The organism is Paracoccus alcaliphilus, from assembly GCF_028553725.1.
GTDB lineage: Bacteria > Pseudomonadota > Alphaproteobacteria > Rhodobacterales > Rhodobacteraceae > Paracoccus > Paracoccus alcaliphilus.
In genome coordinates, this window is the sequence record NZ_CP067124.1 from 1080927 (window position 1) to 1136578 (window position 55652).

Annotated in this window: 55 protein-coding genes, 1 pseudogene and 1 riboswitch (2 of these 57 cut by a window edge); of the genes and pseudogenes, 29 read left to right on the forward strand and 27 right to left on the reverse strand. The window is 65.9% G+C overall.

Annotated elements, in window-relative coordinates; all coding sequences use genetic code 11:
• The 8 genes from mutS to phoB form a co-directional block, all read left to right on the forward strand.
• Positions 1–114 carry the end of a DNA mismatch repair protein MutS gene (gene mutS / locus JHW40_RS05540; RefSeq protein ID WP_090612033.1) on the forward strand. It extends 2523 nt beyond the left edge of the window, so only the last 114 of its 2637 coding nucleotides appear in the window; its start codon lies beyond the left edge, outside the window; the stop codon is at positions 112–114.
• Positions 111–1220 carry a chorismate synthase gene (gene aroC / locus JHW40_RS05545; RefSeq protein ID WP_090612031.1) on the forward strand — a complete coding sequence of 370 codons (1110 nt, stop codon included), beginning with the start codon at positions 111–113 and terminating at the stop codon, positions 1218–1220. The genes mutS and aroC overlap by 4 nt, the downstream gene beginning before the upstream one ends.
• Before the next feature lie 131 nt (positions 1221–1351).
• Positions 1352–2377 carry a substrate-binding domain-containing protein gene (locus tag JHW40_RS05550; RefSeq protein WP_090612028.1) on the forward strand — a complete coding sequence of 342 codons (1026 nt, stop codon included), beginning with the start codon at positions 1352–1354 and terminating at the stop codon, positions 2375–2377.
• A gap of 81 nt (positions 2378–2458) precedes the next feature.
• A complete protein-coding gene (pstC, locus tag JHW40_RS05555) occupies positions 2459–3661 on the forward strand; it encodes a phosphate ABC transporter permease subunit PstC (RefSeq protein WP_090612025.1) in 1203 nt (400 codons plus the stop codon).
• A complete protein-coding gene (pstA, locus tag JHW40_RS05560; RefSeq protein WP_090612023.1) occupies positions 3658–5040 on the forward strand; it encodes a phosphate ABC transporter permease PstA in 1383 nt (460 codons plus the stop codon). The genes pstC and pstA overlap by 4 nt, the downstream gene beginning before the upstream one ends.
• A gap of 20 nt (positions 5041–5060) precedes the next feature.
• Positions 5061–5858 (forward strand): phosphate ABC transporter ATP-binding protein PstB, encoded by a 798-nt coding sequence (gene pstB, locus JHW40_RS05565; protein WP_090612022.1) that lies wholly within the window; start codon positions 5061–5063, stop codon positions 5856–5858.
• A gap of 22 nt (positions 5859–5880) precedes the next feature.
• Positions 5881–6606, forward strand: coding sequence for a phosphate signaling complex protein PhoU (gene phoU / locus JHW40_RS05570; RefSeq protein WP_090612019.1), 726 nt, complete (start codon positions 5881–5883; stop codon positions 6604–6606).
• 4 nt (positions 6607–6610) lie between these two features.
• A complete protein-coding gene (gene phoB / locus JHW40_RS05575) occupies positions 6611–7303 on the forward strand; it encodes a phosphate regulon transcriptional regulator PhoB (RefSeq protein ID WP_090612017.1) in 693 nt (230 codons plus the stop codon).
• On the opposite strand, the gene JHW40_RS05580 is transcribed toward phoB, so the two are convergent.
• From JHW40_RS05580 to JHW40_RS05615, 8 genes and pseudogenes are all read right to left on the reverse strand, one after another.
• Complete coding sequence (locus JHW40_RS05580) at positions 7288–8181, reverse strand: ribokinase (RefSeq protein WP_090612014.1); 894 nt, start codon at positions 8179–8181, stop codon at positions 7288–7290. The genes phoB and JHW40_RS05580 overlap by 16 nt on opposite strands.
• 129 nt (positions 8182–8310) lie before the next feature.
• Positions 8311–9039 (reverse strand): annotated as a pseudogene (locus tag JHW40_RS24015) (cytochrome c1); the annotation flags it as partial.
• Between the two features lie 604 nt (positions 9040–9643).
• A complete protein-coding gene (gene petB, locus JHW40_RS05590; RefSeq protein WP_090612010.1) occupies positions 9644–10963 on the reverse strand; it encodes a cytochrome b in 1320 nt (439 codons plus the stop codon).
• A 12-nt stretch (positions 10964–10975) separates the two neighbouring features.
• On the reverse strand, positions 10976–11536 hold the full coding sequence (gene petA / locus JHW40_RS05595; RefSeq protein ID WP_090612007.1) for a ubiquinol-cytochrome c reductase iron-sulfur subunit: 561 nt from the start codon (positions 11534–11536) through the stop codon (positions 10976–10978).
• A gap of 237 nt (positions 11537–11773) precedes the next feature.
• A complete protein-coding gene (gene radC / locus JHW40_RS05600) occupies positions 11774–12571 on the reverse strand; it encodes a RadC family protein (RefSeq protein ID WP_090612004.1) in 798 nt (265 codons plus the stop codon).
• A gap of 54 nt (positions 12572–12625) precedes the next feature.
• Positions 12626–13786, reverse strand: a complete 1161-nt coding sequence (dnaJ, locus tag JHW40_RS05605; protein ID WP_090612002.1) for a molecular chaperone DnaJ — start codon at positions 13784–13786, stop codon at positions 12626–12628.
• A 74-nt stretch (positions 13787–13860) separates the two neighbouring features.
• Positions 13861–15780, reverse strand: a complete 1920-nt coding sequence (gene dnaK, locus JHW40_RS05610; protein WP_090611999.1) for a molecular chaperone DnaK — start codon at positions 15778–15780, stop codon at positions 13861–13863.
• Positions 15781–16005: 225 nt separating this feature from the next.
• Positions 16006–16863, reverse strand: a complete 858-nt coding sequence (locus tag JHW40_RS05615; RefSeq protein ID WP_244519180.1) for an ABC transporter permease — start codon at positions 16861–16863, stop codon at positions 16006–16008.
• Between the two features lie 157 nt (positions 16864–17020).
• Between JHW40_RS05615 and cysQ the strand changes: the two genes are divergently transcribed.
• From cysQ to JHW40_RS05655, 8 genes are all read left to right on the forward strand, one after another.
• Positions 17021–17818, forward strand: a complete 798-nt coding sequence (gene cysQ, locus JHW40_RS05620) for a 3'(2'),5'-bisphosphate nucleotidase CysQ (RefSeq protein ID WP_170851806.1) — start codon at positions 17021–17023, stop codon at positions 17816–17818.
• Position 17819: 1 nt separating this feature from the next.
• Positions 17820–18620, forward strand: coding sequence for a 3-deoxy-manno-octulosonate cytidylyltransferase (locus JHW40_RS05625; protein ID WP_090611995.1), 801 nt, complete (start codon positions 17820–17822; stop codon positions 18618–18620).
• Between the two features lie 187 nt (positions 18621–18807).
• Entirely contained in the window at positions 18808–19704 is an 897-nt protein-coding gene (locus JHW40_RS05630) for a UTP--glucose-1-phosphate uridylyltransferase (protein WP_090611992.1), read from the forward strand.
• Positions 19705–19707: 3 nt separating this feature from the next.
• Positions 19708–20694, forward strand: coding sequence for a UDP-glucose 4-epimerase GalE (gene galE, locus JHW40_RS05635; RefSeq protein ID WP_090611990.1), 987 nt, complete (start codon positions 19708–19710; stop codon positions 20692–20694).
• A complete protein-coding gene (locus tag JHW40_RS05640) occupies positions 20691–21737 on the forward strand; it encodes a glycosyltransferase family 2 protein (protein WP_090611988.1) in 1047 nt (348 codons plus the stop codon). Before galE ends, JHW40_RS05640 begins: the two co-directional genes overlap by 4 nt.
• 85 nt (positions 21738–21822) lie before the next feature.
• Positions 21823–22851, forward strand: a complete 1029-nt coding sequence (locus JHW40_RS05645) for a glycosyltransferase family 2 protein (RefSeq protein ID WP_090611985.1) — start codon at positions 21823–21825, stop codon at positions 22849–22851.
• Positions 22848–24542, forward strand: coding sequence for a DUF5927 domain-containing protein (locus tag JHW40_RS05650; protein ID WP_090611982.1), 1695 nt, complete (start codon positions 22848–22850; stop codon positions 24540–24542). The genes JHW40_RS05645 and JHW40_RS05650 overlap by 4 nt, the downstream gene beginning before the upstream one ends.
• A complete protein-coding gene (locus JHW40_RS05655) occupies positions 24539–25933 on the forward strand; it encodes a sulfotransferase family 2 domain-containing protein (protein ID WP_090611979.1) in 1395 nt (464 codons plus the stop codon). Before JHW40_RS05650 ends, JHW40_RS05655 begins: the two co-directional genes overlap by 4 nt.
• 28 nt (positions 25934–25961) lie before the next feature.
• Here JHW40_RS05655 and JHW40_RS05660 read toward each other — a convergent pair whose 3' ends face one another.
• On the reverse strand, positions 25962–27350 hold the full coding sequence (locus JHW40_RS05660; protein WP_090611976.1) for a phosphohexomutase domain-containing protein: 1389 nt from the start codon (positions 27348–27350) through the stop codon (positions 25962–25964).
• A 63-nt stretch (positions 27351–27413) separates the two neighbouring features.
• Entirely contained in the window at positions 27414–29465 is a 2052-nt protein-coding gene (locus JHW40_RS05665) for an ATP-binding protein (RefSeq protein WP_170851805.1), read from the reverse strand.
• A 184-nt stretch (positions 29466–29649) separates the two neighbouring features.
• On the opposite strand from JHW40_RS05665, the gene JHW40_RS05670 reads away from it, so the two are divergent.
• Genes JHW40_RS05670 through JHW40_RS05680 form a run of 3 tightly spaced genes read left to right on the forward strand, consistent with a single transcriptional unit; the run spans position 29650 to position 31492 of the window.
• Entirely contained in the window at positions 29650–30051 is a 402-nt protein-coding gene (locus JHW40_RS05670) for a ketosteroid isomerase-related protein (RefSeq protein ID WP_090611971.1), read from the forward strand.
• A complete protein-coding gene (locus tag JHW40_RS05675) occupies positions 30048–30632 on the forward strand; it encodes a GNAT family N-acetyltransferase (RefSeq protein ID WP_090611969.1) in 585 nt (194 codons plus the stop codon). The genes JHW40_RS05670 and JHW40_RS05675 overlap by 4 nt, the downstream gene beginning before the upstream one ends.
• 2 nt (positions 30633–30634) lie before the next feature.
• The gene (locus tag JHW40_RS05680) at positions 30635–31492 is read left to right on the forward strand and encodes a carbon-nitrogen hydrolase family protein (protein ID WP_090611967.1); all 858 of its coding nucleotides are present in this window, start codon (positions 30635–30637) and stop codon (positions 31490–31492) included.
• A gap of 19 nt (positions 31493–31511) precedes the next feature.
• Here JHW40_RS05680 and hmuQ read toward each other — a convergent pair whose 3' ends face one another.
• The 3 genes from hmuQ to JHW40_RS05695 form a co-directional block, all read right to left on the reverse strand.
• Positions 31512–31826 carry a heme-degrading protein HmuQ gene (gene hmuQ, locus JHW40_RS05685; RefSeq protein ID WP_090611964.1) on the reverse strand — a complete coding sequence of 105 codons (315 nt, stop codon included), beginning with the start codon at positions 31824–31826 and terminating at the stop codon, positions 31512–31514.
• 79 nt (positions 31827–31905) lie between these two features.
• Positions 31906–32043, reverse strand: coding sequence for a hypothetical protein (locus tag JHW40_RS05690; protein WP_170851804.1), 138 nt, complete (start codon positions 32041–32043; stop codon positions 31906–31908).
• Positions 32036–32575 carry a polysaccharide biosynthesis protein gene (locus JHW40_RS05695; RefSeq protein ID WP_090611962.1) on the reverse strand — a complete coding sequence of 180 codons (540 nt, stop codon included), beginning with the start codon at positions 32573–32575 and terminating at the stop codon, positions 32036–32038. Before JHW40_RS05695 ends, JHW40_RS05690 begins: the two co-directional genes overlap by 8 nt.
• 146 nt (positions 32576–32721) lie before the next feature.
• On the opposite strand from JHW40_RS05695, the gene JHW40_RS05700 reads away from it, so the two are divergent.
• Positions 32722–32877 carry a hypothetical protein gene (locus tag JHW40_RS05700; RefSeq protein ID WP_170851803.1) on the forward strand — a complete coding sequence of 52 codons (156 nt, stop codon included), beginning with the start codon at positions 32722–32724 and terminating at the stop codon, positions 32875–32877.
• A 14-nt stretch (positions 32878–32891) separates the two neighbouring features.
• Here JHW40_RS05700 and JHW40_RS05705 read toward each other — a convergent pair whose 3' ends face one another.
• Positions 32892–33578: a sugar transferase gene (locus tag JHW40_RS05705; protein ID WP_211657294.1), complete on the reverse strand. Its 687-nt coding sequence runs from the start codon at positions 33576–33578 to the stop codon at positions 32892–32894.
• A 499-nt stretch (positions 33579–34077) separates the two neighbouring features.
• Between JHW40_RS05705 and JHW40_RS05710 the strand changes: the two genes are divergently transcribed.
• From JHW40_RS05710 to JHW40_RS05725, 4 genes are all read left to right on the forward strand, one after another.
• Positions 34078–34752: a PIG-L deacetylase family protein gene (locus JHW40_RS05710; RefSeq protein WP_090611956.1), complete on the forward strand. Its 675-nt coding sequence runs from the start codon at positions 34078–34080 to the stop codon at positions 34750–34752.
• 98 nt (positions 34753–34850) lie between these two features.
• Complete coding sequence (locus JHW40_RS05715) at positions 34851–36113, forward strand: O-antigen ligase family protein (protein ID WP_170851802.1); 1263 nt, start codon at positions 34851–34853, stop codon at positions 36111–36113.
• Complete coding sequence (locus JHW40_RS05720; RefSeq protein WP_090611951.1) at positions 36110–36967, forward strand: sulfotransferase family 2 domain-containing protein; 858 nt, start codon at positions 36110–36112, stop codon at positions 36965–36967. Before JHW40_RS05715 ends, JHW40_RS05720 begins: the two co-directional genes overlap by 4 nt.
• Entirely contained in the window at positions 36964–39033 is a 2070-nt protein-coding gene (locus JHW40_RS05725; RefSeq protein ID WP_090611949.1) for a GumC family protein, read from the forward strand. The genes JHW40_RS05720 and JHW40_RS05725 overlap by 4 nt, the downstream gene beginning before the upstream one ends.
• Here JHW40_RS05725 and cobF read toward each other — a convergent pair.
• Genes cobF through cbiE form a run of 5 tightly spaced genes read right to left on the reverse strand, consistent with a single transcriptional unit; the run spans position 39002 to position 43413 of the window.
• Positions 39002–39757, reverse strand: a complete 756-nt coding sequence (gene cobF, locus JHW40_RS05730) for a precorrin-6A synthase (deacetylating) (protein WP_090611947.1) — start codon at positions 39755–39757, stop codon at positions 39002–39004. The genes JHW40_RS05725 and cobF overlap by 32 nt on opposite strands.
• Positions 39754–41100, reverse strand: coding sequence for a cobyrinic acid a,c-diamide synthase CobB (locus tag JHW40_RS05735; protein ID WP_090611944.1), 1347 nt, complete (start codon positions 41098–41100; stop codon positions 39754–39756). Before JHW40_RS05735 ends, cobF begins: the two co-directional genes overlap by 4 nt.
• Positions 41097–41870, reverse strand: coding sequence for a precorrin-4 C(11)-methyltransferase (gene cobM, locus JHW40_RS05740; RefSeq protein ID WP_090611942.1), 774 nt, complete (start codon positions 41868–41870; stop codon positions 41097–41099). Before cobM ends, JHW40_RS05735 begins: the two co-directional genes overlap by 4 nt.
• Positions 41867–42247 (reverse strand): cobalamin biosynthesis protein, encoded by a 381-nt coding sequence (locus tag JHW40_RS05745; RefSeq protein ID WP_244519179.1) that lies wholly within the window; start codon positions 42245–42247, stop codon positions 41867–41869. The genes cobM and JHW40_RS05745 overlap by 4 nt, the downstream gene beginning before the upstream one ends.
• On the reverse strand, positions 42229–43413 hold the full coding sequence (cbiE, locus tag JHW40_RS05750) for a precorrin-6y C5,15-methyltransferase (decarboxylating) subunit CbiE (RefSeq protein WP_090611939.1): 1185 nt from the start codon (positions 43411–43413) through the stop codon (positions 42229–42231). The genes JHW40_RS05745 and cbiE overlap by 19 nt, the downstream gene beginning before the upstream one ends.
• Between cbiE and JHW40_RS05755 the strand changes: the two genes are divergently transcribed.
• Entirely contained in the window at positions 43412–44164 is a 753-nt protein-coding gene (locus JHW40_RS05755) for a cobalt-precorrin-6A reductase (protein WP_090611937.1), read from the forward strand. The two genes, cbiE and JHW40_RS05755, sit on opposite strands and share 2 nt — an antisense overlap.
• Here JHW40_RS05755 and cobJ read toward each other — a convergent pair.
• From cobJ to JHW40_RS05795, 8 genes are read right to left on the reverse strand one after another with little or no spacing between them, the layout of a single operon-like run.
• Positions 44134–44874, reverse strand: coding sequence for a precorrin-3B C(17)-methyltransferase (gene cobJ / locus JHW40_RS05760; RefSeq protein WP_090611934.1), 741 nt, complete (start codon positions 44872–44874; stop codon positions 44134–44136). The two genes, JHW40_RS05755 and cobJ, sit on opposite strands and share 31 nt — an antisense overlap.
• Positions 44871–45611, reverse strand: a complete 741-nt coding sequence (locus JHW40_RS05765) for a precorrin-2 C(20)-methyltransferase (RefSeq protein ID WP_090611931.1) — start codon at positions 45609–45611, stop codon at positions 44871–44873. The genes cobJ and JHW40_RS05765 overlap by 4 nt, the downstream gene beginning before the upstream one ends.
• Before the next feature lie 4 nt (positions 45612–45615).
• Positions 45616–46245 (reverse strand): precorrin-8X methylmutase, encoded by a 630-nt coding sequence (locus JHW40_RS05770; protein ID WP_090611929.1) that lies wholly within the window; start codon positions 46243–46245, stop codon positions 45616–45618.
• Positions 46245–46676: a hypothetical protein gene (locus JHW40_RS05775; RefSeq protein ID WP_272849076.1), complete on the reverse strand. Its 432-nt coding sequence runs from the start codon at positions 46674–46676 to the stop codon at positions 46245–46247. The genes JHW40_RS05770 and JHW40_RS05775 overlap by 1 nt, the downstream gene beginning before the upstream one ends.
• A 43-nt stretch (positions 46677–46719) precedes the next feature.
• Positions 46720–47385, reverse strand: a complete 666-nt coding sequence (locus JHW40_RS05780; RefSeq protein ID WP_272849077.1) for a hypothetical protein — start codon at positions 47383–47385, stop codon at positions 46720–46722.
• Positions 47382–50621, reverse strand: coding sequence for a cobaltochelatase subunit CobN (cobN, locus tag JHW40_RS05785; protein WP_090611925.1), 3240 nt, complete (start codon positions 50619–50621; stop codon positions 47382–47384). The genes JHW40_RS05780 and cobN overlap by 4 nt, the downstream gene beginning before the upstream one ends.
• On the reverse strand, positions 50621–51667 hold the full coding sequence (cobW, locus tag JHW40_RS05790) for a cobalamin biosynthesis protein CobW (protein WP_090611922.1): 1047 nt from the start codon (positions 51665–51667) through the stop codon (positions 50621–50623). The genes cobN and cobW overlap by 1 nt, the downstream gene beginning before the upstream one ends.
• A 3-nt stretch (positions 51668–51670) precedes the next feature.
• Complete coding sequence (locus JHW40_RS05795) at positions 51671–52051, reverse strand: DUF1636 family protein (RefSeq protein ID WP_090611919.1); 381 nt, start codon at positions 52049–52051, stop codon at positions 51671–51673.
• Between the two features lie 88 nt (positions 52052–52139).
• Positions 52140–52339: riboswitch (cobalamin riboswitch) on the reverse strand.
• A gap of 40 nt (positions 52340–52379) precedes the next feature.
• On the opposite strand from JHW40_RS05795, the gene cobO reads away from it, so the two are divergent.
• From cobO to JHW40_RS05815, 4 genes are all read left to right on the forward strand, one after another.
• On the forward strand, positions 52380–53021 hold the full coding sequence (gene cobO / locus JHW40_RS05800) for a cob(I)yrinic acid a,c-diamide adenosyltransferase (protein WP_090611917.1): 642 nt from the start codon (positions 52380–52382) through the stop codon (positions 53019–53021).
• A 132-nt stretch (positions 53022–53153) separates the two neighbouring features.
• Entirely contained in the window at positions 53154–53873 is a 720-nt protein-coding gene (otsB, locus tag JHW40_RS05805) for a trehalose-phosphatase (RefSeq protein ID WP_170851801.1), read from the forward strand.
• Positions 53870–55300 (forward strand): alpha,alpha-trehalose-phosphate synthase (UDP-forming), encoded by a 1431-nt coding sequence (locus JHW40_RS05810; RefSeq protein WP_090611912.1) that lies wholly within the window; start codon positions 53870–53872, stop codon positions 55298–55300. The genes otsB and JHW40_RS05810 overlap by 4 nt, the downstream gene beginning before the upstream one ends.
• 168 nt (positions 55301–55468) lie before the next feature.
• Positions 55469–55652, forward strand: partial view of a ribonuclease D gene (locus JHW40_RS05815; protein ID WP_090611910.1) — the beginning only. It continues 431 nt past the right edge of the window; only the first 184 of its 615 coding nucleotides appear in the window; its start codon is at positions 55469–55471; its stop codon lies beyond the right edge, outside the window.

A 55652-nucleotide genomic window follows, 5' to 3' on the forward strand; every position in this document is an offset into this window, starting at 1 on the left:
GTGGACAGCCCTCTGGACGCGCGGATGAAAGATGTGCATCCCGATGCCATGACCCCGCGCGAGGCGCTGGATCTGATCTATGAATTGAAAGCCCTGACCGGAGAGAAGGCATGAGCTATAACACTTTCGGCCGCGAATTCCGGTTCACCACATGGGGCGAAAGCCATGGCCCCGCGCTTGGCGTCACTGTCGATGGCACCCCGCCGGGCGTGGCGCTGGACGAGGGTTATATCCAGCAATTCCTCGACCTGCGCCGCCCCGGCACCTCCAAGCACACCACGCAAAGGCGCGAAGCCGATCAGGTGCGCATCCTGTCGGGCATCTTCGAGGGCCGCACCACCGGCACGCCGATCCAGCTGATGATCGAGAACACCGATCAGCGGTCCAGGGATTACGGCGATATCGCCACCAGTTTCCGCCCCGGCCATGCCGATATCGCCTATCACCTGAAATACGGGATCCGGGATTATCGCGGCGGCGGACGCTCCAGCGCGCGGGAAACGGCGGCGCGGGTCGCGGCGGGGGGCGTGGCGCAGGCCGTGCTGCGTCATCTGCTGCCCGATCTGGCGGTAACCGGATATATGGTGCAGATGGGCGCGCTGCATCTGGAGCGCGCGCGCTTTGACGCCAGCGCCATTCCCGACAACCCGTTCTTTCTGCCCGACGCGACGGCGGTGCAGGAATGGTCCGATTATCTGGACGCGATCCGCAAGGATCAGAACAGCGTCGGCGCGGCCATCGAGGTGCTGATTCAGGGCTGCCCGCCCGGTCTTGGCGCGCCGGTCTATGCGAAGCTGGACACCGATCTGGCCGCCGCGATGATGTCGATCAACGCCGTCAAAGGCGTCGAGATCGGCGAGGGCATGGGGGCCGCCGCCCTGACCGGCACCGACAACGCCGATGAGATCCGCATGGGTAATGACGGGCCGCGATTCCTGTCGAATCATGCCGGCGGCATCCTTGGCGGGATCAGCACGGGTCAGGACATCGCAGTGCGGTTTTCAGTCAAGCCGACCAGTTCGATCACCACGCCGCGCCGCACGATCAACCAGCAGGGGCAGGAGATCGAGCTGATCACCAAGGGCCGCCACGACCCCTGCGTGGGGATTCGCGCGGTGCCTGTGGCCGAGGCCATGGCGGCCTGCGTGATTCTGGATCATCTGCTGATGGACCGCGCCCAGACCGGCGGATTGCGCGGCGTGATCGGCCCGGATTCCTGAGGCTTTGGGTGGATTCACCGCCGACCGGCTGCATTGTCGCATAATCGTCATATAAGTTTTGCATAAGCTTCATGCGTGGTGACTAGGTCACGGACATGCCCGCTTGGGCCATGTTGATTCAGGAGTGATCCATGAAAACCGCGAAATTCACCGTATCGGCGCTGGCCATCGTGGCGGCCTCGGCTGTTGCCGCTCAGGCCCGCGATCAGGTTCAGGTTGCCGGTTCGTCCACCGTGCTGCCCTATTCCACCATCGTCGCCGAAGTCTTCGGCGAAAACACCGACTTCCCGACCCCGGTCATCGAATCCGGCGGAACGGGTGCCGGTCTGCAGAAATTCTGCGAAGGTGTCGGCGAAAACACCATCGACATCGCCAATGCCAGCCGCCCGATCCGCGAAGGCGAACTCGAGACCTGCCGCGCCAATGGCGTCGAAGAGGTCATGGAAGTCCGCATCGGCTATGACGGGATCGTCTTTGCCAGCTCCAGCAATGGTCCGGAATTCGCCTTCACCCCGGCCGACTGGTTCAACGCCCTGTCCGCCAAGGTCGTCGTGGACGGTGCCATCGTGGACAACACCGCCGCGAACTGGAGCGAAGTGAACGCCGATCTGCCGGATCAGGAAATCCTGGCCTTCGTGCCCGGCACCAAGCACGGCACCCGCGAAGTCTTCGAGGAAAAGGTCGTCCTTGCGGGCTGCGAGGAATCGGGCGCGCTGGAAGTGTTCACCGCCGAACTGGGTGAAGACGAAGCCGAAGCCGCCTGCATGAACCTGCGCACCGATGGCCGTTCGGTCGATATCGACGGCGACTATACCGAGACCCTGTCGCGTATCGACAGCTCTCCCAACGGGATCGGCGTCTTCGGTCTGGCTTTCTATGAGAACAACACCGACAAGTTGCAGGTCGGCACCATCTCGGGCGTCACGCCTTCGACCGAGAGCATCGCCTCGGGCGAATATCCGGTGTCGCGCCCGCTGTTCTTCTATGTGAAGAAAGACCATCTGGCTGAAATCGAGGGCCTGAAGGAATTCGTCGAATTCTTCGTGTCGGACGATCTGGCAGGCCCCGATGGCCCGCTGGCCCAATACGGTCTGGTGTCGGATCCCGAACTGGCCTCGGTTCAGGAAGCCGTCGCCAGCGAAACCACCATGCAATAATCCACATCAGGCGGGGCGGCAGGAATACTGGCCGCCCCGCCGCGTTTCTTCATCAGTCGCCACAACGCAAGGAAGGCACTTATGCCGCTGTCCTGGGCCTTGTTCGCCAGTATCGCGCTGGCCATAGCCGGATATATCATCGGACGCAGCCGCGCCTATGCCGCGGCGGGCGATGTGCGCGCTCTGCACAGCCGTCCGATCTATCACGGCGCCAGCGTCGCGCTGACCACCTTACTGCTGCCGCTGGCCGTTCTGGCCATCGCCACCCTGCTGCGCGTCGCCGGCGTGATTGGCGACAGTTCCGGGCCGATCGTGGGCGTGGTCGCCCTGGCCGCCGGGGTTGCCGGGCTGGGCTGGGCGATGTCGCGTATCGGGCAGGGCTTTCAGGCGCGCAACGTGGTCGAGCGGATCATCCTTGGTCTGCTGATCCTGTGTTCGACCATCGCCATCGTCACCACCGCCGCCATCGTGCTGTCGCTGCTGTTCGAGACCGGGCATTTCTTCCAGATCTATGACTGGAAGACCTTCTTCTTCGGTTCGGAATGGACGCCGCGTTTTCAGGGCAACTCGCAGCTGGGTGTCCTGCCACTGCTGTGGGGCACGCTGTACGTCTCATTCATCGCGCTGCTGGTCGCGGTGCCGATCGGTCTGTTCGCCGCCATCTACATGTCGGAATATGCCAGCCGCCGCGTGCGCAGCATCGCCAAGCCCGCGATCGAGGTGCTGGCCGGTATCCCGACCATCGTCTACGGGTTGTTCGCGCTGATCGTCGTCGGCCCGATGCTGCGCGACTGGTTCGCCCAGCCGCTGGGTCTGGGCAATTCGGCGTCGTCGGTGCTGACCGCCGGGCTGGTCATGGGCATCATGCTGATCCCCTTCGTCAGTTCTCTGTCGGACGACATCATCAACGCGGTGCCGCAAAGCCTGCGCGACGGTGCGCTTGGCCTTGGTTCCACCCCGTCCGAGACGATCCGTCAGGTGGTGATCCCCGCCGCCCTGCCCGGCATCGTCGGCGCGGTGCTGCTGGCCGCCAGCCGCGCCATCGGTGAAACCATGATCGTGGTGCTGGGCGCGGGTGCCGCCGCCCGGATGAGCCTGAACCCTTTCGAGGCGATGACCACCATCACCGTCAAGATCGTCAGCCAGCTGACCGGCGACAACGACTTCAACTCGCCCGAAACGCTGGTCGCCTTCGCGCTGGGTCTGACCCTGTTCACCATCACCCTGGCCCTGAATGTCGTCGCGCTCTACATCGTGCGCAAATATCGCGAGCAGTATGAATGACCGATATTTCCATGCCCCAGTCGGGTGACACGCCCGCACGCAAGAAGACCGCGCTGATCGCGGTCGATGAGCGCACCCGCCGCCGCAATGCCGCCGAAAAGCGTTTCCGCCTGTATGGCGCCAGTGCCATCGGGATTGCGATGCTGGCGCTGGTGGTGCTGCTGTCCACCATCATCCGCGACGGTTCCGGCGCTTTCCGCCAGACCTATCTGGCGATCCCGGTCACGCTCAGCGCCGATATCGTCGATCCCAATGGCAACCGCGATCCGGCCGAGATGGCGAAGGTGCTGACGCTTGGCTATGGCCGCATCCTCGATGCCGCCGTCGAGGATGCCGTCGAGCGCGAGAATATCCGGATCGAGGGCCTGACCGAGGCCGAGATCAAGGGCCTCGTGTCCCGCGATGCCTCGGCGCAGGTCCGCAACCGGGTGCTGGCCGATCCCGAACTGGTCGGGCAGACGGTCGATTTCGACGTGCTGGCCAACGGCCGGGTGGATGGCTATTTCAAGGGCCGCGTCACGCTGGCCAGCGCCGAGCGGGTCAGCAACACCTCGCCCCAGCAGCTGATGCTGGCGGATGAGCTGCGCGACCGCGGGCTGATGGTCACCCGGTTCAACTGGAACTTCCTGACCAATCCCGACGCCTCGGACCAGCGGCCCGAAGCCGCGGGTGTGGGGGTGGCGATCCTTGGTTCGCTGTACATGATGCTGGTGGTGCTGTTCCTTGCGGTGCCGATCGGCGTCGCGGCCAGTATTTATCTTGAGGAATTCGCGCCCAAGAACCGCTGGACCGACGTGATCGAGGTGAATATCTCGAACCTTGCCGCCGTGCCGTCCATCGTCTTCGGCATCCTTGGTCTGGCCGCCTTCATCAACTTTGCCGGGCTGCCGCAATCGGCCTCAATCGTCGGGGGTCTGGTGCTGACGCTGATGACGCTGCCGACGATCATCATCTCGACCCGCGCGGCGCTGAAGGCGGTGCCGCCCTCGATCCGCGATGCGGCGCTGGGGGTGGGGGCGTCCAGGATGCAGTCGGTGTTCCACCACGTCCTGCCGCTGGCCCTGCCGGGCATCCTGACCGGCACGATCATCGGTCTGGCGCAGGCGTTGGGCGAAACCGCGCCGCTGCTGCTGATCGGCATGGTGGCCTTCGTGCGCAACTATCCCGGCGCGCCCTGGCCGCTGGAGGGTGTGGGCAGTCTGGGCGGGCTGGGCGATCCGGCCTCGGCCCTGCCGGTGCAGGTCTATAACTGGACGCAGCGGTCGGACCCGGCTTTCGTCGAACGTGCCTCGGGGGCGATCATCGTCCTGTTGTTCTTCCTGCTGTGCATGAACGTGCTGGCCATCTATCTGCGCCGCAAGTTCGAGCGCCGTTGGTAATCCGGCCCAAGGAGGCCAATATGTACGATATGAATCGAGTGGAGAGCGCCGTGACCCAGAACGACATCAAGATCTCGGCACGCAACGTCCAGGTTTATTATGGCGACAAGCACGCGCTGAAGGATGTTGATGTCGATATCCTCGACAAGACCGTGACCGCCTTCATCGGGCCTTCGGGTTGCGGCAAATCGACCTTCCTGCGCTGCATCAACCGGATGAACGACACCATTCCCATCGCCCGCGTCGAAGGCGAGATCCGGCTGGATGGCGAGGATGTCTATGACCGCCGCGTCGATCCGGTGCAGCTGCGCGCCAAGGTCGGCATGGTGTTCCAGAAGCCGAACCCGTTCCCGAAGTCGATCTATGACAACGTGTCCTATGGCCCGCGCATCCACGGTCTGGCCCGCAGCCGGGCCGAACTGGACGAGATCGTCGAAAAGGCGCTGCGTGGCGCGGCGCTGTGGAACGAGGTCAAGGACCGCCTGCAAGAACCCGGCACCGGCCTGTCGGGCGGCCAGCAACAGCGCCTGTGCATCGCCCGCGCCGTCGCCACCAGCCCCGAAGTGCTGCTGATGGACGAACCCTGTTCGGCGCTTGACCCGATCGCCACCGCGCAGGTCGAGGAACTGATCGACGACCTGCGCGAGAAATTCTCGGTGGTGATCGTGACGCACTCGATGCAGCAGGCCGCGCGCGTCAGCCAGAAAACGGCCTTTTTCCACCTGGGCAATCTGGTGGAATACGGCGAGACCGACGACATTTTCACCAAACCGCAGGACACCCGGACCGAGGCCTATATCTCGGGCCGGATCGGCTGACGGGGCAGGGAGGCAGCCTGACATGAATCGCGACAAGCATATTTCCTCGGCCTTTGACCGTGATCTGGAAACGATCCAGGCGCAGGTCGTCAAGATGGGCGGCATGGTCGAGGCCGCGATCACCGATGCGGCCAGCGCGCTGGAATCGCGCGACGAAGAACTGGCCGAAGAGGTTCGGCGCCGCGACAAGGCCATCGACCAGCTGGAGGCCCAGATCAACGAGGACGCCGCCCGGCTGATCGCCCTGCGCGCACCCACCGCGACCGATCTGCGCATGGTGCTGGCGGTGATGAAGATCGCCGCCTCGCTGGAGCGCGTGGCCGATTATGCCAAGAACATGGCCAAGCGCACGCATGTCCTGTCGCAGATGCCCGCCATCGAGGGCGCGGGTATGGCGCTGCGCCGGATGAGTCAGGCCGTGGACAAGATGTTGCAGGACGCGCTGGACAGCTATATCCGCCGCGATGCGGAACTGGCCGAGGATGTGCGCCAGCGCGATCTGGAAGTGGACCAGATGTATAATGCGCTGTTCCGCGAATTCCTGACCCACATGATGGAAGATCCGCGCAGCATCACGCCCTGCATGCATCTGCATTTCATCGCCAAGAATGTCGAGAGGATGGGCGACCATGCGACCTCGATCGCCGAACAGGTGATCTATCTGGTCACCGGCGAGATGCCGGACGAGGCTCGCCCCAAAAGCAACAGCGTGCCGGATGTGATTCCGGGCACAGGAAGTGAGGGTTGAGATAATGTCGGCACGTCAGGCCCCCTGCGTTCTGGTTGTCGAGGACGAAGGTGCTCAGCGCGAAGTCCTGCAATACAATCTTGAGGCCGAAGGTTTCGACGTGGTTGTCGCCGATAACGGCGAGGACGCCCTGCTGCTGGTGCAGGAGGAACAGCCCGACCTTCTGGTGCTGGACTGGATGCTGCCCAAGGTTTCGGGGATCGAGGTCTGCCGTCAGGTCAAGGCCGACCCCGCGACCCGCGGCATCCCGATCATCATGCTGTCGGCCCGCAGCGAGGAAACCGACCGCGTGCGCGGGCTGGAAACCGGGGCCGATGACTATGTCGTCAAGCCCTATTCCGTGGTCGAACTGATGGCACGGCTGCGCACGCAGCTGCGCCGCACCCGTCCGGCCACGATGGGCGAAAGGCTCAGCTTTCACGACATCATCCTTGATGCCGCCGAACACCGGGTTTTCCGGGCGGGCCAGCCCCTGCATCTGGGTCCGACCGAGTTCCGCCTGCTGTCCACGCTGATGGAAAAGCCCGGCCGGGTCTGGACGCGCGAGCAGTTGCTGGACCGTGTCTGGGGCCGCGACATCTATGTCGATACCCGCACCATCGACGTGCATGTCGGGCGGTTGCGCAAGGCACTGATGCAGCATGGCGGCAACAACCCGGTCCGCACCGTGCGCGGCACCGGCTATTCGCTGGGGTGATGGGGCGGGGCTTTGGCCAGAAACGCCTGAACTTCGGCCAGCAGGGGCATGGCATCGCCCGCCCCGTGGCGCGTGACCTGAATGGCCGCCGCCGCTGACGCCAGCCGCAGCGCCTGCGCCGCGTCGTCGCCGCGATCCAGCGCCGCCGCGAAATAGCCGGCAAAGCAATCCCCCGCGCCGGTCGTATCGACGGGCTGCACCGCAAAGGCCGGCTGGCGCAGGGTCTGGCCCTTGCGCAGATCGCGCAGTTCCACCCCCTGCGCGCCGCGCGTGATCAGCAATTGCTCTACCGGCAGATCACCGGGAATCGCCGCGAAAAGCTGCTGCGCCTCGCCCTCGTTCAGCGCAAGGATCGAGACATGGGGCAACACCTCTTGCAGCGCGTCCAGCTGAAACGGCGCGGCGGAATAGATCACCCGCGCCCCGGCGGCACGGCCCAGTCGTGCGGCCATGGCCTGCAGGTTGGTCTCGTTCTGGATCAGCAGCGTATCGCCCGCCCGCATCGGGGTCAGCGCGCCCTCCAGCCAGCCGGGTTCCAGCGCGCGATTCGCGCCCGCTTCGATGACGATGGCATTTTCGGCGGCGTCATCCACCATGATGATCGCATGGCCGGTCGGCGTGTCGGGCAGGATATGGATGGCGTCGGTCTCGATCCCGCTTGAGCGCAACCCTTCCAGGAGCCAGCCGGCATCCGCCCCGACCGCGCCCAGATGATGCGTCCTGGCGCCCGCCTTGGCGGCGGCCAGCGACTGATTCGCGCCCTTGCCCCCGATCCCCCGCCCATGCTGCCGGGCGGCCAGCGTTTCGCCCGGTCGGGGCAGGTTGTCCAGCCGATAGACGTGATCGATATTGATCGAGCCAAGATTCCAGACCGCCATCGCGACACCCCCTGCCGCGCCATCAGAGCCTGTGATTCGCCCCTTGTCCAGATGCTGTCCCGGTCGGGGCACCGGCCAATGAAAAACGCGCCCCGAAGGGCGCGTTTGCGATTGTTCTGGCAGTCGGGGTCAGTCCGCCTTGCGGTGTTTGCCCTTGATCGGCGCCCACAGCCGCTTGTTCGTCAGATACAGCAGCGCGCTGAGGACGATCAGGAACAGAACCGACACCAGACCGACCTGCTTGCGATCCATCATCTTCGGCTCGGCGGTCCACATCAGGAAGGCCGACACGTCCATCGAGATCTGATCCGCCGTCGCTTCAGTACCATCCTCATAGCTGACCATGTCGTCCATGACTGGGGGCGGCATGCTGATCCAGCCGCCCGGGAAGGCGGTGTTTTCGTAAAGCGTGGTGCCGGCCTGTTCCACCGTCTCGCCGGTATAGCCGGTCAGGATCGCGTGGATATATTCCGGCCCGCCGATGCCGCGCAGCAGCTGGTTGATGCCGGTACCCTGCGGTCCGTGGAAACCCGCACGCGCCTTGGCCATCAGCGACAGGTCGGGACCCATGCCCATGCCGGTGACTTCGGGGAAGTGGTCGGTGGGCAGGCGCGGACGTTCTTCTTCGGTCTCGGGGTCGATGATCGGGTTCAGGTTGGCCGCATAGGCGCGGACCTGATTCTCGGGCAGGCCGGGACCACCATCATCCGACAGCGTGCGGATCGGCACGAATTTCATGCCGTGGCAGGCCGCGCAGACCTCGGTATAGACCTGCAAGCCGCGCTGCAGCTGGAACTGGTCGTACTTGCCGAACGGACCTTCAAAGCTGAAGGACACATCCTCGACATGACCGGCGCCGTGGCTGTCACCGGCGGCATGTTCCTCGGCGGCTTCCTCGGTTGCGGGTTCGTCGGCTTCAGCCTCACCTTCAGCCTCGGTCGCTTCCTCGGCGGCATCGGCGTCTTCCGCAGGGGCCTCGGCAGCAGCAGGTGCTTCTTCCGCGGCTTCTTCTGCCGCAGCGTCGTCCCCGGTGGCCTCGTCCGCGGCGGGTTCTTCAGCTTCACCTTCCGCCTCGGATGTTTCCTCGGTGGCAGGCTCTTCGGCAGGGGCTTCCTCTGCCTCGGCGGCGTCCTCCGCAGCCGGTTCTTCGGCGGCGGGTTCCTCGGATACGTCCGCCGCGTCCTCGGTCACGGCCTCGTCGGCAGCTTCCTCGGCGGCGGGTGCTTCGGCATCAGCTCCCTCGGCAGCGGTATCATCCGCTGCATCGGTGGCCGTCTCGCCAGCACCGGTTTCGGTGTCGGCGGCAGGGGCGGTCCCGGTTTCCTCGGCGGGTTGCGCTTCGGTCGCGGGCTCTTGCCCGGCGGGCGAGATGTCCTGCGCCATCGCAAAGCCGCCGGCAGAGATCGTCAGGGCCGCAATGGCCGTGAGCGTCTTGGTCCTCAGGGTCATGTTCTGGCTCTCCTTACTCGGCAGGTTGCGCTGGCTTGTAGTGTTCGTTGAAGTCTTCCTCGATGGTCGTCGGCATCGGTTCAGGCTTTTCGAGCACGCCAAGCAGCGGCAGGATGACCAGGAAATAGGCGAACCAATAGGCCGCACCGGCCAGCGCGATATAGGGATAGATCCCTTCGGCCGGCATGGCGCCTGCCCAGGTCAGCAAGACGAAATCGACCACCAGCAGCCAGAACCACCACTTGAACTTCGGGCGGTAACGGCCCGAGCGCACGCGGCTGGTATCCAGCCAGGGCACCAGCGCCATCACGATGATCGCGCCGAACATCGCCAGCACGCCGAAGAACTTGGCGTCGATGATGCGGAAGGACAGGAAGTTGACCAGCTGCACCAGCCAGACCTCGCTGTCGAAGGCGCGCAGGATCGCGTAGAAGGGCAGGAAATACCATTCCGGCACGATATGGGCGGGCGTCGCCAGCGGGTTCGCCTCGATATAGTTGTCGGGGTGGCCCAGATAGTTCGGCATGAAGCCGACGATGGCGAAGAAGGCGACCAGAATCACGGCAAGCGCGAACAGGTCCTTGATCACGAAATAGGGCCAGAAGGGCAGAGTATCCTTCTCGGCTTCTTCCTTGCTGGTGCGGCGCACCTCGACCCCGGTGGGGTTGTTGTTGCCGGTGGTGTGGAAGGCCCAGATATGGACGATCACCAGCGCCGCGATCACGAAGGGCAGCAGATAATGCAGCGAGAAGAAGCGGTTCAGCGTGGCGTTATCGACCGCGGGTCCGCCCAGCAGCCAGGTCTGGATCGGCTCGCCGATGCCGGGGATCGCGCCGAACAGGCCGGTGATCACCGTGGCGCCCCAGAAGGACATCTGACCCCAGGGCAGCACATAGCCCATGAAGGCGGTGGCCATCATCAGCAGATAGATCAGCATGCCGACGATCCAGGTCACTTCGCGCGGCGCCTTGTAGGAACCGTAGTAAAGGCCGCGGAAGATGTGGATATAGACCGCCAGGAAGAACAGCGAGGCGCCGTTGGCGTGCAGATAGCGCAGCATATAGCCGCCGTTCACGTTGCGCATGATATGTTCGACGCTGGCGAAGGCCAGATCGACATGCGGCGTGTAATGCATTACCAGAACGATGCCGGTCACGATCTGCAGCGCAAGGCAGAAGGCCAGCACGATGCCCCAGATCCACCACCAGTTCAGGTTCTTGGGGGTGGGGATCATGATCGTGTCGTAAATCAGGCTGACCACCGGCAAACGGCGGTGGAGCCATTTTTCCAAGCCCGTCCTGGGCTCGTAATGGTCGTGTGGAATACCGGCCATGTGAAGCCCTCCTCAGCCCAGTTGGAGCGTGGTTTCGTTGATGAATTCTGCAACAGGGATGTGCAGGTTCTGCGGCGCGGGACCGCGGCGGATGCGCCCGGCGGTGTCATAATGCGACCCGTGGCAGGGGCAGAACCAGCCGCCGAAATCGCCGGCACCATCGCCGATCGGCACGCAGCCCAGATGGGTGCAGACGCCGATCTGGACCAGCCATTCGCCGGCCTCGTCCAGGGTCCGGTTCTCATCCGTGGCCGAGGCCGCCGGATCATTGGCGTTCTGGGCGTTCTGGTCGATCAGTTCGTTGACCTGGACCGCGCGCCCCGCCTCGATCTCTTCGGGGGTGCGGCGGCGGATGAACACCGGCTTGCCCAGCCATTTGACGGTCAGCTGCGAACCGACCTCGACACCGCTGACATCGACCTGGATCGACGACAGGGCCTGAACGTCCGCCGAGGGATTCATCTGGTTCACAAGCGTCCAGGCGGCGGCTCCGGCAGCCACCGTGCCTGCGCCCGCAGTGGCATAGTAGAGGAAATCCCTACGGGTGCCTACGTGATCATCTGCGTGGGACACGGGTAATTCTCCAATTCAGGCCAAGGAATTGGCCGATACGTCAATCCGGCCACTTTTGATTGCAGCCTTCGCGTTCGCGGTTCTAGCGTTCAATTCCTTGCCAGTCCAGCATCTAAGCCTGCGCCAAAAGGCGCAAAAAGCCGCAGTTGCTGGAAATCTGCACCCATGATCCCGGCAGGAAATGGCCGGTCGGGCCGTCGGGGAATGCCGTCGGCGGGGGTGATTCCATCATCGGCCCTATAACAATCCTTCGGCGCGAAAGCTGAGTTCGCGCGATTTTCCGATGATCAGATGGTCGTGGATGGTGATGCCCATGCTGTCGGCCGCCTGCGCGATGCGGGCGGTCATGGTAATGTCCGAATCCGACGGGGTGGGGTCGCCCGAGGGGTGGTTATGCACCAGAATCAGCGCCGATGCGTTCAGTTCCAGCGCCCGGCGGATGATTTCGCGCGGATAGACCGGGACATGATCGACCGTGCCCTGCGCCTGTTCCTCATCCGCGATCAGCACGTTCTTGCGGTCCAGATACAGCACCCGGAACTGTTCGATTTCGCGATGGGCCATGGTGGTGTGGCAATAATCCAGCAGCACCTGCCAGCCAGACAGAACCGGCCGGTGCAGGATGCGGGCGCGGGCCAGACGTTGGGCCGCGGCCTCGACGATCTTCAACTCGGTGACGACGGCGGGGTCGACGCCCTCGACCTGCGTCAGCCGGACCGCAGAGGCCGACAGCACCCGGTTGAAATCGCCGAATCGTTCGATCAGGCGACGGGCCAGCGGCTTGACGTCCTGTCGCGGGATGGCACGGAACAGGACCAGTTCCAGCATCTCGTAATCCGGCATGGCCGCCGCGCCGCCCTGCATGAAACGTTCGCGCAACCTTGCGCGGTGATCGGCCAGATAGGATGGCGCGGCTTTGCCGGGACGTGTCGAAGGAACGGGGCGCGTGGAAGCAACCGCCACCGGCTGCACATCATCGGCGGCGGGCGTGAACAAGGGCAGGGGCATTTCGCCAAAGGAACGATTCGGGTCCATGACGTCAGCATGGTCCCGAATCGTGAAGAACAGGTTAACGAAAATCGCCGCAGATCAGCGGGTCATGTCGTCCCAGAAGCCTTTGACCTTGTTGAAGAAACTGTCTGATTGCGGGCTGTTGTCGGCCTTTTCGGCCTCGAATTCGCGCAGCAGTTCCCTTTGGCGCGGGGTCAGGTTCACCGGCGTTTCCACGGTCAGTTCGATCAGCATGTCGCCATGTTCGCCCGCAGCGCCCGGACCATGCCGCAGTGGCGGCATCCCCTTGCCGCGCAGGCGCATCTGGCGGCCCGACTGGCTGCCTGCCGGGACCTTCACGCGCGAACGGCCACCGTCGATGATCGGCACCTCGACCTCGCCGCCAAGGGCGGCGGTGGCCATGCTGACCGGCACCTGACAGGCAAGGGTCTTGCCTTCGCGCAGGAAGATCGGATGCTCGCGGACCTCGATGAAGATATAGAGATCGCCCGAGGGGCCGCCGCGCATCCCGGCCTCGCCCTCTCCGGCAAGGCGGATGCGGGTGCCGGTCTCGACGCCTGCGGGGATATTGACCGAAAGGGTGCGTTCCTTTTCGACGCGGCCAGCGCCGTGACAGGCCTTGCAGGGATTCTTGACGATCTGGCCCTGACCGCCGCAGGTGGGGCAGGTGCGCTCGACGGTGAAAAAGCCCTGTTGCGCGCGAACCTTGCCCATGCCCGCACAGGTCGGGCAGGCGACCGGCTGGGTCGCACCCTCGGCCCCGGTGCCCTCGCATTCGCCGCAGGCGACCGAGCCGGGAACCCTGATGGTCTTTTGCAGACCGCTATAGGCCTCTTCCAGCGAAACGCCCAGATTATAGCGCAGATCCTGCCCGCGTTGCGCGCGCGACCGGCCGCCGCCCGCGCGACGACCGCCCATCATGTCGCCGAACAGATCCTCGAACACATCGGCGAAGGCCGAGCCGAAATCGCCCGGATGGGCCCCGCGACCACCACCGAAACCGCCGCCGCCATTTTCAAAGGCGGCATGGCCAAAGCGGTCATAAGCGGCCTTCTTCTGGTCGTCCTTCAGGCAGTCATAGGCTTCGTTGACTTCCTTGAAGCCTGCCTCGGCGTTCTGGTTGTCCTGATTGCGGTCGGGGTGAAGCTCTTTCGCCTTGCGGCGGTAAGCCTTCTTGATTTCGTCTGGCGCGGCACCGCGGGCCACACCCAGCACCTCGTAATAGCAACGCTTGGCCATGTCGTTTCCTGTTCACCAGCCCCATGAAATCGGCCGGCCCGAGGGGGGCCGGCCAAGGGGCGAAGCGGCCCGGATCAGCCGCGTTTCTTGTTCTCGCCGAGATCCTCGAAATCGGCGTCCACGATGTCCTCGTCCACGTTGCGCGGCTGGTCTTCGTCGCCTTCCGCAGCGCCTTCGGACGATGCTTCCTGCGCCTTGTAGATCGCCTCGCCCAGCCGCATGGATGCGTCCATCACGTTCTGGATGCCGGATTTGATCTTGCCGGCGTCTTCGGATTTCAGCGATTCCTCCAGCGCGCCGATGGCCAGTTCGATCGCCTCGACGGTCGATCCGTCCACCTTGTCGCCATGCTCTTCCAGTGATTTGCGGGTCGAGTGGATCAGGCTTTCGGCCTGGTTGCGGGCCTCGACCAGTTCACGCCGCGACTTGTCGGCATCGGCATTGGCTTCGGCATCCTTCACCATCCGCTCGATATCCTCGTCGGTCAGACCGCCCGAGGCCTGAATGGTGATGTTCTGTTCCTTGCCGGTGCCCTTGTCCTTGGCGGAAACCGACACGATGCCGTTGGCGTCGATGTCGAAGGTCACCTCGATCTGCGGCATGCCGCGCGGCGCAGGCGGAATGTCCTCAAGGTTGAACTGACCCAGCATCTTGTTGTCGGCGGCCATCTCGCGCTCGCCCTGGAAGACCCGGATCGTCACGGCGTTCTGGTTGTCCTCGGCGGTCGAGAAGATCTGGCTTTTCTTGGTCGGGATGGTGGTGTTGCGGTCGATCAGGCGGGTGAACACGCCACCCAGCGTTTCGATCCCCAGCGACAGCGGCGTCACGTCCAGCAGAACCACATCCTTGACGTCGCCTTGCAGCACGCCGGCCTGAATGGCAGCACCCAGAGCCACGACCTCATCGGGGTTCACGCCCTTGTGCGGTTCCTTGCCGAAGAACTCGGTCACGGCCTCGATCACCTTGGGCATGCGGGTCATGCCGCCGACCAGAACGATCTCGTCGATTTCCGACTTCGAGCAGGCGGCATCCTTCAGCGCGTCCTGAACCGGCTTCATGGTGCGCTTGATCAGGTCGCCGACCAGACTTTCCAGCTTTGCGCGGGTCAGCTTCATCACCATGTGCAGCGGCGTGCCCGAGCTGGCATCCATGCTGATGAAAGGCTGGTTGATCTCGGTCTGGCTGGAGCTGGACAGCTCGATCTTGGCCTTTTCGGCGGCTTCCTTCAGGCGCTGAAGGGCCATCTTGTCGCGGGTCAGATCGACGCCGTGTTCCTTTTTGAACTCGTCCGCCAGATAGTTGACGATGCGCATGTCGAAGTCTTCGCCGCCAAGGAACGTGTCCCCGTTGGTCGATTTCACCTCGAACAGACCGTCGTCGATTTCCAGAATGGTGATGTCGAAGGTGCCGCCGCCAAGGTCATAGACGGCGATGGTCTTGGTTTCCTTCTTGTCCAGACCATAGGCCAGCGCGGCCGCGGTCGGCTCGTTGATGATGCGCAGGACTTCGAGGCCGGCGATCTTGCCCGCGTCCTTGGTCGCCTGACGCTGCGCGTCGTTGAAATAGGCGGGGACGGTGATGACGGCCTGCGTCACGGCTTCGCCCAGATAGGATTCGGCGGTTTCCTTCATCTTCTGAAGGATCATCGCGCTGACCTGAGCGGGGGAATATTTCTCGGCCTTGACCTCGACCCAGGCGTCGCCATTGCCGCCATCCACGATGGAATAGGGCACCAGCTTGCGGTCCTTTTCCACGGCCTCGTCGCCGATGCGGCGGCCGATCAGGCGCTTGACGGCGAAAACGGTGTTGGTGGGGTTGGTCACGGCCTGACGCTTGGCGGGCTGGCCGACCAGACGCTCGCTGTCGGTAAAGCCGACGATAGAGGGCGTGGTACGGGCACCTTCGCTGTTTTCGATGACCTTCGGCTGGCTGCCGTCCATGATCGCGACGCAGCTGTTGGTGGTGCCGAGGTCGATCCCGATGACTTTTGACATAGATATAACCTTTCTTGCGGCGATATGCAGGCCTTGGGTCCGTTATGGCCCCCGCGGCCTATCCCTTGCTGAGTTGGCCAGTGCGAGAGTTCACCCGGAACGGTCCGGGCGGCTTCGGGGGTGTATATAGGGATGGTTTCGGGCCCCGCAAGCGTCAGAGCCGGTCAAAATCACTCTCATTTTCATGCTGCGATGGCGGTTGGCGGTTGCGGCGGGCGCGAAGGGTCAGCTTGTCGCGCCCCAGCTGATCGATTCGTATTTGCGGGTGGTGAAGTTGATCAGCAGCCCGATCATCAGCGCGACCAGCGAAAACCACAGCGCATAATAGGGATCGGTCTTTTGCGGCGTATAGTTGATGAAGGCAAAGCCGCGCGTCTGGTCGATGACATGAAACAGCGGGTTCCACGAAAAGAACGGCAGCATGATGTTGGGCAGAATATTGGCCACGAACATCTTGCCCGAGGCGATCATGTTGATCCGCTGATACATGGTCGTCATCAGCTTCGATCCCTTGGGGAACCATGGCCGCAGCCCCAGAAAGATCAGCCCCACGCAGCAGCCCGAGAACCACGACAGCAGGAACATCACCACACATCCCAGCGGGTCTTCCAGCCGCAGCGGGTTGAACAGCAGGTGATACACCCCCAGCAGCGTCATGATCGTGATGGCCTGCCGATACAGCACCGCCAGCGACGCCGCGGCGATCATGATCGCGGCGTTCAGCGGCTGGTGCCGGGTCAGCCCGCCCAGATTGTGGCTGCCCGAAACCGCGCCCACCGTCTGGATATGGGTCAGGAAAAGCATGATGCCGGACATGAGGAACAGGATGAAATCGGCCCGGATCGGCGATGAACGCACGCCCATGATCAGATAGAGGCCCATGAAGGCCATCATCATCACCGAAGTCTGCGCGATGGTCATCAGCAACCCGACGATGGCGTTGCGATGCTCGGTCCGCAGGTTATAGACCGTCTGGTGATAAATCAGCGTCAGCGTCGTGCCCGCTGCCTGCACCATGTTGCGGTTGTTGCGTTGCGAAAACAATCCGGCCCGGCCCCGATCCTGCCCCTGATTGGGCACCATTCGTTCCGCCGACGCGGATCTGCGCCCAATGGGCTGCGGCGGCACCTGCATGATGGCGGGGTGCTTGCCCCGCCTGTTCAGTCGCATCATAAGGGTGATGAAGCCGCGAGACAATCAGTCGCCGCGGCACAATACGCCTCAGCCAAGGGGAAACCTGATGCAATTTGACCGACTCACCTCTGAAATGCGGAAACTGGCGTTGCAGGCTGGCGCCGAGATCATGCGGATCTATGAGGCGGAAGATTTCGACGTGCGCGCCAAATCCGACGACTCGCCGGTGACGCAGGCCGACGAGGCCGCCGATGCGCTGATTGCCGCCGGTCTGCGCGCGGCATTCCCCGATATCGCGCTGGTGACCGAAGAACAGGCCGAGACCCACGGCCAGAGCCTTAGCACCTTCCTGATCGTCGATCCGCTGGACGGCACCAAGGAATTCGTGCAGCGTCGCGGCGACTTCACCGTCAATATCGCCTATGTCGAGAACGGCCTGCCGGTGCGCGGCGTGGTCTATGCGCCTGCCAAGGGGCGGTTGTTCTATACCACCGCCGACGGCCGCTCGGTCGAGGAAAAGGGCCCCTTCGGCGACCAGCCGGGCGAGACCCATCCCATCGGCGTCAACCCGATGCCGGACAATCGCGGGCTGATGGTGGTGGCGTCGAAATCGCACCGCGATGCGGCGACGGACCACTATATCGGCCAATATGGCGTGCGCGACATGACCAGCGCCGGATCGTCGCTGAAATTCTGTCTGGTCGCGACGGGCGAGGCCGATCTTTATCCGCGCCTTGGCCGGACGATGGAATGGGATACGGCGGCGGGCGACGCGGTGCTGCGCGGCGCGGGCGGTCAGGTGGTGCGCTTTGACGACCATACGCCGCTGGCCTATGGCAAGCCGGGCTTTGAAAACCCCTTCTTCATCGCCTTCGCGCCGGGCGTGTTGCTGGTCAAGGACTGAAATGCCGGTCCTGCTGGTCATTCCCGCGCGCCATGCCTCGACCCGTTATCCGGGCAAGCCGCTGGTCGAGCTGCGGGGCGCCTCGGGCGAATCCCGCAGCCTGATTCGCCGCAGCTGGGATGCCGCGATGACGGTGACGGGCATCGACCGGGTGGTGGTGGCCACCGATGACAAACGTATCCGCGACCATGTGCAGGGCTTCGGGGCCGAGGTGGTGATGACCTCGACCGCCTGCCGCAACGGTACCGAACGCTGCGCCGAGGCGGTGGCCAATCTGGGCATCGCGCCCGAAATCGTGGTGAACCTGCAAGGAGACGCGCCGCTGACCCCCGCCTGGTTCGTCGAGGATCTGGTGGCGGGCCTGCGCGCCGATCCGGGTGCCGATGTGGCGACGCCGGTGCTGCGCTGTTCGGGGCGGATGCGGGCCGATCTGATTGCCGACCGCATGGCCGGGCGCGTCGGCGGCACCACCGCGGTCTTTGGCCACGACAGCCGGGCGCTCTATTTTTCCAAGGAAGTGATTCCCTTTGCGGCGGGCGATTATGGCGACGACGATCCCAGCCCGGTGTTCCACCATGTCGGTGTCTATGCTTATCGCCCCGCCGCGCTGGCAGAATATCCGGCCTGGGACGAGGGCGCGCTGGAGCGTCTGGAGGGGCTGGAGCAGCTGCGATTCCTCGAACGGGGCCGCTCGATTCGCTGTGTCGAAGTGCAGGCGCGCGGACGCCAATTCTGGGAACTCAACAACCCCGAAGATGTTCCACGTCTGGAATCAATGATGCGTGAGATGGGGCTGCGCTAAGCAGAAAGATGCCTTCCCCCTTCGTCCGTTAGGCAAAATTTGAGCAACCGGGCTGGTTGTCATGGCTTTGCGTCAAAGACGGGGGTAATCTGTGCCTTGATTGTCCAGAATATATGCGTTGTGAACGTGTCGGCATGGTTTTGCGAAATGTGCCGAAATTTGAATGGAAGGACGAAGGGTGCCAGATATGAGTCGCAAGGTGACCAAGGCAATTTTCCCCGTGGCTGGTTTGGGAACGCGTTTTCTTCCCGCGACAAAGAGTATCCCAAAGGAAATCATGACGCTGGTGGATCGCCCCCTGATCCAGTACGCGATTGATGAGGCCCGCGAGGCCGGGATCACGGAATTCATTTTCGTGACCTCGCGCGGCAAGGGCGCGCTCGAGGATTATTTCGACCACGCCCATGAGCTGGAATCGAGCCTGAAGAAATCCGGCAAAACCCAGTTGCTGGACATCCTGCGCCAGACCAACATGGAATCGGGCGCCATCGCCTATATCCGTCAGCACAAGGCGCTTGGTCTTGGTCATGCGGTCTGGTGCGCGCGTCGCCTGCTGGCTGATGACGAACCCTTTGCGGTGATCTTGACCGACGACGTGATCATGGGCGAACCGCCCTGCCTGCAACAGATGATCGAGGCCTATCGCGAGACTGGTGGCAGCATGGTCGCCACGATGGAGGTCGCGCCCGAAAAGGCATCCGCTTACGGCGTTCTGGACGTGGCCGAGGATATGGGTGCCATCGTTCGCGCGCGCGGCATGGTCGAAAAGCCTGCGGCTGGGTCCGCGCCGTCGAATCTGGCGGTGATCGGGCGCTATATCCTTGCGCCGACGGTCATGCAGAACCTGAACAAGCTGAAGCAGGGTTCGGGCGGGGAAATCCAGCTGACCGATGCCATCGCCGACGAGATCGAGGCCGGGCGCGGCGTCTATGGCCTGCGCTTCCGTGGCCAGCGTTTCGATTGCGGTTCGAAGGCGGGCTTCCTTCAGGCGACGGTGGCCTTCGGGCTGGCGCGCGACGAGCTGAAGGAAGAATTCGCCGAATATCTGCATGATGTCATGTCGATGCGGCGGGCGGCTGAATAAGCGATGGCAGACAAGGTATTGGTGACCGGCGGCGCCGGTTACATCGGCTCGCATGCCTGCAAGGCGCTGGCGGCGGCCGGTTACGTTCCGGTGACGCTGGACAACCTGTCCACCGGCTGGCGCGATGCGGTGAAGTTCGGCCCGCTGGTTCAGGCCGATCTGATGGACCGCGCCGCGCTGGACGCGGCCTTTGCCGAACATCGGCCCGTGGCGGTGCTGCATTTCGCGGCGCTGTCACAGGTGGGTGAGGCGATGGCCCAGCCCGGCAAATACTGGCGCAACAACGTCGCCGGATCGCTGAACCTGATCGAGGCGGCGGTGGCGGCGGGTTGTCTGGATTTCGTCTTCAGCTCCACCTGCGCGACCTATGGCGACCGCGACGGCGAGGTGCTGGACGAGAGCACGCCGCAAGCGCCTCTGAACGCCTATGGCGCCTCCAAGCGCGCGATCGAGGATATGCTGGTGGATTTCGCGGCCTCGGATGGGCTGCGGCATGTGATCTTCCGCTATTTCAACGTCGCGGGTGCCGATCCCGAGGCCGAGGTGGGCGAGTTCCACCGCCCCGAAACCCACCTGATCCCGCTGATTCTGGATGCGGTGGATGGGCGGCGCGATGCGCTGACCATTCACGGCACCGATTATCCGACGGCGGATGGCACCTGCATCCGCGACTATGTTCATGTGATGGATCTGGTCGATGCGCATGTGGCCGGGCTGGAATGGCTGCGCGCGGGCAAAGGCAGCCGGGTGTTCTGTCTGGGCACCGGCGACGGGTTTTCCGTCCGCGAGGTGGTGGATGCGACGAAACACGTCACCAATCGCGCCGTGCCGATGGTCGATGGTCCGCGCCGGGGCGGCGATGCGGTCAAGCTGGTCTGCGGCAGCAAGCGCGCCCGGGACGAGTTGGGCTGGCGGCCCGAGCGTTCGACCATGAAGCAGATGATCGGGGACGCCTGGCGCTGGCACCAGTCCGGGCATTACGATCAGTGAGCCCGCCCGACCGGCGCAGGTGGCCCCGGCGGCTGTGGTCCGCATGGCGCCTGCGTTGGAAACGGCGTGAACTGCTGTGGCGCACGATCCGCTCGGGTCGGGCGCTGACCCCTGTGGCGGACCGCACGGCGCAGATCCGCAAGGGCGATATTCTGATATTCGCGTGCCTGCGCAACGAAACCCAGCGCCTGCCGGAATTTCTGGCCCATTACCGGGCGCTTGGGGTCAGCCATTTCCTGATCGTGGACAATGACAGCGATGATGGCTCGGACCGGCTGCTGCTGGATCAGGGGGATGTGTCGCTGTGGCAGACCCGGGCATCCTATCGCGATGCGCGGTTCGGCATGGATTGGATCGGCGCGCTGCTGTTCCGTCACGGACACGGGCATTGGTGTCTGACCGTCGATGCCGATGAGCTGCTGGCCTATCCCGATCACGAGGCGCGGGGGCTGGCCGCGCTGACGGCCCATCTGGATGCGCAGGGCATCCGGGGCATGGGCGCGTTGATGCTGGACCTGTTCCCCAAGGGGCCGCTGGACGAACCGGCGCAGGGAACGGTGCTGGAGCAGCTGCCGTTCTTCGATCCCGGTCCCTATCGCTGTCAGGTCATGCAGCCGCGCCGCAACCGCTGGGTGCAGGGCGGCATCCGCGAGCGGGCCTTTTTCGCGGATCGGCCAAGGCGGTCGCCGACGCTGAACAAGCTGCCCCTGATCCGATGGGACCGGAGCTTCGTCTATGTGAACTCGACCCATTCCATGCTGCCGCCGCGGATGAACGACCTGTGGGACGGGCCGGGCGACCCGCGCCTGTCGGGCATCCTGCTGCATAGCAAGTTCCTGCCGGGAATTGCCGCGCGATCAGCGGAGGAATTGCAGCGTCGCCAGCATTTCGTCGATCCCGACGCCTATGTCGGCTATCATCGCGCGCTGACCGATGCGCCGGTTCTGTGGCATCCCGGCGCCCTGCGCTATGCGGGTTGGCGGCAGATGCAGGCGCTGGGATTGCTGGGCACAGGCGGCTGGATGGGTGGGACAGACAAATGAGTCAAAAGCCTTGCCAAAGGGGGCCGCAGGCGGCATGTCGGCTGGATGAACTTGCCCGGGAAACAGTCCTGCCGGAGGGTGTGACATGCGCGGCCTGACGCAGCTGGCCATCTGGGACCGCTTGCGCCGACGTGCCGAGCGTCAACGCCTGATCGTGCGCGCCGTGCGCCGCCGCCGCAGGCTGCGGGTGGTCGTGGACCGCACCAGCCAGATCGGCAAACAGGACATCCTGGCCTTCGTAACCCAGCGGAACGAGCGTCTTCGGCTGCCCTATTTCCTTGAATATTACCGCAATCTGGGCGTGCGCCATTTCCTGTTCGTGGATAATGACAGCGACGATGGCAGTCTGGATTACCTGTCCCAGCAACCCGATGTGTCGGTCTGGCATACCAAATCCGGCTATAAACGCGCGCGGTTCGGCATGGACTGGATCAACTGGTTGCTGTTCCGCTATGGCAACGGCCATTGGTGCCTGACCGTCGATCCGGATGAGTTTCTGGTCTATCCCCATCACGAGACGCGCCCCCTTCAGGCGCTGACCGACTGGCTGGAAAATACCGGCCGCAACGCCTTTCCCGCGATGTTGCTGGACATGTATCCGCAGGGGCCGGTCGATGCGCAGCCCTATCACGAGGGACAGAACCCGTTCGAGATCGCGCGCTGGTTCGATCCGGCGAATTACACCATCAGCAAGAACCCCACCTATGGCAATCTGTGGATTCAGGGCGGGCCGCGCGTCCGGGCCTTTTTCCGGGATGATCCGCTGGCGGGGCCGGCGCTGAACAAGATCCCGCTGGTCAAATGGTTCTGGCGCTATGCCTATGTCAGCTCGACCCATATGCTGCTGCCGCGCAAGCTGAACCTGACCTATGACGAGGACGGGGGCGAACTGGCCTCGGGCTGCCTGCTGCATGCCAAGTTCCTGTCCACCTTCTCGGAAAAGGCGTCCGAAGAGCTGGACCGCCGCCAGCATTACGCCAACAGTCAGGAATATCGCGCCTATCACGCCGGACTGCAGGACGAGGTCGATCTGTGGTGCCCGGAATCGCGCGAATACAGCGATTGGCAGCAGCTGGAAGAGCTGGGCCTGATCTCTCGGGGGAACTGGGCATGAGGGATGGGGCCGGGGTGCGGCTGGGCGTGGTCCTGCTGTGCCATTCCAATCTGGCGATGGCGGCGCGGATGGCGCGGATCTGGCTGGAAGGGGGCGCGCGGCTGGCGATCCATATCGACGCCAAGGTGCCCGCCGCCGAGGTCGAGAAGATGCAGAAGGCGCTGGCCGGGTTCGAGGGCGTTCTGTACACCCCGCGCCACCGATGCGACTGGGGCCGTTTCTCGCTGGTGCAGGCGACGCAGGACGCGGCGACGCATCTGCTGGCCGATTATCCCGATACCACCCATGTCTATCTGGCGTCCGGGGCCTGTCTGCCGCTGCGTGACGTATCCGAGCTGATCGGATTTCTGGCGCTGGACCCGCGCTGCGATCACATCGAGAGCGTCAGCGCCCATGATGTTGGCTGGACCGTCGGCGGGTTGAACGAGGAACGGTTCACACTGTATTTCCCCTTTGACTGGCGCCGTCAGCGGCAGTTGTTCGACCGTTTCGTCGCCTTGCAGCGGCGGCTCGGGGTGCATCGCAAGATGCCGCGCGGGCTGTCGCCGCACCTGGGCTCGCAATGGTGGTGTCTGACCGCCGCCACGCTGCGCGCCATTCTGGACGAGCCGCGCCGGGTCGAGTTCGACAGCTTTTTCCGCAGCGTCTGGATACCGGATGAAAGCTATTTCCAGACGCTGGCGCGGCGGTACTCGGTGCGAATCGAAAGCCGTTCGCTGACCATGGCGAAGTTCGACCACAAGGGCCGCCCCTATCAGTTCTATGACGATCACATCCCGCTGCTGGAGGAATCGCGCTGTTTCGTCGCCCGCAAGATGTGGGCCGGGGCGACGGCGCTGCAAAACCATTTTCCGCGCCCGGTCTCGACGGATGATCAGGTTCTGTCCCCTGATCCGGTGCGGATCGAAAGGCTGATCAACCGCACCGTGCGGCGTCGGGTCTATGGGCGACCGGGGCTGTATATGCAAAGCCGCTTTCCCCGCAAGGATGCCGAAAATGGCAAGACCTCGGCCCCCTATGCGGTGTTTCAGGGGCTGAACGATCTGTATCCGCACTTCAACAAATGGCTGGCCCGGCATGTCACCGCCGATGTTCACGGCCATCTTTTCGCCCCCGATGAGGTCGAATTCGCCCGTGGCGCGAAGGTCGGGCCGGGGGCGATCTCGTCCAGTGCGGCGGTGCGCGACCGTGATCCGCAGGGGTTTCTGACGGCGCTGATCCGGATCACGCAGAAGATGCAAGTGTTTCAGTTCAGCCCGCGCGACAACCAGTCGCTGAACTGGTTCATGGCGACCGATCCGAACGCGCATATCTTCGTGGTGACCGGCGCGTGGATGCTGCCGCTGCTGCATTCGGGCATGCCCTTCGACAATATCCGCCGCATGGCCGCGCGCCTGCAAGGGGTCGAGTTGCGGCAACTGGACGTGCTGAACTCTGTCTGGGTCAAGGCGCGCGTGCAGATCTGGGACATGACCGACTTTCTGGCCCGTCCGCAGGCCCTGCTGGACAACGCCTTCTGGCAGATCGACCCCAATGCCGAACTTGTGCGTGACCTTCCCGACATGCGTGATATGGCGGGCCTTGAACAACTGTTGCTGCGGCTGCGCAATGCCGGGTTGCGCCCGCTGCTGACCGGGGATCTGAACGGGCTTGCCCCCGTGCCCCAAAGTGAAAGGAACAGCCCCAAATGAGCGACGCTTTCCGCAGCTTCGTGATTTTCGCCGAGATGCGCACCGGCTCGAACCTGCTTGAGGCGACACTGAACGCGCAAAAGCGCATCACCTGCTTTGGCGAGGCCTTCAACCCCTATATGATGGGCTGGCCCGACAAGGACGAATTGCAGGGCATCACCCGCGATCAGCGCGAGGCCGACCCGATGCCGCTGTTGCGCAAGCTGACCGACAAGCCGGGGCATCTGCCGGGTTTCCGTTATTTCCACGATCACGATCCGCGGGTGTTCGACGCGATCATCGAGGACCGCCATTGCGCCAAGATCGTGCTGACGCGCAACCCGCTGGACAGCTATGTCTCGACCCTGCTGGCGCGCGAAACGAACCAGTGGAAGCTGAACGAGACCGAAACCCCGATCCCCGCCGCGATCAGTTTCGACGGCGAAGAGTTTCGCCAGATGCTGACGGACATCGAGGAATTCCAGCTGCGGGTGCAGCACGGATTGCAGGCGACCGGGCAGACCGCTTTCTGGCTGGGCTATGACGATCTGCGCGATACGGCGGTGATGACCGGGCTGGTCCACTGGCTGGGCCGCAAGGATATCGCGCAGGTCGAGGTTGCCAACGATCAGGTGCCGCAGAACCCGCGCGAACTGGCCGACAAGGTCAGCAACTTCAAACAGATGCAGAAAAGCCTGCAAGACCTGGACCCGTTCCAGTTGCGCAAGATCCCGAATTTCGAACCCCGCCGGGGGCCTGCGGTGCCCAGCTTCATGGCCTCGGATGCGGGGGCGGGGCTGGTTTTCATGCCGGTCAAGGGCGGCCCCGGCGGTACGGTCCGCAACTGGATGCAGGGGCTGGGCAAGGTCAGCGGCGAGTTCACCCAATCCAGCCTGCGCCAGTGGAAGCGCGACCATCCGGGCCATCGCAGTTTCACCGTGCTGCGCCATCCGCTGCATCGGGCATGGGACGCCTTTTTGCATCTGCTGGCCTCGGCCCGGCCCGAAATGCGGCAGGTGATGCGTGATGTCCACCGCGTGGCCCTGCCGCGTGACGAGGAACTGGCCGATCTGTCCGACAAGGAGCGGCTGCGGCTGTTTCACGATTTTCTGGGCTTTCTGCGCCGCAACCTGAACGCGCAGACGACGCTGCCGACCCATCCCGGCTGGGCCAGCCAGTCCGAGATTCTGGCCGGTTTCGCCCGTTTCACGGTCCCCGACCTGATCGCGAGGGAAGATCGGCTGACCGAGGATATGGCCGGGATCTGCGCCGCGACCGGTATCGATGCCGAGCAACTGGCCGGCCTGACCCCGGAACCCTGCCCGGATTTCCTGCGCGACCGCAAGCTGGCGGCGGCGGCGCGGGCGGCCTATCTGCGCGATTATATCGCCTTCGGTTTCGACGATCTGTAAAGGGGCGCCGTGATGGCGCTCCCCTTGTTCAGCCCTTCAGCAGCGCCGCGATCTCGGCCTGCTTTTCGGCCACCAGACCGGCATCGCCATCTGCCTCGACATTCAGCCGCACCACCGGCTCGGTATTCGACTTGCGCAGGTTGAAGCGCCATGTGCCGAAATCCAGCGACACGCCGTCCAGATCGTCGCGCGACTTGGCCTTACCCTCCAACGCCCCGATGACGCGGGCGATCGAGGCATCGGGATCGGTCAGCTCATAGTTCGTCTCGCCCGATGAGGGGAACAGCCGCATCCGCTCCGACAGCAGCTCGTCCAGCGACTTGCCCTTGCGCGACAGCAGTTCGACCATCAGCAGCCAGGGGATCATGCCGCTGTCGCAGTAATAGAAGTCGCGGAAATAGTGGTGCGCCGACATCTCGCCGCCATAGATCGCGCCGACATCGCGCATCTTGCGTTTGATGAAGGCATGGCCGGTCTTGCTGACCACGGCTTCGCCGCCCGCCTCGCCGATCAGGGCGCGGGTGTTCATGATGACGCGCGGATCGTGGACGACCTTTTCGCCGGGCGATTTCTCAAGGAAGGCCACGCCCAGCAGCCCGACGATATATTCGCCCGGAATGAAGCGCCCGCTTTTGTCGAAGAAGAAGCAGCGGTCGAAATCGCCATCCCATGCGACGCCCAGATCGGCGCCCTCGGCCCGGACAGCATCGGATGTGCGCGGCTGGTTTTCCGGCAGCAGCGGGTTCGGGATGCCGTTGGGAAAGCTGGAATCGACATCGTGATGCATCCGCACGAAGTCCAGCGGCGCGCCCCGGCGCTGCAATTCGGCTGCGATGGCATCGAAGGTCGGGCCAGCGGTGCCGTTTCCGGCATTGACCAGAATTTTCATCGGCTTCAGCGCGGAGATATCGACGAAATCGGCCATCGCGCGGGCATATTCCGCGCGCGCATCGCTGAAATCGGTGACGCTGCCCTTGGCTGTGGGGGTGAATTCGCCCGATTGGGCCAGTTCGACGATCGGCGGCAGTTCGGTGGCCGGATCCAGCGGCGCCGATCCGCGCCCGACGATCTTCATGCCATTGTAATTGATCGGGTTATGCGAGGCCGTGACTTCGATCCCGCCATCGGTGTCGTGAAAGCCGGTGTGGAAATAGACCTCTTCGGTGCCCGCCAGACCCAGGTCCAGCACATCGGCGCCGCCATCGGTCAGCCCCTCGATCAGCGCCTGCGCCAGTTCCGGCGACGAGGCGCGGCTGTCGCGCCCGACCACGACCCGTTTGGCATCGCGCGCCTGCGCAAAGGCCCGCCCGATGCGATAGGCCACGTCGGCGTCCAGGTTCTTGCCCAGCTCGCCCCGAACGTCATAGGCCTTGAAGCAAGTGATGGCGCGATGGCCAAGCCGGTCTTCCGCGTTCATGAGCGCAACTCCTTCACGTTTTGCACGCCGAGCGCTAGCATCTGTGCCGGAAAACTCAAGTCCTTACCCGCCCTTGTCGGCGGATCCCGGCAAGGGCGGCAGCGTGCCCGGCGGACGATAGCGCGACAACAGCCGGAAAAGCTGTTCGCGGCGGATCGGCTTGGCGGCGATGTCGTCCATTCCGGCGGCCAGCAGGCTGCCGCGTTCCTCTGGCGCGGCATTGGCGGTGATGGCGACGATTCTTGTGCGCGCCGCCAGTGACGAGCCTTCCGAGCCGCGGATCTGCCGTGCCGCCGACGGGCCGTCCAGCACCGGCATCAGCACATCCATCAGGATCAGGTCCGGGTGCCAGTCCCGCCAGATCCCGACCGCCTGCGCCCCGTTGGTGGCCATGCGCAGGCCGATATTGCAGCCCGCCAGCATCCGGTCGATCACCAGCCGGTTGGTGGCATTGTCGTCCACCGCCAGCACCCGCATCCGGCGCTGCGGTCCGGCATCCGGGGGATAGAGCACCTGCCGGGCGGCGGTGGTCAGGGCGGCGCGTTCGACCGGCGTGGTCACGATCCGGTCGAAGCCGTGGCCGGGTGGCAGGGTGACAACGACCGCCGCCATGATCCAGACCGGAATGCCGGGTGCGATACGCGCCAGTTCGCGGCGCAGCGCCAGCGCCCGCCCGATATCCCTGTTGTCGTCATAGATGATCAGCGCGGGCATCCGTCCCGCATCCAGCATGGCTTTCGCCCCGTCCAGATCGGCGCAACCCTCCATCCGCAGATCGGCGGTGGCGAGGATATGGCGCGCGCGCCGCCAGACCAGCCGGCGCGAGCAGATGAACATGATCCACGGCGTATCCGACGCCTTGCCGGGCTGCACCGCCGGACGCGCCATGGAATCCGGCACGGCGGGCAAGGGCAGCCGTGCCCCGAATGTCGAGCCCTGCCCGGGACTGCTGCACAGCCACAGCTTGCCGCCCATCTCGGCCACCAGCCTGCTGGTGATGGCAAGGCCCAGCCCGGTGCCCGCCGCGGGGGTTTCGCGGCCGGTGGGATCGGGCAGGCGGGTGAATTCGTCGAAAATGCCGTCGATATCCTCATCGGCGATTCCCGGCCCGCTGTCCTCGACCATGATGATGACGCCGCCGGGGCATTGCTGAATCCGCAGCCGCACATGGCCCGCGACGGTGTATTTGACCGCATTTCCCAGCAGGTTGAACAGGACCTGCCGCACCCGCCCCGGATCGCCGACATGGCTGGCCGGGGTCAGCGTGTCATAGCTGAGCCGCAGGTCCAGCTTCTTTTCCACCGCGTTCGGGCAAAGCAGCGTCAGCACCTCGATCGCCATTGCCTCCAGATTGAACGGAGCTTCGATCCGGGCGGGTCGGGCGTGTTCGCGCCGGGCAAGGTCCAGCATGTCGTTGATGATCGACAAAAGCGCCTCGGCAGAGCTGCGGATGGTGCGGATCAGGCGCAGCTGTTCCGGCGACTGCCCGGTTTCGGCCAGCACCTCGGCCATGCCGATGACGCCGTTCAGGGGGGTGCGCAGTTCATGGCTCATATGCGTCAGGAAACGCGAACGGGTGCGGATGCCCTGTTCGGCCTGAAGCCGCGCCTGTTCCAGTTCCTGTTCGCGCCGGGTCTCGGCGGTGATGTCGCTGGCAAGGCAGATCAGGTGGCGGCTATCGTCATATTTCAGGAACCAGCGATATGTTTGCCCGTTGCGGGCGGTGACGTTGCGCGGCAGGCCGTCACCATCGGCCAGTTGCTTCAGCAGGGTGGCGCGGGTGCCTTCGGTGATCTGGATCAGATCACCGCCGGACAGGGCATCGACCACCTGATCGACATGGGTGCCGGGTGTCAGCTTCAGCGCCGGGGCAAAGAAGTTCCGGAACGCGCGATTGGCGTAAAGCAGCCGCATCCGGTGGTCAAAGACCGCGAAGCCGTCCGACAGCGTTTCCAGCCCGGCCGACAGGGACCGGGATTTATGCGTGCTGTGAGCCACTGCCGCCGCCAGCGCCCCGGCGGCGGCGGCGTTTTCCGCCCCAAGCCCGGCCAGATCCAGCGCGGGCACCTGTCCTGCCTGCAACTGGCTGGCGCAGGCCAGCATGATCCGGCGCATCAGCGCCGCCTGATCGCCCCCTTTCCGTTCCGTCCCGCCCAAATCGCCACCGATTCCCGTCCTTGTCCCGCAGCATAGCCCGGGCCGGGTAAAGACCCGGTTAAGCGCCGCCATCACCCTTTGGGTGGAGGTGACGCGAGGCCGCAGGCGCGCTATGGGAGGGATGGATTCAAGGAGACCGACGATGGACAGCAAAGCCCTGATCGCCGCCTATTACGAGGCCTTCAACGCCGGGCAGACCGACCGGATGCTGGAGATGCTGCATGACGATGTCGAACATCACGTCAATGAGGGCGATATCCGCAAAGGCAAGGATCTGTTTGCCCAGTTCAACCGCCACATGACCGAGACCTATAAGGAAAACCTGACCGACATGGTGATCTTCGCCAATGAGGCGGGTGACCGGGCAGCGGCGGAATTCATCGTGAACGGGACCTATCTCAAGACCGACGAGGGGCTGCCCGAGGCGAATGGCCAGACCTATCGCCTGCCTGCCGGGGCGTTCTTTGCCATCCGCGACGGCAAGATCGCGCGGGTGACGACCTATTACAACCTGACCGACTGGATGGCTCAGGTCGGGGCATGAGCGTCACCACCCGCATCCTGACGGGCGATGCCCTGACCGCCGCACTGGATGATGTGGCGCGGCTGCGGATCGCGGTGTTTCGCGACTGGCCCTATCTCTATGACGGCGATCTGGAATACGAGCGCAACTATCTGACCGCCTATCAGTCGCCCGGCGCGGTTGTCGTGGTGGCCGAGGGCGAGGGGCGGATCGTCGGGGCCTCGACCGGGGCGCCGATGACCGATCACGCCGATGATTTCGCCGCCGCCTTTGCTGACCGCCCCGAGCCCCTGTCGCAGATCTTCTATTGCGCCGAATCGGTGCTGTTGCCGGACTGGCGCGGGCACGGGCTGGGTCACGCCTTTTTCGACGCGCGCGAAAACCATGCGCGCGCCCTGGGCCTGCGCTATGCCGCGTTTTGCAGCGTGATCCGCCCGGCGGATCATCCCGACCGGCCCGCGGATTATCGCCCGCTGGACGGGTTCTGGCGCAAGCGTGGATATGAGCCCCTGCCGGGCGTGATCGCGACGTTTTCATGGAAGGACAGGGGCCAGCCCGCCCAGACCGCCAAGCAATTGCAATTCTGGATGCGGGAGCTGTGAAGATGGTCAGGATCGCGGCGGCGGCCTATCCGATCGACTGGTTCGACGATTTCAGCCAGTATCAGGCCAAGATCACCCGCTGGGTTCAGGATGCCGAAGGGGCCGATCTGCTGGTCTTTCCCGAATATGGCGTGATGGAGCTTGCGTCTCTGGGCGGGCGCGAGGTTGCGGGTGATCTGGAGGTGTCGCTGCACGAGGTCGCGCGGCATTGGGACCAAGTGGCGGCGCTGCATCAGGCTTTGGCCCGGCAGCACGATTGCCATATCCTTGCCGCGTCTGGCCCGGTGTTCGAGGGCGCGCGTCCCGTTAATCGCGCGGTGCTGTACGGCCCGGATGGCCTGATCGGGCACCAGGACAAGCAGATCATGACCCGGTTCGAGCGCGAGGAATGGGATGTCGTCGGCGCGCCTGGTCTGCGGGTATTCGACACCGTGCTGGGGCGGATCGGCATCCTGATCTGCTATGACAGTGAATTTCCGCTGCTGGGCCGGGTGCTGGCCGAGGCCGGGGTGGAACTGGTGCTGGTGCCGTCCTGTACCGATACCGTCGCGGGGTTTTCGCGGGTGAGGATCGGCGCGATGGCCCGCGCGCTGGAAAGCCAATGCGTCGTGGTGCAGGCGCCGACGGTGGGGGCCTGCGACTGGATGCCTGCGCTGGATGAAAACCGGGGCCGGGCGGCGATTTATGGCCCGCCCGACGGGTTCTGGCCCGAAACCGGCATCATTGCCGAGGGCGGGATGGACCAGCCCGGCTGGGTCATGGCCGAGATCGACGTGGCCCGGATCGCCAACAGCCGCCGCGATGGTGCGGTGCTGCCCTTTGCCCATTGGCCCGAATCGGGAAGGCCGGGGCTGATCTGACCCCGGCCCTGAATCCGGCTCAGGCAGGGATGTGCTGGATCGCGTTGAAGCCCTCGAAGCGCGGCGCGCCGACATGCAGCCTGCGCTTGTCCCCGGCGTTCTGATGGGCGGCGCGGAACTGTTCGCTGCGGGTCCAGTTGCGGAAATCATCCTCGCTGCGCCAGACCGTGTGCGAGGCGTAAAGGCGGTTGCCATCCTCTTCCGGGCCTTTCAGCATGTGGAATTCGACAAAGCCCGGCAGTTCCTTCAGCTGGCTGTCGCGGTTCAGCCACAGCGCCTCGAATTCCTCGGCATTTTCCAGCGGCACGGTAAAGCGGTTCATCGCCAGATACATCTTGCGTCCTCTTGCGGTTGGCAGGTGGCCCTGCGGTTGGCGGCTGGCTGACCCGTCAGGCCCGGCTGGCATGGTCTGGCTATACCTTTGTCACCGCCCCGTCAAAACCGGCGTCGTCAAAACCCATGACGGGCGCCAGCATCGGGCGCAGGTCACCGGGCGACAGCACGAAATCGCTGGCCGGACGCGCCAGCAGGCGTTGCCGCGCCTCATGCAATCTCGGCCCCGGCAGCCGGGTCAGGAAATCTGCCAGCAGGTCGGGATCGGCGCGTTCGATGACAAAGCCCAGACCCTCTGCGACAATCCGTTGCCCGGTCTGCGTGTCCGCCACCGCGACCGGCGGACACCCGCGCCAGTGCCGTGGCCACCATCGCCACGATGACCGACAGGACCATCGCCGCACCCATATCCACCATCAGCAGCAGCGGCACCGAAACTGGAATCACCAGACCCGCGACCAACAGGCGGTTGAAGCGGATGAAGCCGGCCGCCTGATCGGCGCGTCCCTTGTGCAGCGCCGGCACCACGAAGCGCATCGAGGCCGATTCGACATTCAGCGTCAGCGTGACCGAAGCGATCTGCGCCACCGAGATCGCATGGAACACCGCGCCCGACAGTTCCGGCTGCACAAGGCGCACCAGCAGCACCGTCCAGATCAGCGCCAGAACATTGGCGCCCACCCGCGCCACCATCAGCAGAACGGCATTGACCAACCCGGCGCCATTCTCGCCTTTGATGAATTTCTTCAACGGTGTATCATCTTTTGGTTGCGCGCCTGTGGCGGTCGTGTCAGCCATGGGCTTGCCCGCATGCGATGCCGCTGGCGCCCGGCTTTCGGGACGATCGGTTCAGCGCGGATTTGGTGGAAACAGACATGATTACCTGAGGCAGGACAGTGGGACATCTGATCAACGGCATGATCGTCGGCGTCGTCGCCCTGCTTGCTTCATTCCTTTATGGGGCGGGCGGATTGACCGCATTGATCGTCTTCGTGCTGGCGGCCAATCTGGGCGCGCTGGCATCTGTACTGATCGCCCGCATCCGCCGCTGACGCCCGCCGCGTCGTTATTTCCCCGTCGCCCCCAGCACGACCAGCGCCGTGCGGGCGAGGATCGTCAGGTCGGTTTTCAGGTTGAAGCTGCGGGCGTAATCCTCGTCCATGGCGACGCGGGTGGCATAGCTGATATCGTTGCGCCCGCTGACCTGCCACAGCCCGGTCAGGCCGGGACGGACCGACAGATAGGCGTCACGCGCCGGGCCATACAGCTCCAGTTCTGATTCGGGGACGGGGCGGGGGCCGACAAGGCTCATGTCGCCGCGCAGCACGTTCAGCAGCTGCGGCAACTCGTCGAGGCTGGTCTTGCGCAGGAACCGCCCGACAGGGGTGATCCGGGGATCATTGACCAGCTTGCGCGTCAGTTCCCATTCGCGCCGGGCTTCGGCATCGCTGTCCAGCAGCGCCTGCAGGCGTTCGGCGGCGTCCGGCACCATGCTGCGGAACTTGAGGCATTTGAAGCTGTGGCCGTCGCGTCCGACACGCTGATGCCCGAACAGCACCGGCCCCCGCTGGAACCGCAGGGCGACGGCCATGAACAGAATCAGCGGCGCGAAGGTGACCAGCAGCAGCACCGCGCCCGCGATATCCACCCAACGTTTGCCGAACAGGGCATAAATACCGCGCAGATCGGTCTGGCTGTCAGGTCGCTGGCGGGAAGCTGAAGGCGCAATAGCCTTCTTCGTGACGTACTGCATAATGATAACAATCACCTCGGGACAATGAGGGAACTCTGGAACGAAACGGAACACAGCATACAAGCTGGGCGGAACCTCTGGCAGACGGCGCGGCAAGTCAATTGAGGGCATCATTCCCTTCGATGCTGCTGTGCAGAATGTTGCTGTTTTCGATACAGAGCGGCGGGAATCGTGGTTCGACTATCGCTAAGGATGAAACGAGCGGAAGTGACGCAGGGTCAAATGCTCGGGAATCGCCGGAAAGATGGAAAATTAACTAAAAATTTATGCAACTATAGATTGTGCGAATTTTTCCTGAGATGAGCGAGAATGCGCCGATGATATTCATGTGCTCGCCCCCTGATTGTGCTGTCGGGCGTGGATCGCGGCAACTTTCATCCGGCGCGGTATCTGGCCCGGCTGGGGTGTAATTGTATTTCGCGCACCGTTTGCTTAGGCGATAGGCGTTCCGGGAGTGTTTTTCCGGTTCTGTTTTCGGTTTCGCAAGACGGTCTGTTTCATGGTGCAATTTTTGTCCCCCACGGTCGAATCGACTGTGCTGAGCGTGTTCGCGCATCCCGATGACGCCGAGCTTTCCTGTTTTGGTCTGCTGGCCAAGCTGCGGGAATCCGGGTGGAAAATCGTGATGGCCATCGCCACGCGGGGCGAGAATGGCGCCGACAGTCAGGCATGGAACCGCGAATCCGAGGCCCGCGCCAGCGCCGCCCTGATCGGTGCCGAGGTGGTTTTCGGCGATTTCAGGGATGGTTCGGTGCCAAGGTCCAGCGACCTGATCGGCTGGGTTGATTCCCTGCTGGAGACATGGCGACCGGCGCTGATCGTGACTCATTTCGCGGGAGAGGCCCGTCTGGCCCATCAGGATCATGTCGCGGTCGAGGCCGCCGTGCATATCGCCACCCGCCGCGCCGCATGGCTGCCCGATCTGCTGCTGGCCGAGGGCGTGGATGCCGAGCCCTCATTCCGGCCCAACTGGTTTGCCGACGTGACCGCCCAATTCGACTGCAAGCTGCGCGCGCTGGCGACGCATGAATCGCAGGCCGGAAAGCCCTATATGCGGGCCGATTTCACCCGGCTGCGGGCGCGCCGCTGGGAATTGCAGTTCCCCTCGAATGACATGTCCGAAACCGCGCCGCGATATTGGGAGGCCTTCGTTTCCGCCCGCCATGTGATCTGATCATTTCCGATTGTCTGTCTTAACGAGTCCGGTTTGTTTCACCGCCCGTCAGCAACCCCCGCCCGGAATGCCCCTGCCAGCAGGCGGGTGGAAGGATGATGGCCGCATCGGTCGCATATGCCGCGCCGGGGCCGGGCGTCGGGCAGCGGGCTTTCTGGCGGGGCTGGGATCTGGCCATCGTGTTTCTGGCGCTGATGCTGGCGGGGGATACGCTGAACCGCTGGGGGATCTCGGCCCCGGCATGGATGCTGGTTTATGGACTGGCCTTTCTGCGCATCCTGTCGGTCTGGCCCGCCTTCTGGCAGGTGCTGGTCAGGAACCGGGTCTGCATTGCCTATCCGCTGGTGGCGCTGGTCTCGGTCCTGTGGTCTTTCGACCGGCCCGCGACGGTGGCGGGCGGCATCCAGCTGCTGATGAGCGCCTTCATCGCCATGTTCGCCGGATGGCGCTATGCGCCGCGGCAGCTGATGCTGATCGCGCTGGGGGCACTGGGGCTGGGGGTGATGGCCTCGGCGGTGAACTGGGCGACGCTGGTCTTTGGAGGTCCGCTCTACAGTGCGGTGGGCGGGCTTCTGGGCATCTATACCAACAAGAACATGCTGGGCCATTACGGGCTGATGGTGGTGCTGCTGGCGGTCAGCGTGACGCTGATGCCGCCGCCCGAGGCCCCGCGCCCGCTGCGCTTGCTGACCCCGCTGGTCGCGGGTATCGCCGCATTCATGGTGGTGCTGTCGCTGTCGATGACGTCGGTCGTGCTGATGCCATGCTATGTCATGCTGCTGTTCTTGCTGAACCGGCGGCGGATGCCGGTGCTGCTGCGTTTCGCGATGGTGGCGGGCGTGGTCCTGCTGGCCGGTTCCGTGCCGCTGTTGCTGGGCCTGCTGGGGCTGGACCCGTTCACCTTGCTGCTGGATGCGACCGGCAAGGACGCGACGCTGACCGGCCGGACCGAGCTGTGGGCCATCGCGGCGGAAAACATCGCGCAGGCACCGCTGTTCGGGCATGGCTATCAGGCGTTCTGGTCCAGCAGCCAGTTCGCCGCCCAGCATTTCGCCGTATTGCGGGCGGGGGCGACGGCGCCGTCGTTTCACAATTTCATCGCCGATGTGATGATCGGCAACGGGCTGATCGGACTGATCGCCATGCTGGCGATGATCCTGCGCAGGCTGTCGCTGGCCTTCGGCTTCTGGCGGCGCGACGGATCGGCGGTGGCGGTGGCCGCGCTGGTCACCCTGTTGCTGCCGGTCACGCTGGCGATGGTCGAGCCCTATTTCTATCGCCAGCACGAGGTGATGACGATGTGGGTCATCATGATGGGCGTCAGCATCCTGCACCATTTCCTCCCAAGGACCACGAGATGAGAGAGCTTCCCCCCTTTGCCCGTTTCCGGCAGCGGTCGCGCCTTTATGGCGGGCGGCTGCTGCGCAGCGCGACGATGCGGACCCCGCGCCATGCCTGCGTCTTCATGCATGTGCCCAAATGCGGCGGCACCTCGGTTTCCGAGGCGCTTTATGCGACCGTGCCGGTGCATCTGAAGATCGGCATCCTCGATTCGCCCTCGATCCGGCGGGCGCTGGCGATCCGGAACTGCGACCGCGACGATCTGACCTATCACGACGAAGGCCCGCATGTGGCCGCGATCAGCCGGTTCCGCGAAACGCTGGTGCTGATGCATATGGCGCATCAGGCGACGCTGATTCACGGGCATTTCCTGTTTTCGGACATTGCGTGGCGGCATTTCGGTGACCGTTATCGTTTCGTGTCGATCCTGCGCGATCCGGTGGCGCGGACCATCTCGAACTATCGCATGGATCGGCGCACGGGCGTCTTTACCGGCGATTTCGACGCCTTTCTGGACAGCGCCGAGGGGCGGCTGAAGGCGCTGCACATGCTGCGCTATTTCAGCGGCATGGCCACGGTCGCGCCCGATGAGGAGTCGCAGGCGCTGGAACTGGCGCGGCGCAATATGGGGCGTTTTGCGCTGCTGGGCTTTCTGGAGGATCTGAAGGGCTTTGCCGACGGCTATGCCGCGCTGTTCGGCGTCAGGCCGTGGATCCCGCATTACAACGCCGCCGAGGAACGCCCCTTCGACATCACCCCCGATCAGCGCGACCGGCTGCACGCGCTTTGCGCCCCCGATATCGCCCTGTTCGAACAGGCGCGGCAAACCGCCCCGCAACTTCTGGCGCAGGCCCTGCAAGAGAGGACCGCATGACCCACGATTCCGGCCAATGGCGCAACGAGACCGTGCCTGATGTCGATCTTGGCAGCACATTGCGCGCCACGGTCGGCGGGCTCAGGCGGCAATGGCGGCTGATCGCGGGGCTGGTGCTGGCGCTGCTGGTGCTGGTGCTGATCTATCTGCAAATGGCGGTGCCGCAATATACCGCGCGGGCGGCGCTGATCGTGGATCCGCGCATCTCGAACTCGGTCAATGGTCCCGAGGCCCCGACGCTGCTGCTGTCGGATGCGCTGGTGGTGGACAGCGAGATCGAGGTGCTGTCCTCGCGCGTGGTGACCAGCCGCGTGGCCGAAAACCTGGGCCTGTTCGACGCCCCGGACGAAGAGGTCACGCCCGGCCCGTTGTCGCGCCTGCGGGCGATCTTTGCCAGCGACGAGACGCCGATCCTGCAGGGCGAGGATGCCGAGGCCGCCCGCCGCGAAACCATCCGCCAGAAGATGATGCGCGGGTTCGAGATCAGGCGCGCGGGCGGCACCTATGCCATCCAGATCGCCTTTACCGACGAGGATCCGGTTCTTGCCAGTCGCGCGGTGAATGCGCTGATTGACGAATATTTCGTCGCGGCCTCGGATGCGTCGCTGTCGGATACGCGCCGCATCAGCGGATGGCTGGAACAGCGCGTCGCGGTGCTGGCCGATGAGGTCAAGGACGCCGATCACGCGGTGGCCAGTTACCGGCGTGAAAACAACCTGTTCGTGATGCGCGACGACCGTCTGCCCTCCGAGGCCGAGCTGTCCGCCGCCAATGACCGGATGATTGCGCTGCGGTCCCGGCTGATCGACCTGCAAACGACCGAGGAACGGATCACGCTGATTCTCAGTTCGGATTCCGTGGCGCCGCTGCTGGATGGTACTTTGGGAGGAGAGGTCGCCAGCCCCGCCCTGCGTGACATGCAGACCCGCTTTTCGCGGCTGCTGGCAGAGGGCGCGGAACTGACCGGCCGCTGGGGCGAGGACAGCGATATCGTGGCGCGCAACCGGCTGGATCAAAGCCAGTTGCGCGATCTGATGCTGGACGAGGTCGGTCAGATCGCCGAACGGGTGCGCAGCCAGATCGGCGCGGTCCGCCAGCAGATCATCGCCACCGAAAGCCAGATCGGCGAGTTGCGCGACAAGGCCAGCGCCGATGCCGAGAAATCCATCCGCCTGCAAGAGCTGGAACGCGAGGTCGAGGCCAAGCGCAGCCAATACGAGACGATGCTGGGCCAGATGGTGCTGGCGACCCAGAACGAAACCTTCCAGCGCGCCCCCGCCCGTATCATCGCCCGCGCCGTGCCGCCCGACGAAAAGTCAAAGCCGGCGGGCAAGCGGCTGCTGGTGCTCAGCGTGTTTTCGGGGCTGGTGCTGGGCGCGGGCATCGCCTTTCTGCGCGAGGTGACCGACAACCGCCTGCGCCTCGTGTCCGATCTGCGGCAGGGGCTGGGTCTGCGCTGGCTGGGGGTGCTGCCGCGGCAAGGCACCGATCCCGCGCCGCATCTGCGCGATCTGACCGCAGAATTGCAGCGCCGCCGCCCGCCACGATCATCAGGCGGGCGCGCTGGCAGGACCGCTGGCGCAGATGCTGGCGGCGCAGGATCGGGTGGCGGTGCTGAGCCTTGGCGGCAATGTCCCGGGCCTGCCCGCGCCGCAGCCCGTCAGCCTGTCCGGTCAGGGGCTGGGCGATGTCGTCGCGGGCCAGCCCATGGTGATCTCTGCCACCGCCGCCGAAGGGCTGCCGGTTCTGTCGCGCCGCAACGCGGCTGCGCTGGCGGATTTCATGCAGGCTTTGCGCCGGGATTTCGATCATGTGATCCTGCTGCTGCCACCGCTGGAAAACCATGTAGAGACCGAACTGGCCGCGCCGCTGGTCGATTGCGCCGTGCTGGTGGTTCCCTGGGGGCAGGTGACCCTGCCCGATCTGGCCCAGCCATTGCAGGAGGCCGACGCGATCCGACCCCGGCTGCTGGGGGCGGTGTTTGCCGTTCCCTCGATGCGCGAATTCCGCCGCCACAACCCCTGATGCGGCGGATCAGCCCCGTCGCATCAGATAGATATCCATGATCCAGCCATGCCGGGCGCGGGCGGTCTGGCGCATCCCGATGATGCGCGGCCCGGCATCCGCCAGCGGCCCGGCGCAGGTGATTTCCTCGGCCATGCCCAGAAAGGCGCCCCACCAGATGCGGATGCCCTCGGGCGGCAGGGTCTGGAATGCGCAGCCGCCGTCCAGCATGACGACGACGGTGTCGGCACCCTCGGGCCAGCCATGATCGGCCAGCCTGCGTCCGGTGGTGATCTGCACCGGCTCGGCCACGAGGTTCAGCGGAATGGCATGGGCCGCGCACAGCGCCTGTATCGCGGTGATGCCCGGAATGACGCGGGTGGTCACCGCCAGCCGCGTCGCCAGCCGTTCCGCGATGCGCAGGCTGCTGTCATAAAGCGACGGATCACCCCAGACCAGCAGCGCGACGCGGCCCGAAGCTTCCGGCAGATGCGCCGTGATCGCCGTCTGCCACGCCTCGGCGATCCGGTCGTGCCACAGATTGACGCCGCGCCGGTAATCGGGGTCGTCCGCGTCGCGCACCGGCAGGTCGAATTCGACGATCCGGGTCGCACAGCCTTGCAGATGCGACCGGCAGATATGCCGCCGCAGCCCGGCCAGATCGGCCTTGTCCGCGCCCTTCAGCGGGATCAGGACCAGATCGGCCGCGCGCATCGCCTGAATGGCTTGCAGCGTCACATGGCCGGGATTGCCGGTGCCGATCCCGATCAGCGTCAGCTCGATCATGGCTGGCCCCCATCATCCGATCCCCGCGCGATCAGATGAAAGAAGGTGCCGCTGACCCGCCCGCCGCCCTTGCCGTCGCGGATCGAGCCGGTCTCGGGCACCTCGGCGCCATTGGCATCCTCGACCCGGGCCAGCGGCTGGTCGGGCTGCGACAGGATCGTGGCATAGTGGAATTCGTGCCCGCGCAGCAGGCTGCCCGCAGGCAGGCCGGGCAGGTCCGCCCCCAGCCGCGCCAGACGATAGCCCAGATGCATCCGCCGCTTGTGATAGCTGGTCTCAAGTCCCAGTAGCCCGGCCATCTGGTGGCGCGTTCCGTCCGCATCGACCAGACCGGCCCCCAGCGCCATATAGCCGCCGCATTCGCCATGCACCGGACGGGTGCGGACAAAGCGCCGCAGCCCGTCGCGGAACCGCGATGCGGCGGCCAGCCGCCCGGCGTGAAGCTCGGGATAGCCGCCGGGCAGCCAGCAGCAATCGGCGCTGTCATCGGGGGCCTGATCGGCCAACGGCGAAAAGGGCAGGATCGTGGCCCCCTGCCGCCGCCATTCCGCGATCAGATGTGGATAGGCAAAGCTGAAGGCCGCGTCCCGGGCCAGCGCGATCCGCATGCCGGGGGGCGGCACCGGCTGATGCGGCAGGGCGTCGGGCAGGGGACGGCTGGCGGCGGCGGCGATGATGGCGTCCAGATCGCAATGGGTGGCGATGAAATCGCCCGCATGGGTCAGAAGCTGTTGCAGATGCGGGGTTTCCTCGGCCTGCACCAGACCCAGATGCCGCTCGGGCAGTTCGATATTGCCCTGCCGGGGCAGCACGCCCAGCACCCGGATTCCGGCCTGCGCCATGCCTTCGCGGATCAGCGCCTCGTGCCGGGGCGAGGCCACGCGGTTCAGCACCACCCCGGCAAAGGGCAGGTCGGGCCGCAGCGTGGCAAAGCCCCGCGCGGTCGCTGCCGCCGATTGCGCCTGACCCGAGACATCCAGCACCAGCACCACCGGCCAGCCCGCCATCACCGCGATTTCGGCGCTGGAGCCGATGCCGCAGGCCCCGGGACGCGCCACGCCGTCGAACAGGCCCATCGAGCCCTCGGCCAGCACCAGATCCGCCGGTTCCTGACCGCCGGTATGGGCCGCGATCTGGCCTGCACCCATCGCCCAGGTGTCCAGATTGAATGAGGCCCGCCCCGAGGCCGCCAGATGAAAGGCCGGGTCGATATAGTCGGGGCCGGACTTGAACGGCTGCACCACCAGCCCGCGCGCGCGCAGGGCCGTCAGCAGACCCAGCATCAGCATGGTCTTGCCGGTCCCCGAGGACGGGGCCGAGATCATCAGGCCGGGTGCTGTCATTCGGGAAACCTCGGGTTGTCGCCGGTCGGGCGATAGCGGCGGTCGTAGTCGGCGGCGTAAAGGCGGCTGTCCTCGAACCCCTCGGCCGCCAGCGCCGGGCCGACAAGGATCAGCGCGGTGCGGTCGATGCCCTGCGCCTGCGCTTCGATATCGGCAAGGGTTGCGCGGATCACCCGCTGATCGGGCCAGCTGGCGCGCCAGACCACCGCCACCGGGCAGTCAGGGCCGTAATGCGGGGTCAGATCGGCCACGACCCGATCCAGCGCATGGATCGACAGATGGATGGCCAGCGTCGCGCCGGTGGCGGCGAAATTCGCCAGCGCCTCGCCCTGTGGCATGGCCGAGGCGCGTCCGGGCGTGCGCGTCAGCACCACAGATTGCGCGATGCCGGGCAGGGTCAGCTCGGTCTGCAACGCGGCGGCGGCGGCGGCAAAGGATGGCACGCCGGGCGTCACCTCAAAGGGGATGTTCAGCGCGCGCAGCCGCCGCAACTGTTCGCCCATCGCCGACCAGACCGACAGATCGCCCGAATGCAGCCGCGCCACGTCATGGCCCGCCTCATGCGCCGCCGCCATTTCCGCGATGATCGCATCGAGGCTGAGCGGCGCGGTATTCACGATCCGCGCGCCGGGCGGGCAATGGGCCAGCAGCGCCTCGGGCACCAGACTGCCGGCGTAAAGGCAGACCGGGCAGGCGGCGATCAGGTCGCGCCCGCGCAGGGTAATCAGGTCGGCCGCGCCGGGGCCTGCGCCGATGAAATGGACGGTCATGCGGGGCCTTTCTGTGCGGTTTCCGCGATGGCGGCGGTGGCCTGCCCGCACGGCGAGACGTGGCGGGCCGCCACGATCCGCGCGCCGGGACCGGCTGCGGCAAGGGCTGCGGCCTCGGCCACCGAGCCGGTGCCATGAAGCGCAAGGATGCGCGGCGATCGGGTGGGCGTGGTGATGCCTTCGACAGCAACCAGATGCAGCGGCAGGGCGCGCAATCCGGCCAGCGGGGCAAGATGCGGCCCGCGCGCGGCAATGGTGGCCAGCGCATCGACCGGACCGGCTTGCGCCTCGGCGGCGTCCAGCGCGGCTTGCAGCGCGGCCAGAGGCGCGCCCGCGCGGCAACCGATGCCCGCGACCATCATCGCAGCACCCGCCATTGCACCACCGGACGCGCCGCCTGCCAGCCGCGCATCCCGCCCAGGGGCGCGGCCTCGGCAATGTCGATGCGTATCAGGGCGCCGCCGTGGCGGGCATGGAGGCTGGTCAGCAAGGCTTCGGTTTCCAGCGTGACGGCATTGGCGACGATCCGCGTGCCGGGTGCCAGCCGGTCCCACAACCCGGAAAACAGCGCCGCATTGCCGCCGCCGCCGACAAAGACCGCATCCGGCGCGGGCAACCCCTCCAACGCATCGGGCGCCGTGCCGGGGCGCAGGGTCACGCGGTCGTCCAGCCCGAAATTGGCGATATTGGTGGCGATATTCCGGCCGCGATCCTCGCGTGGCTCAATGCAGATCGCACGGCCCCCCGCCAGCGCCCATTCGACCGAGACCGAACCCGAGCCGCCACCGATATCCCACAGCAACTCTTCTCGACGCGGGGCCAGCGCCGACAGGGTGATGGCGCGTATCGGGGATTTGGTGATCTGGCCGTCATGGGCAAAATCGGTCTCGGGGCGACCCGGCGCGGCAGACAATCCGGCCCCGACCGGCAGATCGGCCCCGTCCAGCGCCACGGCAACCGGGGCCGCGATGTCGCCCATATCGCAATCCCGCGCCTGCCGGATGCGTTCCTGCGGCCCGCCAAGACGCTCCATCACGGTCATGCGCACCGCGCCAAAGCCCTGCGTCGCAAGCCAATCCGCCAGCGCAGGCACCGCCGCGCTGTCGCGCAGGGTGGCGATGATCCGGCAACCGCGCGTCAGATGCGGGCGCAGCCGGGCGAAGGGGGCAGCGTGCAGGCCAAGGCAGGCGATATCCTCGATCCGCCAGCCCAGCCGCGCCGCCGCCAGCGCGAGTGTGCCGGGGGCGGGCAGGGCGTGCCATTCACCGGGGTTCAGATGCGCGCACAGGCTGCCGCCCGCGCCGAACCAGAACGGATCGCCCGAGGCCAGCACCGCCACCGGCTGCCCCCGCAGCGCCAGCACCGGCGCGATATCGAAGGGGACCGGCCATTCGCGGCCACGCCCGCCCGCCCCGGCCAGCACCAGATGGCGCGGCCCGCCAAAGATCACCGCCGCCCGGTCAAGCGCATGACGGCTTGCATCCGGCAGCCCGGCAAGGCCATCTTCGCCGATACCGATGATCGTTAGCCAGGGATCACCCATGCCCCGCATCCTTCTTCTGGGCGGCACGTCCGAGGCCAGTGCTTTGGCGCGCCTGCTGGCCGCGCAGGGCGTCGAGGCGGTCTATTCCTATGCCGGGCGCACCGCAGCGCCCATCGCCCAGCCGCTGCCGGTCAGGATCGGCGGTTTCGGCGGGGTCGGGGGGCTGGCCGATTACCTGCGAACTCACGCGATCACCCATCTGATCGACGCCACCCATCCCTTTGCCGCAACGATCAGCCGCAATGCGATCGCCGCCGCCCATGCCACCGGCACGCCTTTGTTGTCGCTGGAACGTCCGGCATGGCGCGCCGGGTCGGGTGACGACTGGTTCCACGCTGCGGATTTTGAATCCGCCGCCGCCGCCCTTCCCGTCGATCCGGCGCATGTCTTTCTGGCCATCGGGCGGCAGAACCTGAGCGCGTTCGCCGGGTTGCCGCATCGCTGGCTGCTGCGGCTGGTCGATCCGCCCGACGGCCCGCTGCCCCTGCCGCGCGCCCATGCGGTGATTGCGCGCGGCCCCTTTGACGTCGAGACCGACCGGGCGCTGATGCAGGCCCACGGCATCACCCATCTGGTCGCCAAGAATGCCGGGGGCGCGGGGGCCGAGGCCAAGCTGACCGCCGCCCGCGCCCTGCACCTGCCGGTGATCCTGATCGACCGCCCGGAACTGCCTTCGCGTCCGACCGTCACCGAACCCGGGGATGCGCTGGCATGGCTGCATCACACACCCTCGGCCCGGCGCGGGGTATAGACCCAGCGGCCCACCCGTCGCGTCGTCGAATTGCCGACCAGAACCACCGTACGCATATCGGCCATTTCGGGGCGTGCCCCGGACAGCGTGACCGTGTGCAGCCGTTCCTCGGGGGTCGAGACCGCGCGGGCAAAGCTGATCAGCCGCTCGCCGCCACATTCCTCGCGCAGAATCTCCAGCACGCGGGCGAACTGATGCGGGCGGCTGGCGGATCGCGGGTTATAGAAACCCATCGCGAAATCGCCCTGCGCGGCCAGTCGGACCCGGCGTTCGACCAGATCGAAGGGCTTGAGGTTGTCCGACAGGTTGATGGCGCAGAAATCATGTCCCAGAGGCGCGCCCAGCCGCGCCGCCGCCGCCAGCATGGCGGTGATGCCGGGCAGGATGCGGATGTCCAGACCGGCATGTTGCGGCTGCACCTCGATGGCCTCGAACAGCGCCGAGGCCATGGCGAACACACCCGGATCGCCCGACGAGACCACGACGACCCGCCGCCCCAAAGCCGCCATCTCCAGCGCGGCGCGGGCGCGGTCCAGCTCGACCCGGTTGTCGGACGGATGCAGGCTCAGGCCGGGGCGTGGCGCCACCCGCGCGACATAGGGGATATAGCCCACCACATCCGTCGCCTGATCCAGCGCGGCGCGGACCTCGGGGGTGATCAGCGCGTCATCGCCGGGGCCAAGGCCCGCGACCGCCAGCCAGCCGCTCATTGCCCGGCCCCGGCGGCCAGCGGGCGGCGGCCCTGTCCGTGGACCAGCACGAGGGCGAAATAGGGGCAATCGGCGTCCCCGACCTCGGCCAGACGGGCGACGCGCTGGCCGGGCATGGTGCCGCGCTCGATCAGCCATGCCTGATCGGCGCGCCCGGCGGCGGCCAGCGCCCGGCGGATCTTGGGCAGGTTGCGCCCGGTCTTCATCACCACCAGCGCATCGGCGCCCTGCATATGCCGGACCAGATCGGCCTCGGGCAGGGTGCCCATGACCACCGACAGCACATCGTCGCCCCATGTGATCGGCTGGCCAGTGACGTTCCAGCAGCCCGCCATGCCGGGAATGCCGGGGATCACCTCGACCGGGACGCGATCCTTCAGCCGCACATAAAGATGCATGAAGGAACCGTAAAAGAACGGATCGCCCTCGCACAGCACGACCACATCATCGGTGGCGGCCAGCGCCGCCAGACGCGCGGCCCAATCGTCATAGAACGCCGCCAGTCGCGCGTTGTATTCCGGGCTGTCGAAGGGGATTTCGGTCGTGACCGGGTATTCCATCGGATATTCGGCGGCGCCCCCGGCCAGCATGCCCTCGACGATCCGCCGTGCTTGTCCCTGCCGCCCGGCCTTGCGGAAATAGGCGACATGGCGGGCCGCGCGGATCACACGGTCGGCTCGGACCGAGATCAGGTCGGGATCGCCCGGCCCCAGTCCCGCGCAGATGATCTTGCCCACGGGGTTACTCCTTCCGGCTGGCAAGGGCGTTGACGGCGGCCACGGTGATGGCCGAGCCGCCCAGCCGCCCCAGAACCACCATGCAAGGCACCGGCTGCGCCGCGATCAGCGCATCCTTGGATTCCGCCGCGCCGACAAAGCCCACCGGGCAGCCGATGATGGCGGCGGGGCGGGGGCAGGCGGGGTCCTCCAGCATGTTCAGCAGGTGAAACAGCGCGGTGGGAGCATTGCCGATGGCGACGACGCTGCCCGCCAGATGTGGGCGCCACAGCTCCAGCGCGGCGGCGGACCGGGTATTGCCCATGCTGCGCGCCATGTCGGGCACGGTGGGGTCGTTCAGGGTGCAGATGACGGCGTTGTCGGCGGGCAGGCGGGCGCGGGTGATGCCTTCGCTGACCATCCGCGCATCGCAGAGGATCGGCGCCCCGGCCTTCAGCGCCGCCCGCGCCTGCGCCGCCATGCCGGGGCTGAAGCGGATGTCGCGTTCCAGCCCGACCAGCCCGGCGGCATGGATCATGCGCACGGCCACGGGTTCCTCATCCGCGTCGAAACGGGCCAGATCGGCCTCGGCCCGGATGGTGGCGAAGGACTGGCGATAGATCGCGGCGCCGTCCTTTTCGTAAACATGGGGCATCAGAACAACTCCGGCAAAGGCGGCATGCGGTCGGGATCGAGGTCGTGCCCCAATGCCGCGCCTGACGCAAGCCCGTCCCTGATCGCGCAAAAGCCGCGCGGGGTGGCGACCAGCACCAGATCGGCGGGCGTGGGGGAGGCGCAGCCCTTGGCGCAGCCCGACACATGCAGCACCCGGCCCGGCGGCATCCCGGGTGCCAGCCGCCGCGCAAAGGCCCGCGTTTCGGCCAAGGCCTGCGGACAGCCGGGCGCGCCGGTGCAGACCCGCAGCCGCAGCCGGGGATCATCCGGGTTCAGGATCAGATCGGGCAGATCGGGCAGGCTGGCCGCGCCTTCGACCAGCAGCATTCGCCACGGCGTCAGCCGGATCGGCCCGGTTTCGGCCAGCGCCGACAGGGTGGGGGCGCTGATCTGGCCGAACTCTGCCGCCACCAGCATGCCTTGCGGCACTGGGCCGGGGGCGGGGCGGGCGCGGTCAGGGCTGGGGTCCGCGTGGCATCGGGGGCCGGATGCCGCGCCGGATCAACGCCGCCATCCGTCCCCGCCCGCCCACGGCCCCGCCTTGCGACAGGAACCATGCGGCCAGCGCGACGGCGGCCTGCGGTGCGTTCCGGGCCGTCACCTGCGCACCCGTCGCCATGCCATCGGCACGCAGGATCAGGCCGCCCTGCGTGTCACGCTCGACCCGGATATCGGCGGGCGTATCGGCCAGCAGCCGCTGCGCGCCGGTATCGACGGCAAAGCCGAATTTGGCGGGCAGGATCAGGTTGCTGGACGCCAATGCGGTCGCCAGCGCCGCCGCCAGCGTATCGGTCTTGGCACGGGCAAAGGGGGTGACGATGATATTGCGCCGCGTCTCGGCGGCGATATCGGCATCGATCAGCCCCAGCGCGCGCAGATCGGCAATCAGCGGTCCGTGGCTGTCGGGCGTCACTCCGCGCAGTTGCAGATTGGCCCGCCCGGTCAGGTCGATCAGCCCGTTGCCATGCGCCTGCGCCGCCGCCGCGATACCTGCCGCCTGATGCTGCGTCAGCCGCCCGCCATGCGCGCGCAGCCGCACCACCCAGCCATCGCCGGATTCCATCGGACGCAGCGCACCGGGACACCAGCCCTTGATCCGGGGGGTATTCACCGCGCTCATTCCCCCGCCTCCAGCGTGGCCGCGATCGAGTTGCGGCGCGTCACCCACAGCCCGGCATCGCGCAGGCGCCGGAACAGGTCGCGCATGGCGGCCAGCGCGGCGGGGTTTTCGCGCTCCATGAAGGCGACGACTTCCGCCCGGCCCAATGTCGCGTCGTGATAGAGGTCGAACAGATGCGGCGGCACCGCACCCGCCAGATGGGCGAAGGCGGCAAGGTGATCCAGCGTCGCCGCGATCTCTGCCGCGCCCCGGAAGCCATGGGTGCACATCGCATCGGCCCAACGCGCATCGGTGGCGCGGGCGCGGACGGTGCGGGCGATTTCCTCGGTCAGGGTGCGGGCGCGCGGGCGGTCGGGCTGCGTCGCGTCCAGATGATAGAGCGCGGGGGCCGCGGCCCCGATCCGGGCCATGGCGGCGGCGAAACCGGCCTCGTGCGCGGCATAGTCATTGGCCAGCAGCAGATCGCTTTCCGGCAGATCCTGCGCATGGACGAAGCTGTCGGCGCGCGCCAGCCGGGCCTCCAGCGCGGGGCGGTCGTCGCGGGGCAAGCCGTCGCGGCCGATGGCCCAGCTGGAGGCCGCCAGCCATGCCTCGCCCGCCGCCTTGCGCGCCTGATCGGTGAACGTCTCGGGCGCGATGCCCATGCCCAGCCCGTATTGGCCCGGCTGCGGGCCGAAGACGCGCGGGCTGCGGGCCAGATAGGGGTTGTCACCGGGCGATTCCTCGCGCCCGGCCAGTGCCTCGGCCCCGGTCTCGAACAGTTGCGCCAAGACGGGGAACACATCGCGAAACAGGCCCGATACCCGCAGCGTCACATCGATGCGCGGGCGCCCCAGCAAGGCCAGCGGCACGATTTCCACGCCCGAGACCCGGCCCGATCCGGCATCCCAGACGGGTTTCAGCCCCGCCAGATGCAGCGCCATGGCGAATTCCTCGCCCGCCGTGCGCATGGTCGCGCTGCCCCACAGATCGACGACCAGCCCGCGCGGCCAGTCGCCGTGATCCTGCAAGTGACGGCGCAGCAATTCCTCGGCCAGTTTGACGCCCTGCGCATGGGCGGCAGGCGTTGGCACCGCGCGCGGATCGACGGAATAGAGGTTGCGCCCGGTCGGCAGCACATCCGCCCGCCCCCGCGCGGGCGAGCCCGAGGGGCCCGGCGCGACATGCCGCCCCGCCAGCGCGGTCAGCAGGCCCGCGCGCTCATCCGCGCCGCTGGGACCGGTGCCGAAGACATGCAGCCCCTCGCCGAACTGGCTTTCCTTGATGTCGCAGACGAAGCGGTCGATGCGGGTGATCGCCTCGGCGGCGCTGGCGTCGGGGGGGATGCCCAGATCATCCTCGACCCCTGCCGCGCGGGCCTCGTCGCGGATGGATGCGATCAGCCGGTCGCGCCGGGCCGGGTCCAGTCCGTCGGCGGTCGAATATTCGTCCAGCAGGCGTTCCAGCCCCGACATCGCCTCGGGCAGCCGCGACGCGATCATCGGGGGCGGCATATGCCCCAGAGTGACGGCGCCAAGGCGGCGCTTGGCCTGCGCGGCCTCGCCCGGGTCGTTGACGATGAAGGGATAGATCACCGGCAGCGGGCCGGTCAGCGCCTCGGGCCAGCAATCACCCGACAGCGCCACCGCCTTGCCCGGCAGCCATTCCAGCGTGCCATGCGCGCCCATATGGATCAGCGTATGCAGTCCCTGCCGGTGCAGCCACAGATAAAACGCGACATAGGCGTGGCGCGGCACGCGGGTCAGGTCGTGATAATCGTCGTCACGGCTGGCGCGCTGGCTGCGTTCGGGTTGCAGGGCCAGCAGCAGCTTGCCACGGCGGATGGCAGCGAATTGGAAGGATTTTCCATCGCAATCCGGGTCGCTGTCAGGGACACCCCATGCCGCCGTCAGATCGCCCTTCAGAGTTTGCGGCAGGTGGTCCAGCGCCGCCAGATATTCGGCCAGCGGCCAGCGGATGCGCGCGGTTCGCAGATCGCTGGCGGCGCCGGGGGCGATGTCATGGCCCTGATCGGCCAGCATCCCCGCCACCGCATCGGCCGAGGCCAGCGCGTCGAGGCCGACCGCATGGGCCATCTGCCAGTCCCGGCCCGGATAGGTGGACAGGATCAGCGCCACCTGCCGATCCTGCGGTGGGGTCCGGCCCAGCCGCAGCCAAGCGCCGACGCGGGCGACGGTCGCGGCGATGCGGTCGGGATCGGGGCGATGGGCAAAGCGGCTGTATTGCAGATCCGGGTCACGCGGTTCGGGCGCCTTGAAGCTGATGACACCGGCAAAGATGCGGCCATCGACCTCGGGCAACACGACATGCATGGCCAGATCGGCGGGGGACAGGCCGCGTTCCGCCCCGGCCCATTCGCGGCGGCGATTGGTGGACAGGGCGACCTGAAACACCGGGCAACCGAAGGTGTCGAAGGGCGTCGCAGCGCCATCGGAGCGGACGGAAAAGCCGGTGGCGTTGACGATGGCCTGCGGCGCGATCTTGGCCCCCGTCAGCCAATCCGCAAAGCCGGGCGCCTTCAGCGAGGGCGCAAAGACCCCGCAAGCGGCAAACCCCGCGTCGCGCAGACCGTGGATCAGCGCATCGACCGGCGCGGTATCGGCGGCGGTCAGATAGCTGCGATAGAAACTGACCAGCACCAGCGGCCCATCCGGCGGCGCCGGGATCACTCCGGCCTGCGGGTCATAAAATCCCATCCGGGGCAGGGATTTCTGCCCCGGCACCGGCCTGGCGAACAGTCCCGCCGCAATCGCCATCTGCGCCAGCGCGGCCTGCGCCGCCACCGCCCCCCCGGTATCGCAAAGCCGCTTCAGCATCCGCAGCGTCGAGGCGGGCACGGTCGAGACCGCATCCAGACGCGGATCGTCGCGCCCGTCGGCGGGCAGCACCGCCAGCGCGATCCCGCGACGCCGCGCCAGATCCTGCACCGAGGCGAGGCCATAGGGCCAATAGGCCTCGCCCCCGATCAGGCGGATCAGGATGCCCTTTGCACCGGCAAGTGTCTGCTCGACATAGGTATCGACCGACACCGGATGGCGCAAAGCCACCAGATTGCACAGCCGCAACGACGGCAATCCGCCCGCCGCACCCCGCCGCGCCCGGTGCCAGCCTGCCGCGAAGGCCCCCAGATCGCTGTCGGAAAACGACAGCACCACCAGATCACCCGGCGTCTGGCTGGGATCATAGGGGGTGTCGGTCTCTTCCAGACCGTGGCTTTCGCGAAAGACGACATGCATCAGGCGGGCACGGCCTCCAGCAACAGGCGGCGGATCGCGGCTTCGTTCACATCGTCATGTTCGGCAATGACCACCAGACGCGAGGCGCGGGGCTGATCGCCCCAGGGACGGTCATATTGATGCCGCACCCGCGCACCCACCGCCTGCACCAGCAGACGCATCGGTTTGCCCGAAACGGCGACATGGCCCTTGACCCGCAGGATGTTCTGCTCGACCGCCAGCCGCTCGATCCCGGCGACCAGTTGCGCGGGATCGTCGATTTCGGGCAGCTCGATCACCACGGTATCGAAATCCTCGTGCTCATGGTCGTCGGCGCCGTCGTGATGGCTGGGGCGTGCCTCCAGATCATCCTCGGCCGCCGCGCCAAGGCCAAGGATCACCTTCGGGTCGATCGCGCCTTCGGTCACGGTCAGGATCGGCAGCTTGCGCGGCGATTCAGCCTCGATCACGGCGCGGGCGGCGGCCACGCCATCCGGCCCGGCCAGATCGGCCTTGGTCAGCAGCACGACATCGGCGCAGGCGATCTGATCCTCGAACACCTCGGACAGCGGGGTTTCGTGGTCCAGGCTGTCATCGGCCTCTCGCTGGGCCTGCACCGCGGATTCGTCGGGGGCAAAGCGGCCCGCCGCCACGGCCTCGGCATCGGCCAGCGCGATCACGCCATCGACGGTGATGCGCGACCGGATCGCGGGCCAGTCAAAGGCCTTCAGCAAGGGCTTGGGCAGGGCCAGCCCCGAGGTCTCGATCAGGATATGGTCGGGCTTTTGGGGCATCGCCATCAGCCGCTCCAGCGTCGGGATGAAGTCATCGGCGACGGTGCAGCAGATGCAGCCATTCGACAGTTCCATGATGTTTTCCGCCGGGCAGTTCTCATCCGCGCAGGATTTCAGGATATCGCCATCGACGCCCACGGTGCCGAATTCATTGACCAGCACGGCCAGCCGCCGCCCCTGCGGGTTGGCCATCAGATGCCGGATCAGCGTCGTCTTGCCGGAACCGAGAAAGCCGGTGATGACGGTGACGGGGGTTTTGGTCAGATCGGACATGGATCACTCACTTTCTTGGGGATCGGGCAGGGGGACAAGCGGCGGAATCCGGGCAAGGCTTTGCTTGCGGAAGATGACGGGGCGTTCGCGCCACGGCACCAGCCCGTCAGCGGCGGCGGCATAGGCGGCGGCGCCCGTCAGGATCTCTGGCGCGTCCGAGGGCGTCAGGCGACCATAGACATAGGTCCACTTGCCAGGGCCCGACAGCGCGACCGAGCAGCCCTGCGAACAGGCCGACAGACATTCGACGGCGCGGATCTCGACCCCCGCCGGGGCGGATGCGGTCAGGGCGGCGTGCAGTTCGGCGCCGGGACGGGGGTCGGCTGCGGCCTCGGGGTCGATGCCCCGGCAGGTCGTGCAGACATGCAATACGGCGCGCGCCATGCGGCCCTCCGTGAACTGGTGGCGCGGGGCATGGGCCGAGGGGCAGGGACACACCCCTGCCAACCGGTCGCGGATCACCCCGTCCGCCCGTGAAAATCGTGCGCTGGCAGGTCTCCCGGCTTGCGGATTCAGGGTTTCCCCAACGGTCGGCCCGCCTTCCCGGCATTTGCCAGTGGCTTGGGCGACCTTTCCGGTCACGGTCGCGGGGGCGGCTGCTTTCAGGCGTGATGCCTGTCGCATTCCCTCTTGGCCTGTCATAGGACAGGAACCAGCGCGCCCCCAACTGAGGCGTGCGCCCCTGTCTTGTCAAGCCGGAGGAGCACAAAGCATGACCGACAGCCACGACATCACCCCCCCCATCACCGCCGAGGAACAGGCCCGCCACGCCGCGAAGATGGCAAAGATCAAGGCCGCCCGCGACAGGATGATGCAGGGCAAGACCGGCGAAAAGGGCCTGATCATCGTCCATACCGGGCCGGGAAAGGGCAAATCCAGCAGCGGTTTTGGGATGATCCTGCGCTGCATCGCCCATGACATGCCCTGCGCGGTGGTGCAGTTCATCAAGGGCGCGTGGGACACCGGCGAACGCCGTCTGCTGACCGCGCATTTCGCCGATTTGTGCCAGTTTCACGCGATGGGCGAGGGGTTTACATGGGAAACGCAGGACAAATCCCGCGACATCGCCGCCGCTCAGGCAGGCTGGCAGAAGGCGAAGGACCTGATCCGCGACCCGTCGATTCGCATGGTGCTGCTGGACGAAATCAACATTGCGCTGCGCTATGGCTATTTGCAGGCGGATGAGGTGGTGGATTTCCTGCTGGCCGAGAAGCCGCCGCTGACCCATGTGGTGCTGACCGGCCGCAACGCCCCCGATCTGCTGATCGAGGCGGCGGATCTGGTGACCGAGATGGCATTGCTGAAACATCCCTTCCGATCAGGCGTCAAGGCCCAGCCGGGGGTTGAGTTCTGATCCGGTCCGTCCCATCTTTGCTGCGTTGCAAAAATCTTTCCGTGCGGCGTTGAACCGCATCGGCCCCGGCGGGTTGTCTTTCGGCGGCCGGGAATGCCTGCGCGGCGCGGATGTAAAAGGAGTTGCTGCGCGATGCTGCCCCCCAAGATCCCTGCCGATGCTGCCCTGTTTCTGGATTTCGATGGCTGCCTGGTAGAGATCGCCCCAACCCCCGATGCGATTTCCGTGCCCCCCGCGCTGCCGGGGGCGCTGGCGCGGCTGTATCGGCGGCTGGATGGGGCGGTGGCGCTGATCTCGGGGCGTTCGGCCAGTGAATTGCGGGGCTTTCTGCCCGATTTTCCCGGCATTGTCGCCGGCAGCCACGGGGCCGAACTCTCGCTGCCGGGCCAGCCCATCCGCCCGATTGACGATGAGGGGGTGGATGTCGGCGCCCTGCAACGGCGGGTCGCGGCGCTGGCGGCAGAGCATCCCGGCCTGCTGGTCGAAGCCAAGCCGCATGGCGTGGCGTTGCATTACCGCGCCGCCCCCGAACTGGGATGCTGGGTCACCCAGACCATGCAGGCGTTGGCCGGGGACTATCCCTCGCTGGTGCTGCAACCGGCCAAGATGGCGGTCGAGCTGCGTCCGGCCTCGGCGGGCAAGGACCGGGCGCTGGCGCTGCTGATGCAGCATCCGCCCTTTGCCGGGCGGCTTGCGATCTATGCCGGGGACGACCTGACGGACGAGGCCGCCATCGCCGAGGCGCAGGATCGCGGTGGCATCGGCATCAAGGTCGGGCCCGGCGACAGCGTGGCCCGCCACCGTCTGGCCGACCCGAACGCCATGCTGCGCTGGCTGGAGGATGCGGCATGAGCGGTGGACGTCTGGTCGTCGTCTCGAACCGGCTGCCCCTGGGTGAAAACCCCTCGGGCGGGCTGGTCGTGGCGCTGGAGGATGCGCTGAAGACCTCGGGCGGGCTGTGGATCGGCTTTTCGGGCGAAGCCGCGCAGGTGGCTTCGGATCATCTGGTCTTTCACGACGGGGCGTCGTTCGGGCGCGCCTCGTTCGATCTGACGCAGGCGGATTTCGACAGCTATTATCTGGGGTTTTCCAATTCGGTGCTGTGGCCGATGTGTCATGGCCGCGCCGATCTGTCCCATATCCTGCCGGAATATCTGGAAGGCTATCGCCGGGTGAATGCCCGCATCGCCGATCTGATGCTGCCGCATCTGCGTCCCGACGACCGCATCTGGGTGCAGGATTACCAACTGTTCCCGCTGGCCGCCGAATTGCGCAAGCGCGGCGTGACCGGCACCATCGGGCATTTCCTGCATATCCCCTTTCCCGGTCCCGCCGACTGCGCCGCCCTGCCCAACCCGGCCGAGCTGTTTGAATGGCTGTCGCATTACGATCTGCTGGGCTTTCAGGCGCAGCGCGACCTGTCGAACCTGTCCGAAAGCGCCCGGCAGCTGATGGATGTCGAGCCATTGGGCCATGACCGCATGCGGCTGGGCGGGCGGCTGGTGCGGCTGGGCGTCTTTCCCGTCGGCATCGACACGGCCGCCTTCATGCAAGAAGCCCGCGATGCCCCGGACGAGGACCGAATGCGGACCCTGACCGGCGCGCAGATGATGATCGGCGTTGACCGTCTGGACTATTCCAAGGGCATCCCGCAGCGGTTCCGTGCCTTCCAGATCCTGCTGGAAAACCACCCCGACATGATCGAGCGCATCGCGTTCCTGCAGATCGCGCCCCCCACGCGCGAGGCGGTGGCGGCCTATCGCGACATCCGCGAGGAAACCGAGCATCTGGCCGGGCGCATCAATGGCGAATATGCGACGATCAACTGGACGCCGATCCGCTTCATCCACCGTTCCCTGCCGCGGCGGATTCTGGCGGGGCTGTATCGGCAGGCGCATATCGGGCTGGTGACGCCGCTGGCCGACGGGATGAACCTTGTGGCCAAGGAATATGTCGCGGCGCAGAACGTCACCAATCCGGGCGTGCTGATCCTGTCGCGCTTTGCCGGCGCCGCCGATACCATGCAAGAGGCGCTGGTGATCAACCCCCATGACCCGTGGGAACTGGCCGAGGCGATGGCAATCGCCATGCGGATGGGCGCCAACGAACGCCGCCGCCGCCATGCCGCGCTGCTGCGCGATGTGGTCGAACATGATGTCGGCTGGTGGTCGGCCACTTATCTGGACGCGCTGGAACAGGCGGCGGCGGAACGCGGCCAGGTTGTTGATGTATCGTCAACAGATCAACAGGACCAGTCTGATCCGTTTGTTCAGCGATGACGACTGATCTGCATTCTTGATGTTCTGCTAAACAGACTTGCGGGGCGTTGAGGTTCTGGATCCCGATAATCCGCCGCAGCCGGGTTTGCGACGTTTTTGTGCTGGAATGCGGCGCCGCTTTCTGGTCGAAGGAGCGCGAAGCGAAAACCGGACGAGGGGGCGCAGGCGATGAGCATCCATCTTTATCAGAACGATCTGCCCGAGGATCTGAAGCTGGGGCCGGTCGTGGCCATCGATACCGAAACCATGGGACTGGATCCGCGCCGCGACCGGCTGTGTCTGGTACAGATGTCATCGGGCGATGGCGATGCGCATCTGGTCCAGATCGAGCGCGGTCAGACCGAGGCGCCGA

Excerpts from the sequence above, each read along its gene's own strand:
- JHW40_RS05770 (WP_090611929.1), bottom strand. The coding sequence starts at position 46,245 with ATGCCCCATGTTTACGAAAAGGACGGCGCCGCGATCTATCGCCAGTCC.
- cobN (WP_090611925.1), bottom strand. The coding sequence starts at position 50,621 with ATGCATGTCGTCTTTCGCGAAAGCCACGGTCTGGAAGAGACCGACACC.
- pstC (WP_090612025.1), top strand. The coding sequence starts at position 2,459 with ATGCCGCTGTCCTGGGCCTTGTTCGCCAGTATCGCGCTGGCCATAGCC.
- JHW40_RS05615 (WP_244519180.1), bottom strand. The coding sequence starts at position 16,863 with ATGGTGCCCAATCAGGGGCAGGATCGGGGCCGGGCCGGATTGTTTTCG.
- hmuQ (WP_090611964.1), bottom strand. The coding sequence starts at position 31,826 with ATGTATCTGGCGATGAACCGCTTTACCGTGCCGCTGGAAAATGCCGAG.
- JHW40_RS05725 (WP_090611949.1), top strand. The coding sequence starts at position 36,964 with ATGACCCACGATTCCGGCCAATGGCGCAACGAGACCGTGCCTGATGTC.
- cobM (WP_090611942.1), bottom strand. The coding sequence starts at position 41,870 with ATGACCGTCCATTTCATCGGCGCAGGCCCCGGCGCGGCCGACCTGATT.
- JHW40_RS05745 (WP_244519179.1), bottom strand. The coding sequence starts at position 42,247 with ATGGCGGGTGCTGCGATGATGGTCGCGGGCATCGGTTGCCGCGCGGGC.
- JHW40_RS05670 (WP_090611971.1), top strand. The coding sequence starts at position 29,650 with ATGGACAGCAAAGCCCTGATCGCCGCCTATTACGAGGCCTTCAACGCC.
- dnaK (WP_090611999.1), bottom strand. The coding sequence starts at position 15,780 with ATGTCAAAAGTCATCGGGATCGACCTCGGCACCACCAACAGCTGCGTC.
- JHW40_RS05795 (WP_090611919.1), bottom strand. The coding sequence starts at position 52,051 with ATGGCGCGCGCCGTATTGCATGTCTGCACGACCTGCCGGGGCATCGAC.
- JHW40_RS05650 (WP_090611982.1), top strand. The coding sequence starts at position 22,848 with ATGAGGGATGGGGCCGGGGTGCGGCTGGGCGTGGTCCTGCTGTGCCAT.
- JHW40_RS05625 (WP_090611995.1), top strand. The coding sequence starts at position 17,820 with ATGCCGGTCCTGCTGGTCATTCCCGCGCGCCATGCCTCGACCCGTTAT.
- JHW40_RS05715 (WP_170851802.1), top strand. The coding sequence starts at position 34,851 with ATGGCCGCATCGGTCGCATATGCCGCGCCGGGGCCGGGCGTCGGGCAG.
- JHW40_RS05810 (WP_090611912.1), top strand. The coding sequence starts at position 53,870 with ATGAGCGGTGGACGTCTGGTCGTCGTCTCGAACCGGCTGCCCCTGGGT.
- JHW40_RS05720 (WP_090611951.1), top strand. The coding sequence starts at position 36,110 with ATGAGAGAGCTTCCCCCCTTTGCCCGTTTCCGGCAGCGGTCGCGCCTT.
- phoU (WP_090612019.1), top strand. The coding sequence starts at position 5,881 with ATGAATCGCGACAAGCATATTTCCTCGGCCTTTGACCGTGATCTGGAA.
- radC (WP_090612004.1), bottom strand. The coding sequence starts at position 12,571 with ATGGACCCGAATCGTTCCTTTGGCGAAATGCCCCTGCCCTTGTTCACG.
- cobF (WP_090611947.1), bottom strand. The coding sequence starts at position 39,757 with ATGATCGAGCTGACGCTGATCGGGATCGGCACCGGCAATCCCGGCCAT.
- dnaJ (WP_090612002.1), bottom strand. The coding sequence starts at position 13,786 with ATGGCCAAGCGTTGCTATTACGAGGTGCTGGGTGTGGCCCGCGGTGCC.
- aroC (WP_090612031.1), top strand. The coding sequence starts at position 111 with ATGAGCTATAACACTTTCGGCCGCGAATTCCGGTTCACCACATGGGGC.
- JHW40_RS05630 (WP_090611992.1), top strand. The coding sequence starts at position 18,808 with ATGAGTCGCAAGGTGACCAAGGCAATTTTCCCCGTGGCTGGTTTGGGA.
- cysQ (WP_170851806.1), top strand. The coding sequence starts at position 17,021 with ATGCAATTTGACCGACTCACCTCTGAAATGCGGAAACTGGCGTTGCAG.
- JHW40_RS05680 (WP_090611967.1), top strand. The coding sequence starts at position 30,635 with ATGGTCAGGATCGCGGCGGCGGCCTATCCGATCGACTGGTTCGACGAT.
- JHW40_RS05550 (WP_090612028.1), top strand. The coding sequence starts at position 1,352 with ATGAAAACCGCGAAATTCACCGTATCGGCGCTGGCCATCGTGGCGGCC.
- cobW (WP_090611922.1), bottom strand. The coding sequence starts at position 51,667 with ATGTCCGATCTGACCAAAACCCCCGTCACCGTCATCACCGGCTTTCTC.
- petB (WP_090612010.1), bottom strand. The coding sequence starts at position 10,963 with ATGGCCGGTATTCCACACGACCATTACGAGCCCAGGACGGGCTTGGAA.
- pstB (WP_090612022.1), top strand. The coding sequence starts at position 5,061 with ATGTACGATATGAATCGAGTGGAGAGCGCCGTGACCCAGAACGACATC.
- cbiE (WP_090611939.1), bottom strand. The coding sequence starts at position 43,413 with ATGGGTGATCCCTGGCTAACGATCATCGGTATCGGCGAAGATGGCCTT.
- pstA (WP_090612023.1), top strand. The coding sequence starts at position 3,658 with ATGACCGATATTTCCATGCCCCAGTCGGGTGACACGCCCGCACGCAAG.
- galE (WP_090611990.1), top strand. The coding sequence starts at position 19,708 with ATGGCAGACAAGGTATTGGTGACCGGCGGCGCCGGTTACATCGGCTCG.
- JHW40_RS05645 (WP_090611985.1), top strand. The coding sequence starts at position 21,823 with ATGCGCGGCCTGACGCAGCTGGCCATCTGGGACCGCTTGCGCCGACGT.
- JHW40_RS05660 (WP_090611976.1), bottom strand. The coding sequence starts at position 27,350 with ATGAACGCGGAAGACCGGCTTGGCCATCGCGCCATCACTTGCTTCAAG.
- JHW40_RS05780 (WP_272849077.1), bottom strand. The coding sequence starts at position 47,385 with ATGAGCGCGGTGAATACCCCCCGGATCAAGGGCTGGTGTCCCGGTGCG.
- JHW40_RS05735 (WP_090611944.1), bottom strand. The coding sequence starts at position 41,100 with ATGACAGCACCCGGCCTGATGATCTCGGCCCCGTCCTCGGGGACCGGC.
- JHW40_RS05755 (WP_090611937.1), top strand. The coding sequence starts at position 43,412 with ATGCCCCGCATCCTTCTTCTGGGCGGCACGTCCGAGGCCAGTGCTTTG.
- JHW40_RS05655 (WP_090611979.1), top strand. The coding sequence starts at position 24,539 with ATGAGCGACGCTTTCCGCAGCTTCGTGATTTTCGCCGAGATGCGCACC.
- phoB (WP_090612017.1), top strand. The coding sequence starts at position 6,611 with ATGTCGGCACGTCAGGCCCCCTGCGTTCTGGTTGTCGAGGACGAAGGT.
- cobO (WP_090611917.1), top strand. The coding sequence starts at position 52,380 with ATGACCGACAGCCACGACATCACCCCCCCCATCACCGCCGAGGAACAG.
- JHW40_RS05675 (WP_090611969.1), top strand. The coding sequence starts at position 30,048 with ATGAGCGTCACCACCCGCATCCTGACGGGCGATGCCCTGACCGCCGCA.
- JHW40_RS05665 (WP_170851805.1), bottom strand. The coding sequence starts at position 29,465 with ATGCGCCGGATCATGCTGGCCTGCGCCAGCCAGTTGCAGGCAGGACAG.
- JHW40_RS05705 (WP_211657294.1), bottom strand. The coding sequence starts at position 33,578 with ATGCAGTACGTCACGAAGAAGGCTATTGCGCCTTCAGCTTCCCGCCAG.
- cobJ (WP_090611934.1), bottom strand. The coding sequence starts at position 44,874 with ATGAGCGGCTGGCTGGCGGTCGCGGGCCTTGGCCCCGGCGATGACGCG.
- JHW40_RS05580 (WP_090612014.1), bottom strand. The coding sequence starts at position 8,181 with ATGGCGGTCTGGAATCTTGGCTCGATCAATATCGATCACGTCTATCGG.
- otsB (WP_170851801.1), top strand. The coding sequence starts at position 53,154 with ATGCTGCCCCCCAAGATCCCTGCCGATGCTGCCCTGTTTCTGGATTTC.
- JHW40_RS05710 (WP_090611956.1), top strand. The coding sequence starts at position 34,078 with ATGGTGCAATTTTTGTCCCCCACGGTCGAATCGACTGTGCTGAGCGTG.